This is a genomic window from Streptomyces sp. NPDC047974 (assembly GCF_040653375.1).
GTDB lineage: Bacteria > Actinomycetota > Actinomycetes > Streptomycetales > Streptomycetaceae > Streptomyces.
Map to the genome: position 1 here is coordinate 1 of NZ_JBEZNU010000005.1, position 57671 is coordinate 57671.

41 protein-coding genes and 5 pseudogenes (1 of these 46 running past the window's edge) are annotated in these 57671 nt (G+C 72.0%); 19 read left to right on the plus strand and 27 right to left on the minus strand.

Annotated features, from left to right (window positions below; genetic code table 11):
* Nucleotides 1-132 precede the first annotated feature (132 nt).
* Nucleotides 133-513, plus strand: coding sequence for a Tn3 family transposase (locus AB0E19_RS09415; protein WP_362175787.1), 381 nt, complete (start codon nucleotides 133-135; stop codon nucleotides 511-513).
* 96 nt (nucleotides 514-609) lie between these two features.
* On the opposite strand, the gene AB0E19_RS09420 is transcribed toward AB0E19_RS09415, so the two are convergent.
* Nucleotides 610-1434: an NAD(P)H-binding protein gene (locus AB0E19_RS09420; protein WP_362175790.1), complete on the minus strand. Its 825-nt coding sequence runs from the start codon at nucleotides 1432-1434 to the stop codon at nucleotides 610-612.
* Nucleotides 1435-1683: 249 nt separating this feature from the next.
* On the opposite strand from AB0E19_RS09420, the gene AB0E19_RS09425 reads away from it, so the two are divergent.
* A complete protein-coding gene (locus AB0E19_RS09425; protein WP_362176569.1) occupies nucleotides 1684-2598 on the plus strand; it encodes a transposase family protein in 915 nt (304 codons plus the stop codon).
* Between the two features lie 132 nt (nucleotides 2599-2730).
* Here the strand turns inward: AB0E19_RS09425 and AB0E19_RS09430 are convergent, their stop codons facing one another.
* Complete coding sequence (locus AB0E19_RS09430) at nucleotides 2731-3228, minus strand: DinB family protein (protein WP_362175793.1); 498 nt, start codon at nucleotides 3226-3228, stop codon at nucleotides 2731-2733.
* A gap of 47 nt (nucleotides 3229-3275) precedes the next feature.
* Nucleotides 3276-3652: pseudogene (locus AB0E19_RS09435) on the minus strand (transposase); the annotation flags it as partial.
* 108 nt (nucleotides 3653-3760) lie between these two features.
* Here AB0E19_RS09435 and AB0E19_RS09440 point away from each other — a divergent pair.
* Nucleotides 3761-4114: a hypothetical protein gene (locus tag AB0E19_RS09440; protein WP_362175795.1), complete on the plus strand. Its 354-nt coding sequence runs from the start codon at nucleotides 3761-3763 to the stop codon at nucleotides 4112-4114.
* 941 nt (nucleotides 4115-5055) lie between these two features.
* On the opposite strand, the gene AB0E19_RS09445 is transcribed toward AB0E19_RS09440, so the two are convergent.
* From AB0E19_RS09445 to AB0E19_RS09465, 5 genes and pseudogenes are all read right to left on the minus strand, one after another.
* Nucleotides 5056-6528 (minus strand): aldehyde dehydrogenase family protein, encoded by a 1473-nt coding sequence (locus AB0E19_RS09445; RefSeq protein WP_362175798.1) that lies wholly within the window; start codon nucleotides 6526-6528, stop codon nucleotides 5056-5058.
* 107 nt (nucleotides 6529-6635) lie between these two features.
* Nucleotides 6636-7184 carry an EF-hand domain-containing protein gene (locus AB0E19_RS09450; RefSeq protein WP_362175801.1) on the minus strand — a complete coding sequence of 183 codons (549 nt, stop codon included), beginning with the start codon at nucleotides 7182-7184 and terminating at the stop codon, nucleotides 6636-6638.
* Between the two features lie 66 nt (nucleotides 7185-7250).
* The gene (locus tag AB0E19_RS09455) at nucleotides 7251-9047 is read right to left on the minus strand and encodes an acyl-CoA dehydrogenase family protein (protein WP_362175804.1); all 1797 of its coding nucleotides are present in this window, start codon (nucleotides 9045-9047) and stop codon (nucleotides 7251-7253) included.
* Nucleotides 9048-9364: 317 nt separating this feature from the next.
* A pseudogene (locus tag AB0E19_RS09460) lies at nucleotides 9365-9688 on the minus strand (transposase); the annotation flags it as partial.
* Nucleotides 9689-9853: 165 nt separating this feature from the next.
* On the minus strand, nucleotides 9854-10396 hold the full coding sequence (locus tag AB0E19_RS09465; protein ID WP_362175808.1) for a GNAT family protein: 543 nt from the start codon (nucleotides 10394-10396) through the stop codon (nucleotides 9854-9856).
* Nucleotides 10397-10676: 280 nt separating this feature from the next.
* Between AB0E19_RS09465 and AB0E19_RS09470 the strand changes: the two genes are divergently transcribed.
* Complete coding sequence (locus AB0E19_RS09470; protein ID WP_362175811.1) at nucleotides 10677-11129, plus strand: transposase; 453 nt, start codon at nucleotides 10677-10679, stop codon at nucleotides 11127-11129.
* Between the two features lie 53 nt (nucleotides 11130-11182).
* Here AB0E19_RS09470 and AB0E19_RS09475 read toward each other — a convergent pair whose 3' ends face one another.
* Nucleotides 11183-12067 carry a helix-turn-helix transcriptional regulator gene (locus tag AB0E19_RS09475; RefSeq protein ID WP_362175814.1) on the minus strand — a complete coding sequence of 295 codons (885 nt, stop codon included), beginning with the start codon at nucleotides 12065-12067 and terminating at the stop codon, nucleotides 11183-11185.
* A gap of 211 nt (nucleotides 12068-12278) precedes the next feature.
* Between AB0E19_RS09475 and AB0E19_RS09480 the strand changes: the two genes are divergently transcribed.
* The 6 genes and pseudogenes from AB0E19_RS09480 to AB0E19_RS09505 all read left to right on the plus strand — a co-directional run.
* Nucleotides 12279-13295 carry a zinc-dependent alcohol dehydrogenase family protein gene (locus AB0E19_RS09480; RefSeq protein ID WP_362175817.1) on the plus strand — a complete coding sequence of 339 codons (1017 nt, stop codon included), beginning with the start codon at nucleotides 12279-12281 and terminating at the stop codon, nucleotides 13293-13295.
* Between the two features lie 39 nt (nucleotides 13296-13334).
* A complete protein-coding gene (locus AB0E19_RS09485) occupies nucleotides 13335-13745 on the plus strand; it encodes a cupin domain-containing protein (protein WP_362175820.1) in 411 nt (136 codons plus the stop codon).
* 118 nt (nucleotides 13746-13863) lie between these two features.
* A pseudogene (locus AB0E19_RS09490) lies at nucleotides 13864-14347 on the plus strand (SDR family NAD(P)-dependent oxidoreductase).
* A 20-nt stretch (nucleotides 14348-14367) separates the two neighbouring features.
* Complete coding sequence (locus AB0E19_RS09495; RefSeq protein WP_362175823.1) at nucleotides 14368-14913, plus strand: cyclophilin-like fold protein; 546 nt, start codon at nucleotides 14368-14370, stop codon at nucleotides 14911-14913.
* Between the two features lie 45 nt (nucleotides 14914-14958).
* Complete coding sequence (locus tag AB0E19_RS09500; protein WP_362175826.1) at nucleotides 14959-16215, plus strand: MFS transporter; 1257 nt, start codon at nucleotides 14959-14961, stop codon at nucleotides 16213-16215.
* A 54-nt stretch (nucleotides 16216-16269) separates the two neighbouring features.
* Nucleotides 16270-16383: pseudogene (locus AB0E19_RS09505) on the plus strand (IS5/IS1182 family transposase); the annotation flags it as partial.
* An 83-nt stretch (nucleotides 16384-16466) separates the two neighbouring features.
* On the opposite strand, the gene AB0E19_RS09510 reads toward AB0E19_RS09505, so the two are convergent.
* The 4 genes from AB0E19_RS09510 to AB0E19_RS09525 all read right to left on the minus strand — a co-directional run bounded on the left by AB0E19_RS09510 (nucleotide 16467) and on the right by AB0E19_RS09525 (nucleotide 19700).
* Nucleotides 16467-16688 carry a hypothetical protein gene (locus AB0E19_RS09510; protein WP_362175829.1) on the minus strand — a complete coding sequence of 74 codons (222 nt, stop codon included), beginning with the start codon at nucleotides 16686-16688 and terminating at the stop codon, nucleotides 16467-16469.
* Between the two features lie 252 nt (nucleotides 16689-16940).
* Nucleotides 16941-17117 carry a hypothetical protein gene (locus tag AB0E19_RS09515; protein WP_362175832.1) on the minus strand — a complete coding sequence of 59 codons (177 nt, stop codon included), beginning with the start codon at nucleotides 17115-17117 and terminating at the stop codon, nucleotides 16941-16943.
* A gap of 378 nt (nucleotides 17118-17495) precedes the next feature.
* Nucleotides 17496-18215: a hypothetical protein gene (locus tag AB0E19_RS09520; protein WP_362175835.1), complete on the minus strand. Its 720-nt coding sequence runs from the start codon at nucleotides 18213-18215 to the stop codon at nucleotides 17496-17498.
* Nucleotides 18216-18500: 285 nt separating this feature from the next.
* A complete protein-coding gene (locus AB0E19_RS09525; protein WP_362175838.1) occupies nucleotides 18501-19700 on the minus strand; it encodes a transposase in 1200 nt (399 codons plus the stop codon).
* Nucleotides 19701-19751: 51 nt separating this feature from the next.
* Here AB0E19_RS09525 and tnpA point away from each other — a divergent pair.
* Both tnpA and AB0E19_RS09535 read left to right on the plus strand, forming a co-directional pair.
* A pseudogene (tnpA, locus tag AB0E19_RS09530) lies at nucleotides 19752-20203 on the plus strand (IS200/IS605 family transposase).
* A gap of 626 nt (nucleotides 20204-20829) precedes the next feature.
* Nucleotides 20830-21765: a hypothetical protein gene (locus AB0E19_RS09535; RefSeq protein ID WP_362175841.1), complete on the plus strand. Its 936-nt coding sequence runs from the start codon at nucleotides 20830-20832 to the stop codon at nucleotides 21763-21765.
* Nucleotides 21766-22464: 699 nt separating this feature from the next.
* Here the strand turns inward: AB0E19_RS09535 and AB0E19_RS09540 are convergent.
* The 8 genes from AB0E19_RS09540 to AB0E19_RS09575 all read right to left on the minus strand — a co-directional run bounded on the left by AB0E19_RS09540 (nucleotide 22465) and on the right by AB0E19_RS09575 (nucleotide 29814).
* Complete coding sequence (locus tag AB0E19_RS09540; RefSeq protein WP_362175844.1) at nucleotides 22465-23250, minus strand: polyprenol monophosphomannose synthase; 786 nt, start codon at nucleotides 23248-23250, stop codon at nucleotides 22465-22467.
* Nucleotides 23251-23274: 24 nt separating this feature from the next.
* Nucleotides 23275-24141: an alpha/beta fold hydrolase gene (locus AB0E19_RS09545; RefSeq protein WP_362176572.1), complete on the minus strand. Its 867-nt coding sequence runs from the start codon at nucleotides 24139-24141 to the stop codon at nucleotides 23275-23277.
* Nucleotides 24142-24155: 14 nt separating this feature from the next.
* Nucleotides 24156-24368 (minus strand): MbtH family protein, encoded by a 213-nt coding sequence (locus AB0E19_RS09550; protein ID WP_362175847.1) that lies wholly within the window; start codon nucleotides 24366-24368, stop codon nucleotides 24156-24158.
* 61 nt (nucleotides 24369-24429) lie between these two features.
* Complete coding sequence (gene mppR / locus AB0E19_RS09555; protein WP_362175850.1) at nucleotides 24430-25227, minus strand: enduracididine biosynthesis enzyme MppR; 798 nt, start codon at nucleotides 25225-25227, stop codon at nucleotides 24430-24432.
* The gene (locus AB0E19_RS09560; protein WP_362175853.1) at nucleotides 25224-26402 is read right to left on the minus strand and encodes an aminotransferase class I/II-fold pyridoxal phosphate-dependent enzyme; all 1179 of its coding nucleotides are present in this window, start codon (nucleotides 26400-26402) and stop codon (nucleotides 25224-25226) included. The genes mppR and AB0E19_RS09560 overlap by 4 nt, the downstream gene beginning before the upstream one ends.
* Nucleotides 26402-27535, minus strand: a complete 1134-nt coding sequence (gene mppP, locus AB0E19_RS09565; protein ID WP_362175856.1) for an enduracididine biosynthesis enzyme MppP — start codon at nucleotides 27533-27535, stop codon at nucleotides 26402-26404. Before mppP ends, AB0E19_RS09560 begins: the two co-directional genes overlap by 1 nt.
* 123 nt (nucleotides 27536-27658) lie before the next feature.
* Nucleotides 27659-28834 carry a tryptophan 2,3-dioxygenase family protein gene (locus tag AB0E19_RS09570; protein ID WP_362175859.1) on the minus strand — a complete coding sequence of 392 codons (1176 nt, stop codon included), beginning with the start codon at nucleotides 28832-28834 and terminating at the stop codon, nucleotides 27659-27661.
* Nucleotides 28831-29814: a methyltransferase gene (locus AB0E19_RS09575; protein ID WP_362175862.1), complete on the minus strand. Its 984-nt coding sequence runs from the start codon at nucleotides 29812-29814 to the stop codon at nucleotides 28831-28833. The genes AB0E19_RS09570 and AB0E19_RS09575 overlap by 4 nt, the downstream gene beginning before the upstream one ends.
* 594 nt (nucleotides 29815-30408) lie before the next feature.
* On the opposite strand from AB0E19_RS09575, the gene AB0E19_RS09580 reads away from it, so the two are divergent.
* From AB0E19_RS09580 to AB0E19_RS09600, 5 genes are all read left to right on the plus strand, one after another.
* Nucleotides 30409-31110 (plus strand): ABC transporter ATP-binding protein, encoded by a 702-nt coding sequence (locus AB0E19_RS09580; protein ID WP_362175865.1) that lies wholly within the window; start codon nucleotides 30409-30411, stop codon nucleotides 31108-31110.
* 89 nt (nucleotides 31111-31199) lie between these two features.
* On the plus strand, nucleotides 31200-33731 hold the full coding sequence (locus AB0E19_RS09585; protein WP_362175868.1) for an ABC transporter permease: 2532 nt from the start codon (nucleotides 31200-31202) through the stop codon (nucleotides 33729-33731).
* Between the two features lie 235 nt (nucleotides 33732-33966).
* A complete protein-coding gene (locus AB0E19_RS09590) occupies nucleotides 33967-38880 on the plus strand; it encodes an amino acid adenylation domain-containing protein (protein ID WP_362175871.1) in 4914 nt (1637 codons plus the stop codon).
* 17 nt (nucleotides 38881-38897) lie between these two features.
* Nucleotides 38898-48026 (plus strand): amino acid adenylation domain-containing protein, encoded by a 9129-nt coding sequence (locus AB0E19_RS09595; RefSeq protein ID WP_362175874.1) that lies wholly within the window; start codon nucleotides 38898-38900, stop codon nucleotides 48024-48026.
* A 5-nt stretch (nucleotides 48027-48031) separates the two neighbouring features.
* Nucleotides 48032-49285, plus strand: coding sequence for a serine hydrolase domain-containing protein (locus AB0E19_RS09600; RefSeq protein ID WP_362176575.1), 1254 nt, complete (start codon nucleotides 48032-48034; stop codon nucleotides 49283-49285).
* Between the two features lie 69 nt (nucleotides 49286-49354).
* Here the strand turns inward: AB0E19_RS09600 and AB0E19_RS09605 are convergent, their stop codons facing one another.
* Together AB0E19_RS09605 and AB0E19_RS09610 are read right to left on the minus strand one after the other, a co-directional pair.
* Nucleotides 49355-49996, minus strand: a complete 642-nt coding sequence (locus AB0E19_RS09605; protein WP_362175877.1) for a response regulator transcription factor — start codon at nucleotides 49994-49996, stop codon at nucleotides 49355-49357.
* Nucleotides 49987-51117, minus strand: coding sequence for a histidine kinase (locus tag AB0E19_RS09610; protein WP_362175880.1), 1131 nt, complete (start codon nucleotides 51115-51117; stop codon nucleotides 49987-49989). Before AB0E19_RS09610 ends, AB0E19_RS09605 begins: the two co-directional genes overlap by 10 nt.
* A gap of 215 nt (nucleotides 51118-51332) precedes the next feature.
* Here AB0E19_RS09610 and AB0E19_RS09615 point away from each other — a divergent pair, with 215 nt between their 5' ends.
* Nucleotides 51333-51974 (plus strand): ATP-binding cassette domain-containing protein, encoded by a 642-nt coding sequence (locus AB0E19_RS09615; RefSeq protein ID WP_362175883.1) that lies wholly within the window; start codon nucleotides 51333-51335, stop codon nucleotides 51972-51974.
* On the opposite strand, the gene AB0E19_RS09620 is transcribed toward AB0E19_RS09615, so the two are convergent.
* From AB0E19_RS09620 to AB0E19_RS09630, 3 genes are all read right to left on the minus strand, one after another.
* The gene (locus AB0E19_RS09620; protein WP_362175886.1) at nucleotides 51971-52966 is read right to left on the minus strand and encodes a winged helix-turn-helix domain-containing protein; all 996 of its coding nucleotides are present in this window, start codon (nucleotides 52964-52966) and stop codon (nucleotides 51971-51973) included. The genes AB0E19_RS09615 and AB0E19_RS09620 overlap by 4 nt on opposite strands.
* 277 nt (nucleotides 52967-53243) lie before the next feature.
* The gene (gene gntD, locus AB0E19_RS09625) at nucleotides 53244-54272 is read right to left on the minus strand and encodes a guanitoxin biosynthesis L-enduracididine beta-hydroxylase GntD (protein WP_362175889.1); all 1029 of its coding nucleotides are present in this window, start codon (nucleotides 54270-54272) and stop codon (nucleotides 53244-53246) included.
* A 22-nt stretch (nucleotides 54273-54294) separates the two neighbouring features.
* On the minus strand, nucleotides 54295-55563 hold the full coding sequence (locus AB0E19_RS09630) for an MFS transporter (RefSeq protein WP_362175892.1): 1269 nt from the start codon (nucleotides 55561-55563) through the stop codon (nucleotides 54295-54297).
* Between the two features lie 251 nt (nucleotides 55564-55814).
* On the opposite strand from AB0E19_RS09630, the gene AB0E19_RS09635 reads away from it, so the two are divergent.
* Nucleotides 55815-57395 carry a glycosyltransferase family 39 protein gene (locus AB0E19_RS09635; protein ID WP_362175895.1) on the plus strand — a complete coding sequence of 527 codons (1581 nt, stop codon included), beginning with the start codon at nucleotides 55815-55817 and terminating at the stop codon, nucleotides 57393-57395.
* 7 nt (nucleotides 57396-57402) lie between these two features.
* Here AB0E19_RS09635 and AB0E19_RS09640 read toward each other — a convergent pair whose 3' ends face one another.
* A protein-coding gene (locus AB0E19_RS09640; protein WP_362175898.1) for an FHA domain-containing protein crosses the window boundary here: on the minus strand, nucleotides 57403-57671 show its 3' end. It continues 418 nt past the right edge of the window; only the last 269 of its 687 coding nucleotides appear in the window; the start codon falls outside the window, past its right edge; its stop codon occupies nucleotides 57403-57405.

Below are 57671 nucleotides of genomic sequence, written 5' to 3' on the forward strand. Positions count from 1 at the left end.
GGACAACAGACAAGCCCCAGGTCGCCGACCTGGGGCTTTGCTATGGAGCGGATGACGGGAATCGAACCCGCGCCATAGGCTTGGGAAGCACCCGGCACTTGGGCGTGCGTATACCCTCTGACCTGCCGGGATGTGCGCCAGCTTCCCTGTCTGGGCTGCGTCCGGGAAACCCGTGTTGACCGCTCTTCACCGCCCCTACTGGCGCGTTGTGGCACGGAGCGGGCGCCGCTGGCGGCGTTTCTCCCTGCCGTAGCCCTACGCGCCGCCGACCGCAGAGGGGGCGATGGAGTCGACGTCCTCCAACGGCGCGAACTCCGTGATCGCCTATCGCCTATCGCCTATGGCAAGGGCGGGGAGACCGCCTCGAACCGGCGCGACGAGCAGGAGATGTTCGTGCTGTATCTGCGGATTCTGCAATCGGCCCTGGTCTACGTGAACACCCTGATGCTCCAGGACATCCTCGGCGAACCGAGTGGGCCAACCTCCTCACGCCCGCTGACCGGCGCGGCCTGACCCCGCTGTTCTGGTCCCACGTCCGCCCGTACGGCGAGGTGAACCTCGACATGGGCGCCCGCCTCAACCTCGCCCTGGCCTCCGTCCCGATCCCTGTCAGGGGCGGAAGGCGTCCGCGTGCGCGTCGGCCCACTGGGCGAAGGTCCGCGGCGGACGGCCGACAACTTCCTCGACCGCTGAAGTCACCCTTGCCACCGTCTCGGGCACTGTCGCCCACATGTGCAGCATGAAATCGATGCCCTCCTCGGGCCAGCCCTCAAGCCGCCATTGCCGACGTGCCTGATCATCGGTCAGCTCGGTGAAACGGATCTCACGGCCGGTCGCCGCCGCGATGGCGGACACCTTGTCGGCCGGCGTGAGCGCTTCGGGCCCCGACACGATGAGGCTCCTTCCCGCGTGGCCGCCCCTGGCAAGCACAGTAGCGACAACGTCGGCGACATCCGTCTCGTCGGCCGAAGCGGTCCTGCGATTCGCGTACGGCTCGCGGACCTCCGCCGTATGGCGGATGACTTCAGCCCATCCCAACGCATTGGACATGAGGTCGATCGGCCAGACAAACGTCCACTCCAGGCCGCTGTCACGCACGGCTTGTTCCAGCTCTCCTCCTTCACCGACCGACAAGACCGTCAGCCGCCGTACACCCGCCTCGGCGGCCATCGCCGTGATCTGCAGCCCTGTCTGCAACGGGGCGTGGTCGTGCCCGGTGGCTCCGAGCAGGTGCACGGCGGAGACTCCATCGAGAGCCGCCGCCAACGTTTGCGGCTTCGTGAGGTCGCCGCCCACTACTTCGACGTCGTCGGGCAGACCGGTTGCCTCAGCCGGGGTGCGCGTGAGCGCGCGAACCGTCTGTCCGGCTTGCCGAAGTCGCTTGACCACATGGCGCCCCAGAGTTCCCGTCGCACCAGTAACCAGAATTGTCACGTCGCTCCTTGCCTGCTGTCTGCTGTCTGCTGTCTGCTGTCTGCTGTCTGCTGAGGCGAGCACCGCACTGAGCGGCGGGAACCTTCGCGTTGCCTGGCCGCAAACGACAGTAGGCGGCATCTAGGTCAGATTTCGTCCGCAATCCATCGCTACTCTTGCCCTTGCCTGTCCCGTCGCAGTAACGAGCTGGTGCGTGATAGCGGCTGATACGTCGTTGCTGGTGGCTGGCCTGATCCAGGTGTGACGATCATGGTCGACCGGACGGTTCTCGCGCATCAGTTGTTCACGGGGATCTCTCGGCATCATCTCGCCTGCCTGGCTCAGGAGTTGGCTGGGCCGTGGCAGGCAGGTGTCGAGGGGCGCCGTCATGAAGCACGCGGCGGGGCCAGAAGACGGGCTGCGGGGGCCGGAGCCCGGCATCGACTGGTCTTCGTGGACCGCCTGGTCGCCACGCTGATTCATCTGCGGCACGATCTGCCGCACTCTGTTCTCGCCCTGCTGTTCGGTGTCGACCGCTCCACCGTCACCCGGGCCGTCGGGGAAATGCGCGGGCTTCTGGCCGAGAGGGGATGCGCGGTCCCCGACCGCCCTGGTATGCGGCTGCGGACCCTGGCCGAGGTGTTCGCCTATGCCCAGGCCGAGGGCATCGAGCTGCGTCTGGACGCCACCGAGATCCAGGTCCGCAGGCCCGTGGCAGGCCGCGGCGGACGACGCGCGTTCGTCTCGGGCAAGAAGAAGCAGAACACGATGAAGGCCACCGTCGTCGCCGACTCTCAGGGCCGCACGCTCTGGACCGATGCCCTGCGACCTGGCCGGATGCACGATGCGACCGCCGCACGCAATGAGGGCATCGGCGTCTGCTTCCAGCACTTCCCTGACGTGGAGGTTCTCCTGGACGACGGATACCTCGGCCTCCGCCGCGACCACCCCGCTCAGGCGATCACACCACCCAGGAAGCCGAACAAGATCGCCCTTCCGCAGGTGCACGCAGCCAGAGAGGAAGCCCGGCACCGACACTCATCGAAGCGCATCACCGTCGAGCACGCGCTTGCCGACCACAAACGCTGGAAGCAGCTGACCCGCTGGGCCCACCGCCGCGAAGCTCTGCCCGCCACCTACCGGGCCATCGCCGGCCTCGTCTCCGACCGCACCGCCAACGCCTGACCACGACCCCGATCAGGCAAACACGACTCCATCGCTATCGCGCACCAGCTCGTTACTGATCGTTTCAGAATGAGTTGAGCTTCGGACTTTGCGCTCGACGATCCTGGTCGACAGAGCGGAGCGGCTCTCCTGTCAGGTGACAACCAGCCGCTGCCTGCCGTCGATGAGTTCGCGCACGGCGTCCAGGTGGCCGGCGTGGGTGGCGGTCTCGGTGATCACGTGCAGGATGACCTCGCGGAGGTTGTCGTACCGCCAGCTGCCGAAGAAGTCCGGCCACCAGCCCGGGGCCGCGTCCAGGTCGGCGCCGGCCAGGAAGGCGTCCGCGAGCTCGCCTTCCTGGCGGTAGAGGGCGAAGACCTCCTCGGCTGTCATCTCCAGGGTGGACTGCCACGCGTTCTCCCCGGATCCGAGGATCTCCTCGATCGCTGCTCGTTCTCCCGCCGCAACCGCGCGGAACCAGAACTTCTCGTCGTCCAGGGCGAGGTGGTGCACCAGCCCCAGGCACGTCCAGCCGGACGGTAGCACCGGGCGCCGCAGCGCTTCCTCGTCCAGGCCCTCCAAAATGTCCAGGACGTGCTTGCGCTTGCTGTTCAGGACGCCGAGCAACGTGGTCAGTTCACTGTCAGTCATGGGCCGGACCGTATCGGGCCCCACTGACACCCGACTCGCTGGTCGTTTCAGGATGGCGTTCTGAGTCGCCGCGGGCAGATGATGACGCAGGCCAGTTCGAGGAGGCCCTGGTGGAGGTCGGCGCGCCGTTCGCAGCAGGTGCGGAGCCGCTTGAACTGGTGCAGCCAGGCGAAGGCCCGCTCTACCACCCCGCGCACCCTGCCTAGCCCGGAGCCGTGCGCGACGCCGCGTCGGGCGATCATCGGCTTGATGCCGCGCTTCCACAGCAGGCGGCGGTACGTGTCGAAGTCGTAGCCCGGTCGGCGTACAGACGTCGAGGCCTGCGGCGGGGCCGTCCGCGCAGGCCCCGGATCGGCGTGACTGCGTCCAGCAGCGGCAGAAGCTGGGTGACGTCATGTCGGTTCCCGCCGGTGAGCGTCACGGCGAACAGAGTCCCGTGGCGATCAACGATCAGACACCTCACGTTGCTATGCCGTCAAGTTGCTGGGGTCGGGGCCTCGAACAACGGCAACCTCGCGGACAGCCTTGCCGCATGACCGAACCGGCCTCTGCCCAGCGTTCTTTGCCGACGTGGGACCAGGTGGTCGCGCTGCGGGACTTCATCCACGGACGGACGTATGCGGCCGCAGTTCCGACCATCCGCCTGAACGGAGAGCCGCCTCACGCCCCGGGTTCCGCGCTGGCGCGCGTGGCGGAGGTCAACGGCGCCCTCTACGACGTCACGTCCCATCTGTGCAGTCGGCTATATGACGAGCTTGAGAAGGGTCGCCCTGGCCCCGTTGCCGATGCATCGTGGGATGCCCTTCTCACGATCACTGCGACCTGGCGCGATGACCCCGAGCTGCCAGCGTGGGTGAACGAGCTGCAGCCAGTTAAGCGGCGCTGACTGCGAGCTCAGGCGGTCCGGGGAACGCGGATTGCTCGTCGAAGAGCTCGCGCTTCTGGAGGCAGTGGTAGAGCTGTCCGATCATGCGGTTGAAGCAATGCCACGAAGTTAGCGCCGCGGCCGCCCTGTCAAGGGCGGTTCCGGAGAACCTCCTTCCCCTCGGGTATCGCGTGGGGAATCACGCCTCATGCGGCTAACGGATCAAGTTGACCTTGCCCAGCGTGGGGTCAGCCAGCCGAGAATGCGGCCAGCAGAGTGTCCGTCCGGACCTCCAGTTCCGGCGTCAGAGCCCCCTTGCTCAGGAGGACAGCCTGTCATGAGCCGAAGCCTCAGTGATCAGTCAGCCGTGACTTGAGGAAGAAACGCGATGGGCGCGTCGAAAGTCACCCGGTTCCGGAGGCAGCGGTGGAGCTGGCCGATCAGGCGATTGAACCAATGCCACGAAGTTGGCGCCGCGGCCGCCGATTCAAGGGTGGTGTCTGTCCGTCGTGGAAGGCTGAGGGTGCAGGCAATCCCGGGCGATCTTGTAGGTCGCGTTCGAGACCTTTTCGAGGAGACCTTCTCTTGTTCAGCGGCTCAGCTGGACGCAGAAGCTGTCGTAGTGGGTGAAGTCGAGGGCTGTGGCCAGCTCGCGCGCATGCCAAGACCGGTGGGGCGAGGTTCGCATGTGCTGGAGAACCTGATTGCGTTGACCGCTGCGGCCGGGTGCTGCGGATGACGGGGGCTGGGTGTGGATCTCAACGGCGAGGATGGTGAAGTCAGGCGGCGAAGGCGGCCAGGGCCGCCGGGTAGTACTCGCGCAGCAGGGAACGGAGCTGGTTGACGAGCTGCTGCCGGTTCCGGCGGACGCCGTCGCCGCCACGGACAGCCGCGGCATGAACGGCGGCAAGCTGATCAACGGCCGCAAGCGGCACGTCGTGGCCCCGGTGGCCGCTGTGGTGTCACAGGGCGCGGTCTTGTGCTGTGGCGTGGGTGGCGTCGCAGACGGCTTGGAGTCTGCTGGTGCGCTGGAGCGGGAGCGCGGCGCCGCCGAAGGGGCCGCCTGAGTGGCCGGTTCCGCCGTGGGTGGGCAGGACGGGGATGTTGCCGCTGTGCGTGTCGTTGATCTTCAGGATGCCGCCGTTGCGCAGTTCGTTGGAGAACCGTGCGATGACATCGGCGTCGGCCGCCCACAGGGAGTTGCGCAGGCCATAGGGGTTCGCGTCGAGGAACGCCAGGGCCCCGCCCAGCAGTTCGGTGTCGGGGGCCGGGTCGGGCACGACGAGTTTCAGGAGCGGGAAGAACGTCTCCTCGTAGACGCTGGGGATCGCCGACGCTGTCTGGAGGCCGTCGATCCGGATCACGGTGGGCTGGATGAACATGCCGTCGGTGGCCGGCCGGCCGGTGTGGTCCCACTGGGCGCCGCCGGTCACGACCCGGGCGCCGACCGCCGTCGCCTCGCGCAGTGCCTGCCGGAACTTGGGCGCCTTGAACACGGGTGAGAGCAGCACCTGCGGATCCTCGGGGAGCCCGGGGCGTAGTGCTTCGGCCTGTTCGACCACTGCGGCGATGACCCGGTCGGCGATGTCCGGGTGCACGATCGCGTAGCGGGGAACCATGCAGATCTGCCCGGAGGCGTGGAAGCATTCGGCCAGCGCGCGGGCCGCCTGGGCGGGATCCGCGTCGCGCCAGATCAGCGCGCCGTCGTTGCCGGACAGTTCGAGAACCGGTTTCTTGCCTCGTGCCAGGCACTCGGCCGCGAGTGCCTGGCCTCGCCGGGAGGAGCCGAAGTAGAAGACGGTATCGACGTCGGGGCTGTCGAGCCAGGAGCGCAGCGTCTCCTTCGTATCACCGCACAGCACGGACAAGACGCCCGGCGGCGCGCCGGCCTCGGCCAGGGCCGGGGAGACGATCTCGTGATAGAGGAAGGCCAGCGCCAGCGGGCTGCTGCGCGGCGCCCCGACCACCAGGGCGTTGCCGCCGGCCAGCGCCCACACGCCGAGCGCGCCGGCGCTGGCCGGGGCGTTCTGCGGGGGGCTGAGGGCGACCACGCCGTCGGGCTGGTATTGCAGGCGCACGGTGCGGGGTCCGACCCGCGCCTCGTGCTCGGCGGTGCGGCGGGCGAAGGCGATCGAGTCCTGATGTGAGCCTTCGAGCATTCCGGACAGCTCCCACCGGGCAACCGGCAGCGGGTGGCCCTCGGCGACGCAGAGGTCGACGAACTCCTCGCCGCGGCGGGCCAGGCGCTGATGGAATGCGGAGAGCAGCGAGAGGCGCTGGTCGAGCGGGACGCGGGCCCAGGCGGGCTGGGCGGTGCGCGCGGCACGCAGCGCGCGGGCGAGCTGGTCCGGGCGGGCCAGTGCGACCCGCCCGGCCAGCCGGGGGTCCTCGCTGTCCTCGCCGTCGGCCTGGCCGCGCTCGCGCTGCAACACCATGCGGCCGACGGTGAGTGGATCTCGAATCAGGGCGCTCGCGCGGGCGGTGTACACCCAGTGGTCGGCTGTCTCGGGTGCGCCGGCGACCAGAGGCGGATAGGAGCGGATCACGACGCGCCGAACAGCAGGTCACCGGCGGCCTCCTGGCCCTCGCCGGTGTAGAACTGCCGGGCTGCCGCGTCGATCTGATCGATGCTGAGCACGCCGCGGCCGTCGGCGTCCAGACGTCGGAACGCGGCGTCCACCTCGTCGTCCGGGGTGCCCAGGGCCGCCTGCAGCGCACGGAACTCCTGTGGAGTGATCGTCCCGTCGCCGTCGGCGTCGGCCAGTTCGAGCACGGCGCGCACCGCGGGGTGGAACGTGCGGTCGTAGCCGCCGCCCTCGCGCACGAAGGCGCCCGTCATGCCGCGGTGGTACTCCTGCGGGCTGATACGCCCGTCGCCGTCGATGTCGCACTGCGCTCGCAACGCCTCCCAGACATCGAGCACGGCGCCCACGAGCGCCTTGCCCTTGGCGGAGGTCGGGCTGCTCTCGCAGGCGGAGAGCACGCGCACGCCGAATGCCACGAAGTCCGTGCGCTCGATGTAGCCGTTGCCGTCCAGGTCGAGCTGCTGCTCGAACGCGCGCTGGTGCTTGGATTCCAGGTGTGCACTCATGATCGCGTACTGCCTTCCTCTCGGGATGATGTGACGGCGTGCTGCCCCGCGGGCGCACGGTGATACTCAGATGCCGATCCCGTCCTGCATGGGGGCACCGAGGAACTCAGGGGCGTATCCGAAGGCGTCGACCAGCTCCTGCGCGATCTCGGCCAGCTCACGATGCCCGTGTTCGAGGCGTTCGCGCGCCGCGTTCCAGGACTGCAGGTCCAGGAGCCCGTGCGCCAGGTACCAGTCGGCGTGCCTCAGCACCGCGCCCAGGCCGTAGTGCTCCAGGACGCACCGCGTCGCGTCGGCGCCGCCGGCCGGGATCCGTTCGCCGAGGCTGCGAAACGCCTCGGCATCCGCGTACGCCAACGCGGCGTCGCGCAACGCCTCCGCGGCCGTCTCGCGTCCCGGCGCCCGGCCGCCGGCCCGGTGGATCCGGTCGGCTTCGCCGAGCAGGCCGCGGACACGGGCCTGCAGCAGGGACCGCAGCCGCACGGCGTCGAAGGCCCCTCCAGACGGTGCGGGGTCGTGCGCGTCGAGCCGGCCGAGGTGGGCTGGAGGCCGGGCGGCCAGCAGGCGGCCGAGCGCGAGGGCGATCACCTGGTTGTCGCCCTCGGCCGTCACCGCGCCGTGCGCGATGCCCAGGTACTCGGCGATACGGTTGCCCAGCAGCATCCCGCGCGCCCCGGCCCGCTCCCGGCATTCGTCGATCACCGACAGGGCCGTGTAGGAGGCGTGGACCTTCACGCTGTTGACCATCAGGGTGCGTTCGGGCTCCGCGACACCCGCGGCCCAGCGGTCCTTGGCGTCGTTGACGAGGGCGGTGGCCGCGTACACCCGGCTCAGGCAGGTCATCAGGGCCGCGCGGTGGTTGCGCTGGGACAGGGCGGGCACCGCCGCCCAGGCCGCGCCCCGCGTCATCCGGCGCAGGGAGTAGCGCACGGTGATGGCCAGTGACGCGCGGGCGGTGGCCAGCGCCATGCTCGGCAGCAGAATCCGCCCGAGCTTCAGGCAGTCCAGGGTGAGCCAGAACCGGCCGAGGGAACCGGGATCGGGCCTGCGCGGATCGGCGTCGGCACCGTACGGACGCGGCCCGGCCAGCCAGTGCGTCCGCGGCACCGCCACCCCGTGGAACCCGGTGCGCGCGTAGTCCATGCCCCCGGCCAGGCCCCGCGACAGCGGGGTGACGGAAACCCCCGGGACCGGCCCGTCCTGCGTGGCGATACGCACCAGGAAGGCGTGCAGCGGACCCCGGTCCCGCCCACCCGCCCCGGCCGGCGGGTCCAGCCGGGCGAGCACCACCGCGATCTTCGCCACCCCCGGATACGCCGACGTCGACATGACCTTGTACGCCGCCGCGTCCGGGCTCGTCAGGACGAACGAGTCCGTCGCCTCGTCGTACCGCGCCCGGGTCCTGATCGAGGTCAGATCGTTTCCGGTGGTGCCCTCCGTCGCCATGAGCAACCCCACCGAGCGCATGCCGTCGAGCTCCGCGAGCAGGTCCCGGGTGTACTCGGGCCGCTGGGACAGCCCCACGATCGAGGCGACGCACAGGTTGTAGTGGACGCTCATCAAGGCCCCGGCCGTCGGCTCGGCGACCGCCGCCCAATCGTGCACGGCGCACAGCCGGTGCACATCGTGGACGAGCACGGACGGCGGGTCCGTCGCGGCGCACAGCGCGCGCATTACCGCGTAGGAGCGGGCCGTCGCCGCCTCCGGAGCCAGCCCCGTCCGGGAGCCACCGGCGATGCGCGAAAGCAGATCGGGAAGCTCACCATCGAGGTCGGCGCTCTCACCCGATAAGACGATTCCCCGCATGGCGTCGGTCAGCGTGCCCCCGCACCGTGAGGACGCGGGTTCCACCGAGATCGACATTCACCCCAGCCCTCCCCCGGAGATGGTCCACTCCCTTCAGCATGGAGAGGAGCACCCTGGCGTATCAACGGCGCCAAAGTACCCGAATCCGCAGCGGCCTTGAGCGCACAGGAGCGTCGATCAATTACGTTCACCCCGCCGTGTGACTTTCTCGCGCACCGGTTCGGGAACGCCGCGGACAACGGGACGCGTGAATGGCGTTACCCGACGGATATGGCGGACGCGCAGTGGGCCGTGGTCCGACCTCTGCTGCCGGCGCCGGGCTGGCTGGAGGGACGCGGCGGGGCAGCCCGAGGCTCAGGTTCTGTCGTCGAATGTCACGCCCACATCAGGAGTGAGGCGAGCGTGACGGCTGCTTCATAGGACTCGGCGGTCTTGTCGTACCGGGTGGCGATCCCGCGCCACTGCTTCAGGCGGTTGCAGCACCGTTCCACGACGTTGCGGTGCTTGTGGATCTCGCGGTCGAAGGCCGGCGGGCGGCCTCTGCGGCTGCCTCGTCGGGCCCGGTTGCGGACCCGGTCGGCCCGCTCGGGAATCGTGTGGGCGATGCCCTTGCGACGGAGCCAGGTGCGAATCGCCTTCGAGCTGTAGTCCTTGTCACCCAGGACGTGATCGGGCCGGACCCGGGGTCGTCCCCAACCTTCACCGAAACAGGCAAAAAACACCCATCGGGGCCTGGAGAACCTCCATGGTGAGCTGAACCGTTCCGGGTTCGGTGGAGATCTCAGGCATTGGGTGTGACCTGAAATCGCGATCGAACCCAGAACGGTTCACCCGGGCTGGAAGACTCGCCGAGATCTTGCGCTTCAGCCCTGCGAGGTCGGCTTCCAGTCCTGGACGAGGAGCCCGAGGAGTACCTCGTCCAGGAACTCGCCCAGCACCCATGCCGAGGAGCGCAGTACGCCCTCGCGGATGAAGCCGTTGCGTTCGGCGGAGCGCAGCATGGCGTGGTTGTCCGCCAGCGTCTCGATCTGCAGCCGCTGAAGGCCGCGGACTACGAAACCGTAGTAGCAGAGCGCCGCGACCACGTCCGTGCCGTAGCCCTTGCCGCGCGCCACGGGCAGGAGCCCGAGACCGATGTGAGCGGATCGGTGGTGGTCGTCGATACCCCACAGCGTCGCGGTGCCGACCAGGGCACCTCCTTCCAGCTCCACCACGGAGAACTGAACGCTGCCTTGCGCCGTGTCGTCCACCACGAGCCGCGGGTCCTTCGAATCGGGCGAGATCGGCCGCCACGGCCCGGCCTCGGCCCGTGCGGAGTTGACCACGTCGTCGTAGAGCTCGGTCCGCAGAATGGGGATGTCGTCCTCGTGTCGGGCTCTCAGCCCGATCTTGCTGCCCTTTAGCATCTAGGATTCCTATCCGACTTGGCTCGACTCGACAAACGAATACTCGGACAGCCCGAGCTGATGAGAGCCACTGCTTCGGTGTGAACGGGAGCCGGGTGCAGGCCGTTCGTGGCGGTGGTGTACTCGCCCGGGGCAGAAGTTCTTCGGTATGTTCGGGAGCCACTTCGACGGGATGGGGAGTCACTGATCGGGTGACCGGGCGGGGCGAGCTGAGCCCCGGCGAGGGGACCTCCCTGAGGCAGTCGCGCGACACACGCTCCGTCTCCTGGCCGGGCGCATCGTGCACCTCCCCGAGGAACTCAGCGACCTCACCGAGCGTGTCACGGCGGCCATCGGGGACTGCGCGCCCACGCTCCTCGATGTCCACGGCGTCGGCCCCGACACTGCTGCCGCACTGCAGACAGCGGCCGGCGGCAACCCGCAGCGGATGGGCAGCGAGGCCTCTTTCGCCGATCTCTGTGGGGCGAGCCCCGTCGAAGCCTCCTCCGGCAAGACGCGGCGTCGCAGACTCAACCACGGCGGTGGCCGCCAGGCCGATTCGGCCCTCTGCACGATCGTCCCGGCCCGGATGCGCCGGGACCCTGGCACCCGCGCCTACGTCGAACGCCGAGTCTGCGAAGGCAAGACACGCCGCGAAGCCGTTCGCTGCCTCAACCGCTACGTCGCCCGCGAGACCTACCAGACGATCGTCACGCTCCGACCGCGTAGGGACGGGCCAAGATCAGCTGGTTGACATCCACAGGGGCATCTGTGGTGATGAATCCGGCTGCCTTCGGCCGGGGGTTTTCAGTCACTGGCGTGCGGTTCGGGTGTGGGGGTCTGGGGTGTGGCGGCCCAGGAGGCGAGCAGGCGCAGCCCCTCTTCGGACGGCGAGGCGGGTTCGGCGGTGTAGATGGTGAGGGTGAGGCCGGGTTCGGCGGCCATCTCCAGCCCTTGATAGGCGAGGGTGAGTTCGCCTACGTCTGTGTGGTGGTAGCGCTTGAAGCCGGTGCCGTGGTGGCGGACGTCATGGGCGCCCCAGCGGGTGCGGAAGGCGTCGCTGCGGGTGGAGAGCTCGCCGACGAGGTCGTGGAGGTCCTTGTCGTGGGGGTTCCGGCCGGCTTCGGTGCGCAGGATGGCGACAGTGATGTCGGCGGCCTGGTCCCAGTCGGGGTAGAAGCGGCGGGCGTCGGGGCTGAGGAAGGCGAAGCGGGCGAGGTTCTGCTGGTTGTGGGGATCGGCGTACACGTCGGCGTAGAAGGCGCGGGCGAGCCGGTTGACGGCCAGGAGGTCCATGCGGCCGTTGCGGACGAACGCCGGGCCCTCGGTGACCGCGTCCAGGGTCCACTGCAGGCTCGGGTGGGGCTTCCACTGTCTGGTGGTGGCGCGGGGGCGGGCGAGGGCGTCCGAGCCGTCGGCTGCCTGGGCAAGGCGGAGCAGGTGGGCGCGTTCGGCGTCGTCGAGCCGCAGGGCGCGGGCGACGGCCTCCAGGACGGCCGGTGAGACGCCGGCGAGGTTGCCGCGTTCCAGTTTGGCGTAGTACTCGACGCTCATGTCGGCCAGGGCCGCGACCTCGCTGCGGCGCAGGCCGGGGACCCGGCGCCGCGGGCCTGCGGGGAGCCCGGCCCGTTCGGGGGTGATCTTCGCTCGCCGCGAGGTCAGGAACTCGCGGACCTCTTCACGGTTGTCCACGCCTTCGACGGTACGTCCCGCACACGGCCGGAGGGATGTACTGGCAGTACACCCTTCGCTGGTGCCTCGCTACGGGCGCCGGGAGCGGGTTACCTGGATGACGTGGTGCTTGCCGCCCGTCGTCACGGCGGGCGCGTACCCGGCCCCGTACTCGGCGGTGGCCCCGGATCTCCGGTGGCTGTTCGCCTCGGCACGTAAAGGAACCCCTCTCATGCGCGGAGCAGTGATCCACGCCCCCGGCGACGTCCGCTTCGAGACCCTGGACGACCCGAAGATCCTCACGCCCACCGACGCGGTCATCCGGACGGCCGTCACCTGTGTGTGCGGCTCCGACCTGTGGCCCTACCGGGGCGCGGAGCCGATCGGCGACCCGCACCCGATGGGCCACGAGTACGTCGGGTTCGTGGAGGAGGTCGGCAGCGAGGTCACGTCGGTCCGGCCGGGCCAGTTCGTCGTCGGCTCGTTCGCGACCTCGGACAACACCTGCGCGAACTGCGTCAACGGCTTCCCGTCGAACTGCCTGCACCGCGAGTTCATGTCGACCTGCCAGGCCGAGTACGTCCGCATCCCCCATGCCGGCGGCACCCTGGTCGCCCTCGACGAAACCCCGGACGAGTCGCTGTGGCCGAGCCTGCTGGCACTCTCGGATGTCATGGGCACCGGCTGGTGGGCGGCGGAGGCCGCCGAGGTCAGCCCCGGCTCGACCGCCGTGGTCGTCGGCGACGGCGCGGTCGGCCTGTCCGGTGTGATCGCGGCGAAGGAGATGGGCGCGGAGCGGATCATCGCCATGTCGCGGCATGAGTCCCGCCAGAAGCTCGCCCTCGCCTTCGGCGCTACGGACGTCGTCACCGAGCGAGGCGAGGAGGGAGTGGCGAGGATCAAGGAAATGACCGGCGGCATCGGCGCCGACTCGGTGCTGGAGTGCGTCGGCACCGCCCAGGCCATGAGGCAGGCCCTGCGCTCCGCCCGCCCCGGCGGCAGCGTCGGCTTCGTCGGCGTCCCCCACGACGTCGCCGTCGACGGGCAGGAACTGTTCTTCTCCCACGTCGGCCTGCGCGGCGGCCCCGCCCCCGTGCGCCGTTACCTCCCCGACCTGATCGACCGCGTCCTTTCGGGCCGGATCGACCCGGGCAAGGTCTTCGACCTCACCCTGCCCCTGGAGCAGGTCGCCGAAGGCTACGAGGCCATGGACGAGCGCCGTGCGATCAAGGCCCTCCTCACCCCCTGAACCCCCTCCCCTCTCCGCCATCTGCCCAAAGGAGCGATCATGCAGATCACCCGCAGCTCGGTTGACACCGTCAAGGGCCCGGCCGACTGGTTCACCGGCGACGTCTACATCGACGCCGTCGCCGCTGCCCCGGCCCCGTCCCGGGTCACCGCGAACCTGGTGCACTTCATGCCCGGCGCCCGCACCCACTGGCACCGCCACCCGTTGGGCCAGACCGTCTTCGTCACCGAGGGCGTCGGCCTGTGCCAGCGCCGTGGCGGGCCGGTGGAGGTCATCCGGCCCGGCGACCGCGTGCTGTTCGAGGCCGGCGAGGAGCACTGGCACGGCGCCGCCCCGAACCGGCTGATGGTCCACGTGGCCATCAACGAGGGCGACACCGACCACGATGTCGTGCACTGGCTGGCCCCCGTCACCGACGACGAGTACGCCGCCACGCCGGCCGCCGACTGACCTCGGACGACGTCCTCGGCCTCGGCCTCGCCCGTTCCCCTTGCGTCACGCCGCCGTTTGCCTGGGGCGACCGGGAAAACGGCCCGACCTGCTCGCGTCGTCCTTGAGGAGCATCACCCTGACCACGTTCGCCCTCGTCGGAGCCGGGCCGGGCCTGGGCCTGGCGGCCGCCTGCCGCTTCGGTGCCGCCGGCCACCTGTCGCCCTCGTGCGGCGCAGCATCCAGCACCAGGACAACCTGGCGGCCGAACCGGCCGGGACAACGTCCACGCCCGCGGGTTCACCGCCGACGTCCTCGCCCCGGACTCCCTCACCTCAGTTCTGCGTGAAGCCGCCGAAACGCCGGAGCCCATCGAGATCCTCCCGTTCAGCCCGGTGCCCCGCGGCGCCTTCATGAAGCCGGTCCTCGACACACGCGCCGCCGACCCGGACGACCCGCTGGCCTTCTCTGCCAAGGGCCCAATGGCCTGCGTGAACGCCGTCCCCGGCACGATCCGCCCGGACGCCGCGCACTCCAGCCCCGACGCGCCGGCCGAGCGCCTCTACGCCATCCACAACGAGCACGGCACCTTCCGGCATGACGCCGAGCCCATGCCCGCATGACAATCCCGGTGACCCTTTCCATGAACTCCGCAGTCCACCGCGGCCTGCTGTACGCCACTGCGGCAGCCGTCCTGTCGCTGACTGTGACCGCCTGCTCCAGCGACGCGCAGGAAGCCACCCCCACCTCTCCCTCCTCCGCCTCCGCCTCCGCCTCCGCCTCCCCAAGGCAGCAGGACACGACGGACCCCACCCCGCCACCCCCCTCCGGGAGCACTGCCATGGACATCCTGGTCACCCTCGACGGCCGCCCCGTCCAGGCCGCCCTGAACGACAGCCCCGCCGCCCGCGACTTCGCCGCGCTGCTTCCGCTCATCTTGGACCTGGAGGACTTCCACGGCACGGAGCGAGTCGCCGACCTCCCGCGCAAGCTGAACACCTCCGGCGCCCCCGCGCCGGTCGCGGCCAGGGTCGGCGACATCGCCTACTACGCGCCCTGGGGCAACCTGGCCCTCTTCCACCAGGACGGGCCCGCCCCCTCCACCGACCTGCTCGTCCTCGGCCACCTCGACGTCAGCGCCGACCAGCTCGGCCGGGCGACACGCATCACCCTCGAAGCCGCCTCCTGACCCGAGCGGCTGCCTGACGTCCCCAGAGGAAGAGAAGCCCCCCGTATGCCATCCGCAGCCAGTACCCGTGCGGGCCGACTGCCCCTCGTCGTGTGGGTGCTCGCCGCCGGCACCTTCCTGATGGGCACCACCGAGTTCGCCATCGCAGGACTGCTCCCGCAGATCGCCGGTGACCTCGGCGTCGGCCTCTCCCATGCCGGTCTGCTGATCACCGCCTTCGCCATCGGCATGATCGTCGGCGGACCGGCCATGGCCCTGGCCACCTTGCGCATGCCCCGGCGCCTGACCCTGATCGCGGCCCTGGCGGTCTTCGCCCTCGGACACGCCGTCGGCGCGCTCGGCTCCTCCTTCCACGTGGTCCTGGCGGCCCGGGTGGCGACCGCGCTGGCCACCGGCGCGTTCTGGGCCGTCGGCTTCGTCATCGTCACCTCCGCCGCAGGCCCGGCACGGGCCGCCCGGTCCGTCGGCGTCATGATGGGCGGCCTGACCCTGGCCAACGTGATCGGTGTGCCGATCGGTTCCTTCGTCGGCCAGTACACCGGCTGGCGCGGCCCCTTCTGGGCCCTGGCCCTCCTCGCCGCTCTCGCGGCCGTGTTCGTCGGACGTTTCATCCCCCCGACGAAACAAGGGACCGGGATCTCGGTACGAGCCGAACTCCGCGCTCTGCGGCAGGGCCGGTTGTGGCTGGCCCTGGCCGCCGCCGCCCTGATCATGGGCGGCGTCCTGGCCACGTACACGTACCTCACCCCGCTCCTGACCGACCGCGCCGGCATACCGGCCGGAGCCGTCCCCCTGGTCCTGCTCGTCTTCGGGCTCGGCGCCCTGGGCGGCACCGCCATCGGCGGCCGGCTCGGCGACCGCCACCCCATGGCCACCACCCTCACCGCCGCCGCCGTCACCGCCCTGGCCCTGCTCGCGCTGATCCCACTGTCGACCGGGCCCGTCACCGCCGTCGCCCTGGTCTTCCTCATGGCCCTGGCCGGGTTCACCGTGAACCCCGTCGTCACCTCCCTCGCCGTCCGCTTCGCCGACGACGCCCCCACCCTGACCTCGGCCCTGACCACCTCCGCCTACAACACCGGCATCGCCGCCGGCTCCGCCCTCGCCGGGACAGCCATGAACACCTCCCTCGGCCTGACCGGACCGGCCCTGATCGGCACCGTCTCCGCCGCCCTCACCCTCCTGCCGCTCATCGCCCTCACCCTCACCGGCACCCCACGACAGACCCAGACCGTCGCCCAGCACGCCACCCCGGCCCCCGGACACGACGACACCACCGCACCGCTGCCCGCACGGAGCTGACCCACCGAAAGGGTGGCTCCTCTCGCGTGGTCGCTTTCCACCGTGGTCCCGGCCCTGGGACGGGGCGATTTGACGGATGCCGAGTGGGAACGGCTGCGACCGTTCCTGCCGGTCAGCAACAGGCGTCGCGGCAGGTGGCGGGATCACCGGCCGGTGATCGACGGGATTCCGCACCGGGTAAGGCCGCTACGCCTTCCTCGGGACCGCAACCGTCGCAGCCCTCACCGTTCGGCTCCGCTCGCGAAGCAGCATCAGTCTTCATCCTCAGGCAGGTGGAAGTAGACGGTTCCCGACCACCAGGGGCCGTGCTCGGTCGTCTCGAACGCGATCACCACGTCCTGGACCTCGACGGGCCCCAGCGCCTCGATGGAATCCGCCAGCCGCCGCAAGAGGGCGGGAGCGCTGTCGCAGCCGGGGCCGGAGGGGTTGGCCTGCGAGAAATGGCGCACGGTCCACTGCGTCGGGGTATCCATCACAAGCCGATCGTAAGACCTGCCATCGCCCGGACAAGTCCTACTGATCCGAGTCGGAGATTGGTCGGCAGTAGGCGGCGACTCTGTCGGAGATCTCGTCAGCGGTCTTCGTCCAGGCGAACAGTCTGGGGTCTTCCGTCCAGTCGGTGAGCCAGCCCGGATGTCGCGTTCGAGGGGCGAGACCGAGCGGTGGACGCCGCGCTTGAGGTTCTAGTGGAGCAGCTCGGCGAACCACCGCTCGACCAGGTCGAGTCAGGACGCGCTGGCCGGCGTGACGTGCAGGGGGAACCGCGGACAGCCCGGCAGCCACCTCTTGAGGTCGGGTGTCCTGCGGGTCGCGTAGTTGTCCAGGATCAGATGAACCTGCAGGACGGCCGGGACTTCCTTGTCGAGCTTGGTCAGGAACTTCTCGACCGATCCCGCGGACACTTGGCGAGCAGCCGGAGCAGCCTCCGACTGGATCAGCCGCGCGTTCCCCCAGCCAGCAGACGAAGCGGTGGACTGACGCTCAGCCGTCAGCTGCCGTCAGCTGCCGTCAGCTGCCGTCGGGGCCAAGCACTACCACCTGGCCTCGATGATCTCGGCTCGCGAGGCCATCTGGACCGGTCCCTCTGCGCGATCGACGGTTCGGAGATCCATCCGATCACCGAGCGCACTGGTCGGGCGACGGCTCATAGCAGGATGCTGGACACGGCAAAGGAGTTCGCGGTTTCCGGCGACCGTGTCTGCCATCTGCCGGCTGACTGAGCTGTCCGGTGCGTTCGGCCGACGACCGGAGGGGGCGTCGGCCGAACGGCGAACTTTCGATCAGGGTCGCTGGGCGTCTCGCAGCCGTTCGACCTGCCGGCTGATCAGCTCGGTGGGGAACGAGAGGCCCTTGCCCGTGGCGAGCTCGGTGAACGTGGCGATGGTGTTGCCCGTACGGACCACCACGAACTGCTCGTTGCGCTCTACCCTCTCCAGTTTCATGGGGATGATCTCGCGGAAGGCCACCGCTTCATCGCCGACCGGTGGTGCCGCCTCCGTCCTCACCGTCACCTCGAATCGACCGACATACCCCTCGCCTTCGTACGACCGGCAAGCGGTGAGGGCCTGCTTGAGCTCCGCGAAGCGCCGCGCGGCCTCATCCTCCTCGTAGGAGGCGAGTGTCGAGCTTCCACCCATGATGTTCTTCTTCCAGTTGAAGATCTGGAAGACGTGAGCGATCGATCCTTCGCCGTTACGGGCATCAAGCAGTGGCTGGCAGGCAGGTACGGATATGGGAGGGAAGGAGCGCCCGCTTCCTTTCGGTCTGGGTTCCTGTACCGCCATGGGCTCGTGCGCCTGCGGGACTTCTCCGTCCTTGAACGCGAGCCCCTTGAGCTGCGCCGTCGTCAGGGCCGCCACCGGGGCCGCGGCCGAAGGAGTCGTCGACGACGCTCCGGGTGCGCGTTCCGGCTCCGGTGCGGGGCTGCACCCCGAGGCGAGGATCAGTCCGATGGTCGATACTGCGGCTGTTGTTCCCAGCCGTGCCGTGCGCGGTTGCATGAGTCTCCTCGGACTGATGTGGATGAATGGCCAAAGCTATGAGCTGTCCGGCCGATCATGAACCCCTGGAAATCAAGTCCTGCGGTCTGGCTGCCAGCCGACAGGACATGTCGGTCCGGACAAGCGGGCATCGGCCCCGTATGGAGGGTGCGGAAAGCGTCTGGCGCCCCGGTCAGCGGTGACCGGGGCGCCGAAATCTCGAGGCGCTGTCGGCGGTGAGCGTCGCCGGCCGTAGGCGGTGCGGTGTACGTGACTCCTCCCCCACCTGAAGGTGGGGGCTTCTCGCTATGCCGGTGCGGCTTCGCGACGGACCAGCCCGGCCCGTAGAACATTGAGTGCCCCGACGACGTCGGCGTGCGCCTGGTGGCCGCAGCTAACGCAGTGGAACTTCTCCTGCGTGGGCCGGTTCTCCGCTGCGACGTACCCGCATTCGGGGCAGGTCCGGGAGGTGTTGCGGGGGGCCACGGCGATCACTTCCCGTCCGGCACTCTCAGCCTTGGCATTCAGGATCGCGAGGAACACCCCCCATCCGGCATCCGAGATCGAACGGTTGAGCCCGGCCTTCGCGGCGCCCCCGTTGGGCAGGAAGCCGCCCGGCGTCTCGGGGTCTGGCTTCGGGGCGGGGGCCTTGACCATGTTGCGGATCTTGAGGTCTTCGTGCGCTATCAGGTCGTGCTCGCGGACCAGGCCGAACGCGGTCTTGTGCGCGTGGTCGAGCCGCTGGCGGCGCACCTTGCGGTGCAGGGTGGAGACCTTGGCGACAGCCTTGCGGCGGCGCTTCGACCCGCGCTTGCACCGGCTGAGAGCCTGCTGTGCGGCTTCGAGTTTCGCGGCGGCCTTGCGGGCGTGACGAGGGTTAGCGACGTGCTCACCGTTGGACGTGGTGAGGAACGAGGCGATGCCCATGTCGATGCCGACCACGGACCCGGTCGGGGGAAGCGGCTCGGGCTGAACCTGCCCGGCGGTCAGCACGACGTACCAGCGCTCGCCCTCGCGCTTGACGGACACGGTCTTGACCTTGCCGACCACGGCCCGGTGCTGATTGGCCTTGACGTGCCCAACGCCCTGGAAGCGGACGCGGGTGACGGAGTCGTGCGGGGTGGAGTCCCAGCGGCAGCCGTCGCCGTCCTTGGGGAAGTCGACCGTGTCGAACCAGTCGACGCCCCGGAAACGCGGGTAACCGGGCGCCTCACCGGACTTGACGCGCCGGAAGAACGCGGCGAACGCCTTGTCGAGGCGGCGCAAGGTGGCCTGCTGGCTGGAGAACGACCAGCGCCCTTGGCGCTCCGGGTCGAAGGCCCGGATCTCCTTGAGCTGCGCGGACTGCTGCCCGTACGTGACGCTCGTCTTGGAGACGTGCCGGTAGGCGTCGCGGCGTTCCTGCAACGCCCCGTTGTAGAGCGAGCAGTGATCGCGCAGCATCTCGCCGAGCGCGATCGCCTGGCCCACGGTGGGCCGCATGAGGAACTTGTACGCACGAATCATCCGGCCCACCCCCTCCCTCGTCTGGTTCGAAGATCCTACTTCGCTTGGGGTATGCCACCACGCTGGGAGCCAAACCCCGATATCCGCACCGGACGACACGTCGCCTACACCCTTCACGCACACTTGGTGTTCGTCACCAAATACCGCAAGGGAGTGTTCGATGACGCGATGCTCAAGCGGTGCGAGGAGATCATGCGGGAGGTCTGCGGCAGCTTCGAGGCGGAGCTAAGAGAGTTCAACGGCGAGGCCGACCACGTGCACCTGCTGGTGCACTACCCGCCGAAGATCGCCCTCTCCAAGCTGATCAACAGCCTCAAGGGCGTCAGTTCCCGGTACCTGCGCGCCGAGTACACCGGCCGCATCAACCGCATCGGGCTCGCTCCGTCTTCAGGTCCAGCTCTTACTTCGCGGGCTCGTGCGGCGGCGCGCCGCTCACGGTGATCCGCCAGTACATCGAGCAACAGAAACGTCCGCTCCAAAGGTGCCGGTCAGAGCAGTCTTAGGATGCGCTTCCCTCCCCGACTGAAGCCGGGGATACCCACGCAAGATCTGGGATGGACACGATGTGGAAGGTGGCACGGCTACCTCCCCGTATCGATGAGATCCACGTATGAAAGCCCTCACGGGACCCACCTACGGCTAACCCAGCGGATGGAGAGTGGGAACGGCTGCGGCCGTTCCTGCCGGTCGGCAACGGGTATGGCGGGCCGCTGACGAGATCACACAAGTGATCGACGGAATCCCGCACAGAGTGGAGCCTCTGCTCCAGCAGCTTCAGGCCGCGGCCGACATCACGGGCGCGCCAGACCAAGCCGCCAGCCGTGGCCATCGCACGGCTGGACCGCGGTACGACAAAGGCCGGCTCCCTCGGAAAGGGATGACGCCCCAGTGATCGCACACATGTCCTGGAAGGGCTGTAGTTCGGCAGCTCAGCATGATGCCGGCATCAGGACAGAACGGGGCCATGGCATCATCCGTGTCGGCCCTCAACATGACTCATCCGTATGTGAGTTCGCCTATCGGGGCTCGACAGATCAGGGCCGGCCGGAAGGCCGGAAACGAGCGCGTCACGCCCCCTCCCCCTGGATAGATACGACGGGTCACCCACACCGAGTAACCAGGGAGCTACATGTGGTCGAAGAACGCCTTCAACAAGGTGGCCGAGGAGCTGCAGACGATACGCAAACAGCTCGACATTCTCACTGACCCTACGATCGGCCTGGCCGCCCTACACGGCACACACGGCCAGGGCCGCCTCAAGATTCAGGAGACTGTCCTCACCGGCGTCACCGGACTGCGCGAGGAGAACCGGGAGCTGCGCCGCCGTCAGGACAAGATGATCGGCGACCTCGGCGACACCCGCCGCGAACTGCGCGAACTCCTCGACCTCGCCGACACCCTGCGGGCCCGCCTCGCTTCCCCTCCCCCAGTCCGGGAACTGGATCCCGCGCTGGAAGAACCCCAGCCCGTCACCGACCCGCAGGAGCCGGCCGTCGAGGCCGCCGAGCCCAGCCCGTTCATCGCCACCGACTCTCAGGGAGAGCCCATGGAGCACACCGCGTCACAGCCCGAGACCCCCGGCGACGACCAGGCGCTCGCCCTCAAGCACGCGATCGAGGCCGCTTACCGCGGCACGCCGCTCCCCTCCCGGGCATCGGGGTCCGACGCCCCTCCCCTCCAGCCCTCGGCTGTCGAGAACCCTGAGGTCACGCACGGTGTTCTTCTCCTTCGGGCCGCCGGCGTCGCCTCGGTCGAGGTCGTCGCCCACCGCGACACGTGGGAGTGGCTCGCCGGCCTCGCCACCGACCACCCCCACTTCCACACTCCGCCCGCCGTGGAGGACGTCAAGGACGGCCGCGTCCAGACCGTCCTGTCCGGCCGTTCCCTCATCGCCTTGCTGATCGAACTGTGGAACACCCGCTCCGGGGCAGCTGCCCTCGGCGCCGAATGGGCCCTGGCCATGACCACCTACGACCGGATCGCACGCCAGCTTTCCGCTGTCACCGGTGACGGCGAGACGATCCGCATCGTCCTCGACGACGGCACCCGTCGCTCTGACGACTGACCAGCCTCCCTCTCGGCCCGGTCCGGCCGCCCCGCAGGACCCGCCCTGCGGGGCGGCCGGGCTGGCGGCTCACGACCCGGTCACGCGGTGGCCGTGATCAGGGCATGGGCGGGTGGAAGATCCAGCGGTTCTCGGCGGTGCGGGGCCTCGTGAGCCGGGAGGAGGCCGAGGTCGAGGTAGCCGCGGGCGAGTAGGGAGATCTGGCCGCCGAGGTGGGCGGTACGGGTGTCGGCCGGGTACCTGGTCCCGCATCTGCAGTGGGCCCGGGACCGTCCGGGCTGGTAGGCAGCCGGTGAGTAGGTTCGTGGGAGGTGGAGACGACGGTGGCGCGTTCGTGGCCACCGGTCCCGTACCTCTTACCGAGGGCCGGGCGCCCAGAGGCTGGGCGTGGACGGCGGGCACGGGGGCCTGGGCCGCTGTCCGTCCGACGCTCGCGGAGGCGGGAGACGGCAGCTGAGCGCTGCTCGGCAGCACGGGAAGGAGGCGCTCGCGAACCCTTATCCGACCGTCCGTCAAACCAGCACTGCTCCCTCAACAGTTACGCAGGGCAAGGGACTTGCTCGGACGAGATGCCGTGCCCCGCACACAGGGGAGTCACACGGCCCCACCGGATCTGAACGGGTCTTCGCCGGCGGCACGCGCACATCGCCCCTTAGGGGACCGGACACTTCGTCGCGGCCCCGCGGGGCGGGCTCGGCGTCAGTGGTGGAGGGAACGGCCGCCGGTTCCGCCTGCGCGGGCCGTTCGTCGGCCGGATTCGCGGTCGAAGCGCAGCTTCCATGGGGCGAGGGCGGATTCGAGCTGGATGGCCAGGGTCATCTTGGACGCGCCCTGGCCGCGTTCCTCGAAGCGGATCGGGATCTCCCTGAGGCTGAAGCCCCGGAGCGTGGCACGGTGGTTCATCTCGAACTGGAAGGCGTAGCCGTTGCTGCGCACCGAGTCCAGGTCGATCGCGCGGAGTGCCTCGGCGCGCCATGCCTTGAATCCCGCGGTGGCGTCCATGAGCCGCAGGCGCAGGATGGCGTTGACGTAGGCGTTGGCCCAGGCGGACAGGGCTCTGCGGGACCTGGGCCAGTCGGCGGCGGTGGTGCCGCCGGCCACGTAGCGCGAGCCGATGACGGCGCCGGCGTTCCCGGTCAGCAGGGTGTCGAGCATGACCGGGATCGCCGAGACCGGGTGGGACAGGTCCGCGTCCATCTGGACGACGACGTCCGCGCCCTCCTCCAGCGCGCGGGTCATTCCGGCGACGTAGGCCCGGCCGAGTCCGTCCTTGACCGCGCGGTGGAGCACCCCGACGGTCTCCGGCGAGTCCGCGGCGAGCTTGTCGGCGATCTCGCCGGTGCCGTCGGGCGAGCCGTCGTCGACGACGAGCAGCCGCAGGTCCGGCACCGGCAGCTCGGCCAGAAGGGCGGCCAGGACCGGCAGGTTGTCCCGCTCGTTGTAGGTCGGGACGACGACCACGGTCTTCGGTGGTGCGGCGGCCATCGGTGCTCCTCGGTCGGCGGCGGTTCAGGGCGTGGGAACGCGGTGTCCGGAGGGCAGCGCGTGGAGGGTGCGGTGCGGGGGACCGGCCGGTGCGGCCCGGAGGAAGGCGAGGATGTGCCGGTTCACCTCCTCCGGCCGCTCCAGGTATCCGTAGTGCCCCGCGTGTTCGACGAGCCGGTAGGTGGCGCCGGGGATGGCCCGGGCCACTTCGGCGACCAGGTGCGGGGGCGTCACCAGGTCGTCGGCGAAGGCGAGGACCAGGCACGGTGTGGTGATCGCCGCGTAGGCGGCGAGGCGCCCCGGGGCCGGCGTGATGGAGAGCTGGTGGCGCAGTCCGGGGCCGGTGGCCAGCGACTGCTCGAACACCGACAGCCAGTCGGACACCTCGACGTCGTCGTTGAGGGTGTGCGGGGACAGGTTCTGGATGGCCTGCTGGGCCGCCTGGTACCGGGGCGGCAGGGCGATGCCGGAGTCGAGGAGTTCGACCTCGGCCCGGACCGCCGCCGCCCTCAGGCGGTCGTCGCGGCCACGGGTGGCCATCAGCACGGCGGCCGTGGCCAGCTCCGGCCGGGTCAGCAACAGCTCCTCGACGACGTGGGCGCCGAGCGAGGTACCCACCAGGCGGCAGGGACCGGCGTCCAGGTGCTCGATGAGCGCGGCCAGGTCGGCCGCGAGGTCGCCGACGGTGAAGCCCGGCTCACCGGGGTCGCTGGGGGGCACGCCCCGGGAGTCGTAGGTGATGACCCGGTGACCGGCCTCGACGAGCGCGGGGAGCTGGTGCAGGTGCCAGGCCCGGCCTCGCCCGCCGGCGCCCATGACGAGGACGACCGGCTCGCCCGCGTCCGGGCCCTGGGGGGCGACGTCGTCGTAGTGCAACCGGGTCCCGCCCAGGGAGGCGACGCCCCTCACGGGGTGGCCATGCGGTCGGCCAGGCTCTTCGGGCGCATGTCGGTCCAGTGCTCCTCGACGTACGCGAGGCAGGCGGCGCGGCCCGTGTCGGCGAGGGCGACGAACCACCCCTCGGGAACGGCGGCGAAGGAGGGCCAGAGCGAGTGCTGGCCCTCGTCGTTGACGAGCACCTTGAACGTGGCGTCGGGGTCGTCGAACGGGTTGGTCATCTTCTTGCTCCTTCGTGGGTGTGCGGGAGGGCACGGAGGGCGGGGCGGGGCAGGCCGGTGGTCAGGCGAGTCTCCGGCCGGAGACGAGTGTCTCGGCGTATCCGAAGACGTGGCCGCGTCCGACGGAGACGGGTCGCAGCGAGGCGAAGTCCTCGTCGAGCACGTCGAAGAGGTCGAGCGTCGCGTCCCCCGACCACACCTCGGAGAACTCGACCCCCGTGACGGTCGAGGTCACCAGTTCGACGGGCGGACACTCCCCGGGGAGCCAGGCCGGCTGGACCCTGCTGTGCACCAGCGGCACGGTGTGCAGCGGCGGCGGTTCGGCCGCCCGGGTCGTCGCGTGCACCGAGGCGTGGGCGATCCGGCGGCCGCCCGTCGATGCGGTGCCGTGGTACGTGCCCGCGTGGGAGTCCAGGGGGCCCGCCCTGCCGACGCGCATCGGCCAGGTCTGGTGCACCTCGCCGAGCTGCTTGGGCATGCCCTGCACCCAGCCGCGGAGCAGGGGCACGGGCTGGTCGACCCAGGCGTACGGGCACCGGGCGAGGCGGCGGCCCCGGTACTCGCAGGCGAGCAGGATCAGGAACTCGTTGAACTGGCTCGCGCCCGGATCGACCAGCTCGGTGCCCGGCTCCGAGCACCACTGCCAGCGGGCGAAGACCGCGGCGGCCTGCCCCGGGTCGGCGCCCAGGGCGAGTTCGGGCGGCAGGAACCGTGCCGCCGCCACCGGGTCCACCCGGTAGTCGACCATGACGACCTCACCGGCGAAGTGCCACGGCGGAGGGGTCAGCGTGGCCGAGGTGCCGGTCGGGGAGAGCGGCAGGCTGTACCCGAGCGGGCCGCTGACGACGGAACCGGTCATCGGAGGGGGTCCTCGTTTCTCCAGGCGAGGGCGAGCCGTGCTGCCGCCTCCGCCAGACGGTCGGGCGGGTGGAAGCTGTACGCGAGCCGCACGTGGGTGCCGGTCGTGGTGCCGAAGCGGGAGCCCCGGGCCACCTCGACGCCCGCGCGTGCGGCCGCGGCGGCGATCGAGGCCTCGCCGAGCCGCGGGTGGAAGGCGAGCCAGAGGAAGAAGCCGCCGGCGGGGCGGGCGACGGCGACCTCGTCGCCCAGGCCGGCCCGCAGGGCGGCGACGAGCGCGTCGCGCCGCAGCCGGAGCTGCCCGCGCAGCCAGGACAGCCGCTGGTCGTAACGGCCGTCCCGCATCAGCATGGTGACGGCCAGCGAGGTCAGATGGTTGAGCCCGCCGCCACTGACCAGTTGTCCGCGGTGCGCCAGTGTGCTCACGAGGTCCGGTTCGGCCTGCAGCCAGCCCAGTCTCAGCCCCGGTCCGAGGGTCTTGGCGAACGACCCGAGCCGGATCACTCCGCGCCCTCCGGCCAGCGCGGCGAGCGAGGGCGGTGGGCCGGTGCCGTCCAGGTTCAGTTCCGCGTACGCGTCGTCCTCCACGATCGGCACGCCGTGCCGGGCGGCGACGGCGAGCAGCTCCCGGCGGCGCGGTGTGCCCGCGACGGTGCCGGTCGGGTTGTGGAAGGTCGGCGTCAGGTAGACGAACGCCGCGTCGGTGCTCCGGGAGAGCGCCTGGTCGAGGGCGTCGGGCCGGACGCCCTCGCCGTCGGCCGCCGCCTCGCGCACGCGCAGGCCGTGGTCGGTCATGATGCCGCGCGCGAGGTCGTAGCAGGTCCGCTCGACCACGACGGAGCGGCCCGGGCGGCCGAGGGCGGTGCACAACAGGGCCAGCGCCTGCGAGGTGCCGGCGGTGACCATGACCTCCTCGGCCGTGCAGCCGTGCCGGTCCGCGAGCAGGACGCGCAGCGGATCGGCGCCGGCGTTGGCACCGTATCCGAGGGCCGCAGGGCCGAACTCGGTGAGGGCCTCCGCGTAGAGGGGCAGCACCGTGTCGACCGGCAGCAGGCCCGGTTCCAGGTAGCCGGGTCCCAGGTCGATGACGCCGGGTGGGGAGACGGCCTGCACCACCCCGGCACGCCACCACCGGGCGGACGGGGCGGGTGCGGCCGCCGTGACGGGTCGAGCCATCAGCCCGGCTGCCGGGCGCTGTCCAGCAGGGCCGAGCGCAGCACCCGCGCGCCCGCGAGCAGGGTGGAGGGGTCGCGCGACAGGGCGAGGCGGAGCATCCGCTCGCCCTCGTGGGGCCTCGCCCAGTGGAACTTCTGGCAGGGCAGGACGAAGAGGCTCTGCGAGCTGACCGCCGACCAGACGTCCATGCCCGACCGCGATCCGAGGTGCAGGCGTTCCACGCTCACCCGTGCGTCCTCGTCGACGAAGCGGAGGTCGGGCACGCCTTCCAGGGTGGTGCGGACGAGGGCGCGGTTGTCGGCGATGGTGCGCTGCAGCTCGTCCAGGCCGCCGTCCGCCCCGTCCTCGGCGAACCGCTTCACCATGAGCATGATCAGCGGCGAGGTACCGAGGAGGATGTCCGAGTGGATCTTCTCGATCGGCAGGTTCACCTGGGCCGAACGGACCAGCCAGCCGATCTTGAGTTCGAGCGTGGGCCACAGCTTGCCGGTGTCCTCGATGACGACCCAGCGGCAGCCGCTCTCCTCAAGGAGGGCGTAGTGGTCGTACTGCGCGGCGGGGTCGAACCCGCGGAAGCACGTGTCCAGGGCCAGCACCACGTCGTGCTCGGCACACTGCTCGGCGAGCCTGCGCAGGCGCTCCTCGCTCATGACCCGGCCGGTGGGGTTGTTCGGCGTGGTGATGAAGACGCAGCCGACCTGTTCGAGCAGCTCCGCCGGCAGGTCGTCGTCGTGGGCCCGCTCCTCCTCGACGGGGACGAGCCGGAGCCCCACCCCGCGCAGGATGTCGGGGATGTTGTCGAAGGTGGGGTGGATCAGCGCCACCGCGTCGGAGGTGGTGACCAGCGAGCGGGCGAGGATCTCCATGGCGAGCGAGGACGAGTAGCAGCTCAGCGTGCGTCCGGCGGCGAAGGGGTGGCTGTGCTGGCCGAGCATGCCGAAGAACGCGTCGGCGGCCTCCTGCTCGATCTCGTCGACGGGGCGCGCCGCGGCCTCGGCCCAGAGGGTCGGCAGCTCGTTGACGATCTTGCCCTGCGCGGCGGTGAGCTGCTGGCGGGCGTGTCCGTCGGCGAGGTTCATCGGACTGGTCAGGGCGAGGGTCTCGAACTGGGTCAGGTTCTCTGCGGAGACCACGGGCGTCATTCTGTTCACAAGCACCTCTCATGGGCGTGGGCGAAGCGTGCTTGGAGCCCCGGCGGTCGCCGGGACTCACCGGCGTCGGTGCGCGCCGGGATAGGAATCGGGGGTGGATCTCCTTCAGCAGAAGGCGAACCGGGTGAGGAGCTGTTCGGCGTCGTCGACACGGTCGCCGGAGGCGAGTCCGGCCTTTCCGACGAAGCGTTTGAGGTATTCGGCTCCTTCCGTGCCGCCGGATCCGGTCATCTCCGGCAGGTAGCGCCGGCCGAATCCGTAGTGGCGGCCGCGCCAGACGTGCAGCGGTGCGCCGGCCGCGGCGATGGCCTCGTGGACCTCGGCGTCCTGGGCCGCGGCCGCCGCGTCCCGCAGGGACGTGAACCCGCGCAGCAGTGGGCCGTTGATCGGGGTCAGATGGGGAAAGCGGTCGTAGATCTCGGCCTTGCGGTCGTCGTAGCCGTACACCACCAGTTCCATCAGGTGGTAGTTGAGCGACTGCACCGCGCTGGCGCTTCCGGTCGCGTCCCGGAAGCCCATGAAGAGTTCCGGGGTGAGCGTCCGCAGCGCGTGGAAGACGACGTTCAGCAGCTCGGCCGCCGAGGCGAGTTGGCGCAGCCGCAGGACGGCCTCGTCGAGGTCGCGGCCGATGGCCTCGGTCGCGTGGCGCGCCGTCCAGCGGACGAGGAAGAAGGCGGCCTCACACGCCTGTACGGCGCGCATGAAGAAGTGTTCGTCGTGCTTGTCCGACCGGCGGAATCCCGAGCACCGGTCGACCACCAGCAGGTCGCGGACCAGTGCGTCGTCGTGGTCGGCGAGCCGGACCAGCTCGGCGCTCGCCATGGTGCGGTCCCGGCCGAGCGGGGAACGGGCCAGGTGGTCGAGGACCGCCCGCAGGCGGCGCACCCGCTCGGCGCCCTCCTCGACCGTGGTCTCGTGCAGTCCGGCCTCGCGCTCCTCCAGCGCGATGAGTTCGCCGACCAGCGAGTGCACGAGCAGCAGGCTCGCCTCGTACGGGTCCTCCCGCCGGGCGAGGTACCAGCCGGCCACGTGGAGTCCCGTGTAGCGGTAGTACTCGGGTATGTCGAGGCGTCGGCTGAACGGCCGCGTGATGAGCCGGAGGATCTCGTTCTCGTCGTTCTCCGGCCCGTCCCGGCTCACGTCGTGGAGTTCGGACAGGCGCAGGACCTCGTCCTCGGACAGCTCGGCGACGGGCGTCGCGTGCAAGCGCTCGGCCAGCTCGGCGCAGACCTCGGGCAGCTCCCGCGAGCGGAGCGGGGCCGCCGAACGCACGGCGCTCATCGTCCGGTCCCGCTCTCGGTTCTCCGGTGGCCGATGACCAGGTGCTTGTCCCCGGTGGAACGCCGGACCGCGCCGTCCGTGAATCCGGCCCCGCGCAGGAGCTCCAGGTACTCCCCCGCCGTCCGGTGCCTGCCCTCGGTCTCGACGTGCATCGAGAGGTTCATGACGGAGGTGGCGAGCGGGCCGCCGAGGTCGTCGTCGAACAGTCGCTCCATGATCAGGACGCGGCCTCCGGGGAGGCAGGCCTCGTGCGCCTTGCGCAGCAGCGCCGCGCAGGTCTCGTCGTCCCAGTCGGACAGGATGTAGCCGAAGGCCAGGCAGTCACCGGGCGGCAGCGGGTCGCGGAAGAAGTCGCCCGGCGTGAAGTCCAGCCGGTCGGCGAGGCCGTGGTCCGCTGCGCGGGCGGTCAGGTGCGGACCGACCTGGGGGAGGTCGAACACCGTCGACCGCAGCTCCGGGAAGGCCTTGAGGGCGGCCACGGAGAAGGGGCCGCTCGCCCCGCCGACGTCGACCAGCCGGCGGTGGCCGCCCAGATCGGCCAGAGCGGCGAGCTCGTGCGAGATGTGGTGGCTGAGGCCCCACATCGCGTCGAGGAAGCGGCCCACCGACTCGTCGTCACGGTAGAGGGACTCGAACGGGGCCGGTCCGCCCCGGTCGGTCTCGGCCTTGCCGACGCGCAGACAGCCGTCCAGTCGCGCGAACCGGCCCGTGGTGTCTCCGACCAGATGGTCGACGAAGCCCATCAGGAAGCGCGGGTCCTCACGGTCGACGTAGGGCCGCACACCCGCGGCCAGCGCGTAGCGCCCTCCCTCCGCGTCGAGGATGCCGAAGGCCGACAGCACCCGCAGGAGGCGCTCCAGGCTGTCCTCGTCGACGGCCAGGGCGGCCGCCAGCTTCTCGGCGGTGTCGCCGCTGTGCCGCGTCAGGTAGGCGAACACACCATGCCGGTCGGCGGCATTCAGAGCGTGTGTGGCGTACATTCCGTAGACGGCGCGTTCCAGATTCGCAGGAATCATTGTTTTCGCTGCCCATCGATGCAAGGGAATGGTGGAGCCCTGGCGGGCTCTCTCGGCTCGACGCATCGTCCGCGTGGCCGTCGGAATCTCCGGGCGTTATCACACCCATGGCCCGGGGGTGAGGAATTCCCTGGCCGGAACGAAGTATTTCGGTGGTGGGGACGGACGGGCCATCTTGTTGCCCGCAGAGTGAAATCCCCAGTTCGGGACGCCATCGGGTGCCGGAGCGTCGTCCCGGCGGTGGCCGCGGCCGGAAGCGGACCGGCGGGACGCCCTCGCAGAGGGGACCCCTCCGGCGGCCGTCCGTGAACAGGGGACGACCGGCCCGTGAACAGCTGCGCAAGGGGAATCGGAATCCGGTCGGACAGCCGGGTGCACCGGTGCGCGAGGAGGGGAGGATCGCAGGTCGAAGACGGTGCACGCGCAGCCTGGCGGTGCGGGGTGAATACCCACGGCAAGGGTTCCCGGTTGATCGACGGGGGCACCGACCGGTACCGTCCCGGCACAAACGAAAAGGGGTGTGCGGTGACTGGCGGGCATGCGCTCTTATTGGAATCCGTGACAAAGATCTACGGCTCCGGCAAAAATGCGGTCACAGCTCTGGACGGCGTCAGCCTGGCGGTGCGGCGGGGAACCTTCCTCGCGATCATGGGCCCCTCCGGCTCGGGCAAGAGCACCTTCCTGCACTGCGCGGCCGGGCTCGACAGGCCCACGCGGGGCGAGGTGGTCCTCGGCGACATCAGGCTGGCCGGACTGGGCGAGGAGCTGCTCAGCGAGATCCGAAGGGATCGTGTCGGCTTCGTCTTCCAGTCGTACAACCTGCTCGACTCGCTCACCGTCGCCGACAACGTCGGCCTGCCGTTCCGGCTGGCCGGCACCCCGGTGCCGACCGACCGGGTGCGCGCCGAGCTGGCGGGCGTCGGGCTCGCCGACCTGGACGACCGCTACCCCGGTCAGCTCTCCGGCGGTCAGCGGCAGCGGGTGGCCATCGCCCGGGCCCTGGTCACGGCCCCCGACGTGATCTTCGCGGACGAACCGACGGGCGCGCTCGACACCAGGTCCGGCAAGCAGGTCCTGGAACTCCTGCGGGGGGTCGTCGACCGGACCGGCCAGACCGTGGTGATGGTGACGCACGACCCGGTCGCGGCCTCGCACGCGGACGCGGTGACCTTCCTGGCCGACGGCCGGCTCGCCGGTGAGCTCACCCGGCCGACGCCGGATCAGGTGGCCGACCGGATGACCCGGCTGGGTGACTGGTGAGCCGCGACCGTCGGTCCGTGCAGGCGGGCCTGACGACACGGCCGGCGCCGGAGGCCCCCGAGGGGGGCGGGAGCGCGAAGAAGGCGAAGGTGCGCACGCTCTCGCGCCGGAACCTCTCGCTGGCCTGGAGCACGATCCGCGGCCGCAAGGGCGGTTTCGCCGCGGTCCTCCTCGCCGTCGCGGTCGGTTCCGCCGTGATCAGCGCGTGCGGCGTTCTCCTGGAGACCGGGCTGAGCTCGGGCGTCCCGGCGGAGCGGCACCACCGGGCGGCGGTGGTCGTCGGCGGATACCAGGCCATGCCCGTCGACGGCGATACGGACCCGCGGCTCTCCGAACGGGTCAGGCTGCCCACCGCCACGGTGGCGAAGGTCGCCGCCGTCGCCGGGGTCGAGTCCGCGATCGGGGACGTCAGCGTCCGTACGAGCGTCCTCAGGGACGGCGCCGTCCTCGACGGCCCGCCGGTCTACGGGCACGGCTGGTCCGCCTCCGCGCTCGCGCCGTTCACGCTGCGCTCGGGCGCTCCCCCGCGCGCCGGTGGGGAGGTCGTGCTCGACGACGCGCTCGCCCGGCGGGCCGGGGTGGCTCCGGGAGACACGGTCACCCTCGTGACGGGGTCGGAGCCGGCCGCGTACCGGGTCAGCGGCGTCGCCGCGCCCGCGGTCCCGCTCCACCGGCAGTCCGCGGTCTTCTTCACCGAGGACCGGGCGGCGGCGCTCCACGGCACGCCCGGCACGGTGGACGCGATCGGCGTGGTGGCCGCGCCGGGGACCGACCCCGGTGAACTCGCCGACCGGATCGCCGGGGCCGTGCCCGGCGTGGCCACGTACACGGGCGACGACCGCAGCGATGTCGAGACCCTCGACGTCGGGCGGATGAGGTCCTTCGTCATCGAGGTGGCCAGCGCCTTCGGCGCCACCATGATCCTGCTCGTGGTCATCGTGGTCGCCGGCACGCTGGCTCTGTCGGTGCAGCAGCGGCGCCGTGAACTGGCCCTGCTCCGAGCCGTCGGCGCCACCCCCCGTCAGGTCCTCCGCATGATCGGCGGCGAGGCGGTGCTCGTCGGCGGGATCGGTGCCGTACTCGGCGCGGTTCCCGGCGTCCTGCTCGCGATGCTGCTGCACTCCGGGTTCACCGCCGCCGGCGCGCTGCCGCCCGGGTTCTCGCTGGTGGTCACGCCCCTGCCCGTGCTGTGCGCCCTGCTGGTCTGCGTCCTCGCGGCCCGGATCGGCGGCTGGCTGGCCGCCCGGCGCGCCGCGAAGGTCAGTCCCGTCGAGGCGCTCGGCGACGTGGACGTGGAGCCGAGGAAGCTCGGCTGGTTCCGGCTCTCGCTCGGGGTGCTGCTCGTACCCGCGGGTCTCGCGGTCGCGATCGTGCTGCCGATCGTCCTGCCAGGTGAAGCCGCCATCGAAGGGGCCGCCAGCTCCGCCCTCGTCCTGGTGATCGCCGTCGGTCTGCTCGGGCCCAGGCTGTTCGGCGGCATCGCGGCGCTGCTCGGCCGACGGCCGGGCGGGGTCACCCGTTTCCTCGCCATCGCCAACTCCCGGGCGCGGGCCCGCCGTCTCAGCTCCGCCACCACTCCGCTGATCATGGGGGTGACCATGGCGGCGGCGCAGCTGTTCGGCGCCACGACGCTGGCCGCCACCGCGCAGGACCAGGCCGCCGAAGGCGTGATCGCCGACCATGTGGTGACCTCCGTCGGCGCGGGCATCTCCCCCGGACTGGCCGAGGAGCTCCGGAACGTTCCGGGCGTCCGCACGGTCGGCCGGGTCGTCCGGACCTCCGCGATCCTCACCTGGCCCGACGGCGGGGGCGGCGTCCAGTACCGGATCTCCACCGCCCAGGGCGTCGACCCGGCCGCCGTCCCGGACACCATGGACCTGGGCGTCCTGCGCGGAGACCTGAACGGGCTCACCGGTTCCACGGCCGCCCTCAGCCGCCTCGTCGCCGGCACCGTCGGCGTCGACGTGGGCGGCACCGTCGACGTGCACCTCGGCGACGGCACCGTCGAGAAGGCCACGGTGGTCGCGGTCTACGAGAACGGGCTCGGCTTCGGCGACGTCACCCTCCCCCACGACGTGGTCGTCGGCCACACCACGGACCACCTCGACCAGTGGCTGATGGTGAACACCGACCAGGAGGCGCGACTGGTCGCGGCGCTCACGGCGTATCCCACCCTGCGGCTCCAGGACGCCCGGGCGCTGACCGCCGCGCCCACCGGTGACGCGGGCGGCGACGGCATCGGCCTCGTGCTCAACGCCGTACTGCTCGGCTACCTCGCCATCGGCGTCGTCAACACCCTGGTCATGGCGACGATCTCACGCCGCCGCGAGTTCGCCCTGCTGCGTCTGGTCGGCACGCGCGCCGACCAGGTCAGGTCGATGATGCGGCGGGAGGCGGGCATCATCGTCCTCTCCGCGGTCGCCGTCGGCACGCTCGCGGCGCTGCCGTCGCTGATCGGCATGAGCTATGCGATCCGCGAGTCCGTGTTCCCCTCCATCCCTCCCCTGATGTACCTCGGCATCGTGACCGCCGCCGCCGCGATCGCGTGGCCCGCCGTGATGCTGCCGGCCAGGCTGGCCCTGCGTCCCCCGGCCACCGAGGCCGTCGCCCGGCCCGAGTGACGGAGATCCATCGGCCCGAGTGAGGGAGATCCATCGGCGCAGGTGAGTCCTGGCCATCGGCACAGGTGAGGCGTGGCTTCGGCCACGCCTCACCTGTTCTCCCGCGTTCCCGGCCGCCCCGCGCCGGGTGGCAGTTTCCTCACCGCTCAAGAACGTGGAGCCGGCGCGGCCGCACGGGCGAAGCTCGACCGTCGACATATCCGAGCGCCACGCGTGTCTCTAGTGGAGGCCGAGCATGTCCCACGTTCCTGCCCACGCACCGGTCGGCCCGGAGAGCCTGACGGTGCACCACCTCGTCGCCGCGCACGCCCGGCGGGAACCCGGCGCGCCCGCGGTCGTCGATGCCGCCGCGACCCTCACCTACCGCGAACTGGACGAGCGCGCCAATCACCTGGCCCACGTCCTCGTCGCCGCCGGGGTGCGCGCCGAGGCACGGGTCGGTCTGATGACGGGCCGCTCGGGGCACACACCGGAGACGGTCGTCGCCATGCTGGCCGTCCTCAAGGCGGGTGGGGTCTACGTGCCGCTGCACGAGAGCTACCCCGCCGACCGGATCCGCTGGATCCTCGCCGAGACCGACGCGGTCGTCCTGCTCGCCGACCGGTCGACCGCGGACCGGGCGGCGACCGCGGGACCGCCCGTGGTCCTGGTGGACGGTGCGGACGCGGGCCGGCGCCCCGACGCCCCGCGCGTCACCGTCCACCGGGAGCAACTGGCGTACGTCATGCACACCTCGGGCTCGACCGGCCTGCCCAAGGGCGTGGCCATCACCCACCGCAACATCACTGCGCTGGCACAAGAGCCCCGGATGCGCGCCGCGTTCGGCCGCTGCGCGCTGTTCCACGCGCCGCTCGCCTTCGACGCGTCCACGTACGAGGTCTGGCTGCCGCTGCTCAACGGAGGCCGCGTGGTCATCGGCCCGCCGGATCCGACCGCCGAGGGGCTGGCGGCGCTCGTCGCCGAGCACCGTCCCGAGGCCGTCTTCCTCACCGCGGCGCTGTTCCGGCTCTTCGCGGAAGAGCGGCCCGACTGCTACGCGGGGCTGAGGGAGGTGTGGGCCGGCGGCGAAGTCCCGTCGGAGGCGGCCATGGCACAGGTGCGGCGCGCCTGCCCGGACACCACCGTCGTCAACGCGTACGGCCCGACCGAGTGCACCGTCTTCGCCACCGTGCACCGGACGGCGCCGGGCGACCCGCACGGCGGCGCGACCCTGATCGGCGCCGCCCTCGACGACACGGAGGCCTATGTGCTCGACGAGCGGCTCCGGGCCGTCGGCGCGGGCGCCGTCGGCGAGCTGTACCTGGCCGGTGAGGGCACGGGCCGGGGGTACTGGGGGCGGCCCGCGCTGACCGCCGAACGCTTCGTCGCCAACCCGTTCGTGCCCGGTGGCCGCCTCTACCGCACCGGCGACCGGGTACGGCTGACCGAGGACGGGCTCATCGAGTACCTCGGCCGGACCGACCACCAGGTCAAGATCCGCGGCTTCCGGATCGAGCTGGGCGAGATCGAGGCCGCCCTGCGCGACTGCCCCGGCGTCACGGACGCCGTCGTCGTGGTGCGGGAGAGCGGCCCGACGCGCGGCATCGTCGCGTACCCGACGGGTCCGCGCCCGCGCGCCGAGACCGAGCTGCTCGACCACCTGGCCACGCGCCTTCCGGGCTTCATGCTGCCGTCGCGCGTCGTGTGGACCGACCGGCTGCCGGTCAACGCCAACGGCAAGGTGGACCGTTCCGCGCTGCCCGAGCCCCCGGCCGACGGCGCCGAGGCGTACCGGGCGCCGGGCACCGCCACCGAGCGCGAGCTCGCCGAGGTCTGGGCCGAGACCCTCGGGTGGGACCGGGTCGGCACACGCGACGGCTTCTTCGCCCTGGGCGGCGACTCGGTGCTGGCCATGAAGCTGGTCGCGCGGGCGCGGGCCCGGGGGCTCGCCCTGCGCACGGCCGACGTCTTCGCCCACCCGACGGTCGAGGCGATGGCCGGTGTGGTGACGCGGCTCGACCCGGCGCCCACGGCCCCGGCGACCTCCGACAGCGGGCGGCGAACGGGCGGTTACCCCCTGACCCCGCTGCAGAGCGGCATGCTCTTCGACGCCCTCATGCTCGACGACCCCTCGCTGCACCTGATCCAGTTCGTCCTCCGGCTGGGGGACGTCACCGATCCCGGCCGGCTCGGCCGGGTCTGGCAGGAGGCCACCGACCGGCACGAGGTGCTCCGCAGCGACCTGCGCTGGGCGGACGTCGAGGAGCCCGTCCAGATCGTCAGGGACGGGGTGACGCTGCCGGTGACGCAGCTGGACTGGAGTGCCGTGCCGGAGGAGGAGCGTCCCTCACGGCTGCGGGAGCTGCTGGCCGCCGACCGCGCCGCGGGAATCGACCTCACCCGCGCGCCTCTCAGCCGGGTCACGATCGCACGGCTCGGCCCGGACTCCGTCCAGCTCGTCTGGACGATGCACCATGTCCTCACCGACGGCTGGAGCTCCGCGGAGCTGCTGCGGGACGTGCTCGACGCGTACCGGGGCGAACCGGTGCCGACGCGGCCGCCGTTCCAGGACTTCGTGCGCTGGTTCGCGGAGCAGGACCTGGACGCGGCCGACGCGTACTGGCGCGGCCGGCTGGCGGGCTTCACCAGCCCGGTGGCGGTGCCCGGGGACCGGCAGCCGCCGGAGGGCCACCGGCCCGCGACCCGGCACTCGGTACGCGTGACCGTCCCGGAGGAGACCGCCGCACGGGTGGCGGCGTACGCGCGGCGCACCGGTCTCACCGTGAACACCCTCGTCCAGGGCGCCTGGGCGATCCTCCTGGCGCGTCTGAGCGGCGAACGGGACGTCTGCTTCGCCACCACCACGGCGGTGCGGCCGGCGCAGCTGCCCGGGGTGGAGTCGATGGTCGGCATGATGATCAACACGCTGCCGGTCCGGGTCCTCGCGGACGACGACCGGCCCACCGCGGCCTGGCTGGAGGAGCTGCAGCGCGAGCTGGCCACGGCGCGCGAGTTCGGGTACGCGCCGCTCCACCGCGTGCAGTCCTTCGCCGACGTGGCGCCCGGGACGGCGCTCTTCCACTCGGCCGTCGTGTTCCAGAACTATCCCTTCGACCGGACCGCGATCGAGGCGTTCGACGTCGAGTTCGCCACCGACTACCCGCTCGCGCTCAGCGTGTTCCCCGACGCGTCGCTGGTCATGCGGCTGCTCTACGACGAGACGATCTACGACGCGGCCACCGTGGAGCGGGTCGCCGCCCGGCTGATCACCGTGCTGGACGGGCTGGCCGGCGGAGGGGCGCCGAGCGTCGGCGACGTGACCGCGCTGACCGGCGCCGAGCGGGAGCTGATCCTCGACGACTGGGGCACGGCCCCGCCGTCCCCGTACTCCATCGAGCGACGCCTGCACCGCGTCATCAGCGAGCGCGCCGCCCGGTGGCCCGACACCGTCGCCGTCGAACGCGGCGAGCACCGGCTGACCTACGCGGAGGTCGAGGAGCGGTCCAACCGGCTCGCCCACCACCTGACCGGTCTCGGGGTCGGCCCGGAGGTGGTCGTGGGGGTGTCCGTCGAACGCGGTCCCGATCTGGTCGTGGGTGTCCTCGGCACGCTCAAGGCCGGCGGAGCGTACGTACCGATCGACCCCGACTACCCCGCCGCGCGCGCCGCCGCGATCCTGGAGGAGGCGCGCCCGGCGGTGGTGCTCACCCACGCCGCCCACGCCGGGGTGTTCGCGGGGGCGACGACCCCGCTGGTCCTGCTGGACGAGGAGTGGCCCGTCATCGCCGGCCGGCCGGCGACGGCCCCGCCGGACCACGGCAGCCCGCGCGACCTCCTGTACATCGTGTACACCTCGGGCTCGACCGGGCGGCCCAAGGGCACCATGATCGAGCACCGGTCCATGGTCAACACGGTCGAGACGTTCATCCCGCTGCACGTGCGCCCGGGCAGCCGGACCTACCAGCTCACCCCCATGAGCTTCGACGCCGCGTCCCTCGTGCTGCTCGGCTCGCTCGCGGGCGGCGCCACCCTGGTCGCTCCCCTGACCACCGGGACGTACGGCGGCGCCGAGCTCGTCGAGCAGTTGCGCGAGGCCGACATCCACGCCGTCACCGGGCCGCCGACCGTGCTGCCGGTCCTCGACCCGGAGGCACTGCCGCGGCTGGAGTCCCTCACCACCGGCGGAGAGGTCCTGACTCCGGACGTCGCGGCCGCGTGGTCGCCGGGTCGCCGCCTGCTCAACGGATACGGTCCCAGCGAATGCTCGGTCGCCGCCACGCTGTTCCCCGTGGAACCCGGCGTCCGGTACGACAACGTCCCGATCGGCCGCCCGATCCCCAACACCAGCGCCTACGTCCTCGACGACCGGCTGCGTCCCGTGCCCCCGGGGGTGACGGGAGAGCTCTACTTGGGCGGCGAGGGCGTCGGCCGCGGCTACGTGGGGCGGCCGGAGCTGACGGCGGAGCGCTTCGTGGCCGACCCGTTCGGGCGGCCGGGTGCCCGGCTGTACCGCACCGGCGACCTGGTCCGCTGGAACCCGGACGGCACGCTGGCGTTCGCCGGCCGTGCGGACGACCAGGTCAAGATCCGGGGCTTCCGCGTGGAGCCGCGTGAGGTCGAGAACGTGCTGCTGCGGCACGAGGCGGTGGCCGAGGCCGCGGTCGTCGTGCGGTCCGACGACGCCGGCAAGCGGCTCGTCGCGTACGTGGTGCCGCGCGACGGTCTGCCGTCGGGGGACGAGCTCCGCGAGCACGTCGCCCGCCACGTCCCCGCCTACATGGTCCCGGCCGCCGTGGTGACGCTGCCCGTGCTGCCGGTCACCCGCAACGGCAAGCTCGACCGGGCGGCCCTGCCCGAGGTGAAGGCGCGTACGGACGAGGAGTCGTACGTGGCGCCGGCCAATCCCACCGAGGAGGCGCTCTGCCTGATCTGGGGCGAGGTGCTGGCCGTGCCCCGGGTCGGCGCGCACGACGGCTTCCTCGACCTCGGCGGCGACTCGGTCAACGCCCTCCGCCTCGCCGTCCGCATGCGCGCGGCGTTCGGCATAGCGATCTCCCCGAAGGACCTCTTCGAACAGCGTCATGTGCGCGACCTCGCCGGAATCGTCCAGGAGCGCGTCCTCGCCAGCCTGATCGCCGCCCCCGGTCCCGAAGCGTCCGGCCGGATCTGAACCAGAGAGGAACGCAGATGTCCCAGCCCGACGAGACGTTCTCGTCCGTACCGGCACACCTGCAGGCGGAGCTGCTGCGGCGCCTCGCCGGCGAGTCGGAACCCGAGGACCGGCCCATCCCGGCCGTCCGCCGCGACGGCGTGCTGCCGATGTCCTCCGCGCAGGAGCGGCTCTGGTTCCTTGCCGAACTGGAGCCCGACAGCGCCGAGTACAACACGCTGCGCGCGCTGCGGCTGAGCGGCGGCCTCGACGCCGCGGCACTCACCGCCGCGCTCGAACGGGTGGTGCGCCGGCACGAGATCCTCCGTACCACCTTCGACTCGGTCGACGGCCGTGGAGTCCAGGTCGTGCACGAGCACACCGAGCGGGCGCTGCCCCTCGTCGACGTGTCGGGGCCCGATGCCGGGGCCGCGGTCGAGCGGTTCCTCTCGGCGGAGATGAACAGGCCGTTCGACCTGCGCCGCGGACCGCTGCTGCGCGCCACCCTGCTGCGCGTGGACTCCCGGGAGCACGTGCTCGTGCTCGCCATGCACCACCTCGTGTGCGACGGCTGGTCGACCGGGCCGCTGCTCGCCGAACTGGCCACCGCCTACGAGGCCGTGGCCGTCGGCGCCGAGCCGGTACTGCCGCCCGTGCCCGTGCAGTACGCAGACTACGCCGTGTGGGAGCGCGAGCGGTCCGCCGCGGTGGACGGGCAGCTCGCCTACTGGCGTGAGCGGCTCGCCGGGATGCGCCCGGCCGATCTGCCCACCGACCGCCCCCGGCCCCCGGTCCGTACGCCGGCGGGCGCGACCCTTCCCGTGGAGATCCCGGCCGACGTGCTGGACGGCCTGCGGCGGCTGAGCCGCGGTCGGGACGCCACACTGTTCATGAGCCTGGTCACGGTGACGAAGGTGCTGCTGGCCCGGTACCGCGGGGATTCCGACGTGGCCGTCGGCACGGTGACCCTGGGTCGGCAGCGGCCCGAACTGGAGAGCCTGATCGGCTTCTTCATCAACACCGTCGTCCTCCGCTCGCAGGTGGACGAGTCGCTGACCTTCACGGAGCTGCTCGACCGGGTGCGCGGCGGGCTGCTCGACGCCTTCGCCCACGACGAGGTCCCCTTCCAGCGCCTCGTCGACACGCTGCGTCCCGAACGGGACGCGTCCCGGCCGCCACTGGTCCAGGTGATGGTCAACCTGCAGAACATGGCCGCGACCCTGCCGGACTTCCGGGGGCTGGAGGTCACCGAGATCCAGCCCCCGGTCGACGTCGCGAAGCTGGACCTCACGTTCGACTTCTACGAGGACGACTCCTCGCTGGTCTGCTACCTGGAGTACAGCACCGACCTCTTCGACCGGGCGACCGTCGAGCGGCTCGGCGGCCACCTCGTCACCCTGCTGCGCGCCGTGTCGCGGGAGCCCTCGGCCCCGCTGGCCGGTCTGTCCATGCTGCCGGCCGAGGAGCTGCGCGCCCTGACCGTCGACTGGCAGGGTCCCGAGCTCCCGGTTCCGGCCGCGCGGACCCTGCACCGGCTCTTCGACGAGCGGGCGGCCGCGACCCCGGACTCCGTGGCGGTGAGCGACGGGGTCCGGCGGCTCACCTTCGCCGAACTGGCCGCGCGGGCCAACCGGCTCGCCCACCACCTCGTCGCGGCCGGCGTGCGCCCGGGCACGCTGACCGGTGTCCGCCTCGGCCGCGGTGTGGACGCGATGGTCGCCCTGCTCGCCGTCCTCAAGGCCGGCGGCGCGTTCGTCCCGCTCGACCCGGAACACCCCGAGCAGCGGCTCACCATGATGCTGGAGGACGCCGCCGCGCCGGTCCTGATCACCGATTCGGCGGCGATCGGCGAGGGTCCCTGGACCACCGTACGGCTCGACGCCGACGCGGACGCCCTCGCCCGCCACCCCGCCACGGCCCCCGCCGCCACGGCCGGGCCGGACGACCTCGCGTACGTGGTCTACACCTCCGGCTCGACGGGCCGCCCCAAAGGCGTGATGGTCAGCCACCGCAACGCCCTCCACATGATGCGCGCCTGGGACGCCCGGTACGACCTCACGGGGCTGCGGGCCCGCAGTCTGTCGGTGTCCAGCCTCGCCGTCGACCTGTTCCTGGGCGACTTCCTGATGTCCGCGATGTACGGCGGCGAGATGGTGATCTGTCCGGCCGAGGTGATCACCGACCCGCCCGCGCTGGCCGCGCTGATCACCGAGGTCCGGCCGGACCTCCTCGTGACCACGCCGTCGCTGGCCAGGGCGGTCGCCCAGGAGCTGTCCTGGAGCGGCGGCCGGGCGGACTCGCTGCGCGTCCTCGCGGTCGGTTCGGAGGCCTGGCTGGCCGACGACGCGGCGGCGGTCCTGGACCTGCTCCCCGCCGACGCCGTGGTCACCAACAACTACGGCGCCACCGAGACCACCGTGGACTCCACGACGTACCGGCTGCTGCCCGGCGCCCCGGCCGCCTCGGCGGTCGTGCCCGTCGGCCGGCCCCTGGGCAACACCCGTGCGTACGTGCTCGACGCCCTGATGCGCCCCGTGCCCGTCGGCGTGCCCGGCGAGATCCACATCGGTGGCGACGGGGTGGCGCAGGGCTACTGGAACCGTCCCGAGCTCACCGCGCAGCGCTTCCTGGAGGACCCGTTCACCGGCGGGCCCCTCTACCGGACCGGCGACATCGGGCGCTGGCGGCCGGACGGGAACCTGGAGTACCTCGGGCGCGCGGACGACCAGGTCAAGATCCGCGGCTTCCGGGTGGAGCTCGGCGAGGTCGAGGCCGCCCTGCTGCGCCACCCGGGCGTCGCCGCCGCGGCCGCCGCCGTACGGACCGACCCGGCCGGCCGCGACCGGCTCGTCGGCTACCTGGTCGCCGACGGGGTCGCGCCGTCCCTCGGCGAGCTCCGCGCCTTCCTGGCGGAGACGGTCCCCGACCCGGCGATCCCGTCCGCGCTCACCGTGCTCGACGGGCTTCCGGCGACCCCGAGCGGCACCCTCGACCGCAAGGCGCTGCCCACCCCCGCGTTCACCGACCAGGCGGGCGGGGCCCACGTGCCGCCGCGCAACCCCGTCGAGGCCGCGCTCGCCGCGGTCTGGGCCGAGGTCCTGGGCCTGCCGCCCGGCACGGTCGGCGTCGGCGACAACTTCTTCGAGCTGGGCGGCGACTCGATCGTCGGTCTGCAGGTGGTGTCGAAGGCACGGCGGGCCGGCCTGCGCCTGACCGCCAAGCAGATCTTCCTCCACCAGAGCGTGGCCGATCTGGCGGCCGTCGTCCAGGCAGCGGACCGGCCGGCGACGCCGCGGGCGCCCGCCCCCGCGGTCGGGGACGTGCCGCTCACCCCGGTGCAGCGCTGGTACTTCGAGCAGTACCCGTCGGGCGCCACCCATTTCAACCAGTCGATGTTCGTCGAGCTCGCCCCCGGCACCGACCCGGCCGCCCTGCGCGCGGCCGTGGCGGCGCTGCTCGACCACCACGACGCGCTGCGGCTGCGCGCCTCCCCCACCGACGGCACCTGGCGTCAGCACTGCCCGCCCGCCGGGACGGGGCTGCCCTTCCGCGTGGTCGACCTGTCGGAGCTCGACGGCCCGGACCGCGAACGGGCCGTCCGGGAGGCGGTCACCGCGGCACAGACCGGCTTCCGGCTCGACACCGGGCCGCTGTGCGCCGCGGTGCTCTTCGCGGGTGCCCCCGAACCCGACCGGCTGTTCGTCACGGCGCACCACCTGGTCGTCGACGGGGTCACCTGGCGGGTGCTGCTCGCCGACCTCGAACTCGCCTACGAGCAGGCCGCGCGGGGCCTGCCGGTCGTCCTCCCGGAGAAGTCCACCGGTTTCCGCGAGTGGGCGACGCGGCTGACCGAGGCGGCCGCCGCCGGCCGCTTCGCCGACGAACGTCCGTACTGGCGGGCCGTGGAGGCCGCGTCCGCCGCCTGCCCGCCGCTGCCCCAGGACCGCGAGGGTCCGGACACCCTCGCCCACGCCCGTACGGTCGAGACCGTTCTCGACCCCGAGCTGACCAGGGCGCTGCTGCGGGACGTGCCCGCGGCGTACCGCACCCGGGTCAACGACGTCCTGCTGACCGCGCTCGCGGCGGTGCTCACCGGCTGGACCGGTGGCGAGGCCGTCGCCGTCGAGCTGGAGGGCCACGGCCGCGAGAGCCTCTTCGACGACGTCGACCTCTCCCGCACCGCCGGCTGGTTCACCACCCTCTTCCCCGTGGTGCTGCCCGTACCGGGCGAGGACTGGGGCACCCGCCTCAAGGCCGTCAAGGAGACCCTGCGCGGGGTGCCCGGGGCCGGCCTCGGGTACGGCGCCCTGCGCCACCTCACCGAGGACGCCGGCCTCGGCGCCGCCCGCGTCCAGGTCGGGTTCAACTACCACGGCCACTTCGACGTGGCCACGGGTGACGGCCTGCTGCGCGCCTGGCGTCCGAGCCCGGCGCCGGACCGGGGCCCCGACCTGACCCGCCCGAACCTCCTGGAGGTCACCGGCATGGTCCGCGGCGGCCGGCTGGAGTTCTCCTGGGAGTACTCCACCGCGCTCCACGACGAGGCCACCGTCGCCGGCCTCGCGGCACGGTTCACCGAGGCGCTCGCCGGGATCGCGGCGCACTGCGCCCGGTCCGGCGGATGCACCCCCTCGGACTTCCCGCTCGCCGGACTCGACCAGGCCGGCGTCGACCGGATCGCCGGGGACGGGCGCACGGTCGAGGACGTCTACCCGCTCACGCCGATGCAGAGCGGTCTGCTGTTCCACTCGCTCGACGCGCACGAGGAGGACATCTACCTCACCCACGTCTCGCTCGTCCTCGACGGCGTCGCCGACCCTGCGCTGCTGGCCGAGGCATGGCAGCGGGTCGTCGACCGGACGCCCGTGCTCCGCACCGCGATCGCCGACGCCGAGGGCGGACGCCCGCTGCAGGTGGTCCACCGGAACGTCCGCGTACCCGTCGTCGTCGAGGACTGGTCGGAGCTGACGGAGACCCAGCAGCTGGAGCGCGCCCGCCTCCTGGCCGAGACCCCCGCCGAACCGCTGGACCTGTCGCGGCCGCCGCTGCTGCGGCTGCACCTGGCCCGGCTCTCCCCTTCCCGGGTCCATGTGCGGTACTCCTCGCACCACCTGATCCTGGACGGCTGGAGCTTCGCCGACGTCCTCGGCGAGGTGTTCGCCGAACACGCCGCGCTGAGCGGACGCGAGACCGAACCGCCGCGGCCCCGACGCCCGTTCCGCGCGTACGTGCGCTGGCTGCAGGAGCAGGACACCGCCGCCGCCCAGGCGTACTGGACCGGGCTGCTCGCCGGCTTCTCCGCGCCCACCGCGCTGCCGTACGACCGGCCGCCGCTGCGCTCCCACCAGTCCCGCGACACCGGGCACGTCGACCTCGCGCTCACCGCGGAGGAGACCGCGCGCCTCGAACGCTTCGCGCGCGAGGCGCGGGTGACCGTCAACACGCTGCTCCAGGGCGCCTGGGCCCTGCTGCTGTCCCGGTACAGCGGGGACCGGCAGGTCTGTTTCGGCACCACCGTCGGGGGCCGACCGGCGGATCTGCCGGGCTCGGACGGCATGATCGGGCTGTTCATCAACACGCTGCCCGCCCGGCTGACCGTCTCGCCCGACAGCGAGCTGCGGTCCTGGCTGCGCGAGATCCAGGTCCAGCAGCTCGACGGCCGCCAGTACGAGTACGTCTCCCTCTCCGAGGTGCGGCGGTGGGCCGCGATCCCGGCGGGCACCGACCTCTTCGAGAGCTGCGTGGTCTTCGAGAACTTCCCCTACGACGAGCAGGCGGCCGGGCGGCACGGCCTCGACGTGCGGTCGCTGGCCGGCCTGGAGACGTCGAACTTCCCGCTGACGTGCGTGGCCCACCTGGTGGGCGGGCTGCATCTGCGGCTCGGTTACGACCCGCGCCTCTTCGACGACACCACGGCGCGCCGGTTCGCCGATCACCTGCTCGGCGTCCTCGACGCCATGGTCACGGCACCCGACGCCGTCCTGCGGGACCTGCCCATGGTCCGCGGTGCCGAACTCGACCTCCTGGTCGAGGAGTTCAACGGCACCCCATCCGGATACCCCGAGCGGTGCCTGCACGAACTCTTCGCGGAGGTCGCCCGCGAGCACCCCGACCGGCCCGCGGTCGTCGCCGGCGACACCCGGCTCACCTACGGCGAACTGGACGCCCTCTCCGACCGACTCGCCCACGAGTTCGCCGGACGGGGGGTCGGCCCGGAGGTGCCGGTGGGCATCTGCCTGCCCGGTGGCGCCGAGATGATCACGGCGATGCTCGCCGTCCTCAAGGCGGGCGGCGCGTACGTGCCGCTCGACCCCGGGTACCCGGCCGAGCGCCTGGCGCATCTCTTCCGCGACTCGGGTGTGCCGGTGCTGCTGACCAGCGCCGCGCTCGCCCCGGGCCTGCCGTCGACCCCGGCACAGGTCCTGCTGACCGACGAGCTGCGGCCGGGGGCCGTCGACGGGCCCCCGCCCTCGCGCACCGTGCCGGACAACCTCGCCGTGCTGGTGTACACCTCGGGCTCGACCGGCACCCCCAAGGCGAGCATGGTCACCCACCGCGGCCTCGTCCGCCTGGTACGGGCCGCGGGCGAGCACACCTTCGGCGACGCGGCGACGATCGCCCAGCACCACTCGATCTCCTTCGACGCCGCGCAGAACGAGCTGTGGCAGGCGCTGCTCGGCGGCGCGTGCCTGGCCGTGCGGCCCGGCGACTTCCGCTCGGTGGACGAGCTCGACACGTTCCTGTCCGACCACAAGGTGGAGGCCATGTCGTTCTCGGCGGGCTTCTTCCACGCCGTCGCCGACACCGACCCGGGCATCCTCGCGGGGCTGCGCAGGGTCGTGGTGGGCGGTGAGGCGCTGTCCGCGCCGCACTGCGCGCGGGTCCTGGACCGGCTGCCCGAGCTGCGGATCGTCAACGCGTACGGGCCCACCGAGTGCTCGGTGACCGCGACGTGCTTCCCTGTCGAGCACGGCGGTCCGCCCGGGCGTACCGTCCCGGTCGGCCGGCCGACCGCCGACGCCCGGGTCTACCTGCTCGACCGGGACCTCCGGGTGGTGCCGGTGGGGGTGACCGGGGAGGCGTACCTCGCCGGTGACGGCGTGTGCCGCGGCTACCGGGACCGGCCCGGGATGACCGCCGAGCGCTTCCTGCCGGACCCGTTCGGCGCCCCCGGCTCCCGCATGTACCGCTCCGGCGACCTCATGCGCCGGCGTCCCGACGGGACACTGGAGTTCGTCGGCCGTACCGACGACCAGGTGAAGCTGCGCGGTTACCGCATCGAACTCGGCGAGGTCGAGCGGGCCCTCACCGCGCACCCGGACGTGGCGGGGGCGGCGGTCGTCCTCCGTGAGGACCGGCCGGGCCAACGGCGGCTCGTCGGATACGTCGTCTCGGAGCAGGACCCGGCCGAACTGACCCGGTACCTCGCCTCGCGCCTGCCCTCGTACATGGTCCCGGCCGCGCTGGTGCCGATGGAGCGGATGCCGCTCACCCCGCACGGCAAGGTCGACCGCCGTGCCCTGCCGGAGCCCTCGGCCGCCGCGGACGGACACGGCCCGGTCGCGCCCCGCACGGCCGACGAGGGCACGATGGCCGCGATCTGGGCGGAGGTCCTCGGCGTGGAGTCGGTCGGCGTCACGGACGACTTCTTCGATCTCGGCGGCGATTCGATCCTCAGCATCCAGATCGTGTTCAGGAGCCGGCGGGCAGGGCTCCAGGTCTCGTCCAGCGACCTGTTCCGCCACCCGACGGTCGAGCAGCTCGTCGCCGCCGCCGGCCGGGACCGCAGGATCGCCGCCACCCAGGACGCCGAGACCGGTGAGGTGCCGCTCACCCCGATCCAGCACGCGTTCTTCGCCCGTCACGCGGTCGCGCCGCAGCACCTCGTCCAGTCGGTCCACGTCGAGCTCGCGGCAGGCACCGACGAAGCGGCCCTGCGGACCGCGCTCGCCGCGGTCGTCGCCCATCACGACGCCTTGCGGATGCGGTACACGCGCGACGGGCAGGGCCGCTGGTCCCAGTGGAACGCCCCCGCCGAGACCGGCGAACCGTTCGAGCGCCACGACCTGTCGGGACTGCCCGACGAGGAGCTGCCGCCGGCCATGGACCGGATCGCGGCGGCGGCCGACAGCGGCCTCGACCTGGCCACGGGTCCGCTCCTGCGGGCGGTCCTGTTCGACCTGGGCCCGGACCGGCGGGCCCACCTCCACCTCACCGTGCACCACCTCGTGATCGACGCGGTGTCCTGGCGGATCGTCAACCACGACCTGGACCTCGCGTACCGGCAGGCCGTCGGCGGCGAGGCGATCGACCTCGGCGCCAAGACCTCCTCGTTCCGGCAGTGGGCCACGCGGCTCGCGGCACACACGGCCGACGGCGGCTTCGCGGACCAGACGGAGCACTGGGACGCCGTGCCCGGGCCGACGCCGCTGCCGGCCGACGGGCCGGGACCGAACGTGGTGGCGTCGCGGCGCATCACGCCGGTGCGGCTCGGGCGGGAGGAGACCTCGGCCCTGCTGCACAAGGCACCGGGCAGGTTCCGGGCCCGGGTCAGCGACGTGCTGCTCGCCGCGCTGGCGTGGACGATGTGCCGCTGGTCCGGCGACGACCGGCTGGTGATCGAGATGGAGGGCCACGGCCGGGAGGAGATCTTCGACGACGTCGATCTGTCCCGCACCGTCGGCTGGTTCACCAGCTCGTACCCGGTGGCCCTGGAGGTGCCCGGCCGGACGGGCGGACGAGCCGACTGGCCCGCCGTCGTACGCTCGGTACGGCGCTGCCTGCGCGCCGTACCCGGCAACGGGCTCGGCCACGGAGCGCTGCGGCACCTCACCGGGACCGGCACCGCGGCGGCGGAGCACACTCCCCCGGCGGTGCTGTTCAACTACCACAGCCAGACCGGGGAGATCACGCAGACGGCCGACCGCTCCCTGTTCCACGCCTTCCACGAGGCGCTCGGCGAGGAGCAGGACGGCCGCGAGCGGGTCGTGCAGGCGCTGGAGGTGGTCGGCGCGGTCCACGACGGACGGCTCGGCTTCGACCTGTACTACTCGGTCAATCTCCACGACCCCGGCACCATCGACGGGGTGGGCGCCGAACTGGCAGCGGCGCTGCGGGAGATCGCCCGGCTGTGCGACCCCGCTCTCGGGACGGAGGAGCACCGGTGAAGGGCATGCTGACGGAGCTCGCGCTCCTGCACGGCGTCCCCGGCGCCCAGTTGGCCGTCTGGCGCGACGGCCTCCTCCTCACCGCGGAGACGGGTGAGGAGGAGGCCGGGTCGGGCCGGCCGGTGACGGCGGAGACGGCCTTCCCGCTCGGGTCGCTGACCAAGCCGTTCACCGCCACGCTCGCGGCCCTGCTGGTCTCCGACGGCGACGCGGACCTGGACGAGCCGCTCTCGGACCAGCTGGCGGAGCTGCGGGACGGCCCGGAGTTCACGCTGCGTCAGGTACTCGGTCACACGGCGGGGCTGGCGGCCAACACGACGGAGTCGCCGCCGGGGACCACCCGCGCCCGGTGGCTCGCCCGCTACGCGCCGGAACTGGCGGTGCACGAACCGGGCACGGTCTTCTCGTACTCCAACCCGGGCTACCTCATCGCCGGCCGGCTGGTCGAGGAGATCACGGGCCTCGACTGGGCCGAGGCGGTCGAGGCGATGCTGCTGCGCCCCCTGGGGCGGGAGAGTGCCGGACCGGTCGCCGCCGGCCATCTGGTGCGCCCGGACGGCCCGGCCCTGCCGGTCCGTGAACAGTCCGTGCCGCCGCTGGAGGACCCGGCGGCCGGCCTGTGCCTCTCCGCCCGCGACCTCGCGGCGTTCGGTGCCGCGCACCTGGGCCTCGGCCCCGGCGCGGGCCTGATCGACGCCGCGACGGCGGCGGCGATGAGGGAGGACGTCACGGAAGGACTCGACGTCGGCGCCTACGGGCTCGCGGACGGCTGGGGCGCCGGATGGTCACGGTACGGGACCTGGTTCGGCCATGACGGCACGGGGGACGGCGCGTGGAGCCATCTGCGCGTGCACCCGTCGACGGGGACGGTGGTGGCGCTGACCGCCGGCGGCAGCACCGGCGCGCGCCTGTGGGAGTCGCTGCTCGGGCGGCTGGCCGGGACGGGCCTGCGGGTCGGCGACCACCCGCGCGACGCGGGAGGGTCCGGTGCCGCGCCGGCGGCTCCCGGATGCGCGGGGCGGTACGTGAACGGCGGGTGGTCGTGCCGGGTGGACGCCGAGGGCGACGCGCTCCTGTTGTCGGTCGACGGAGCGGCGCCGGTCCGTCTCCTCGTCGGTGAGGACCTCGCCTTCCGCACGCCCTCCGGCGGCGGTCCGCGCGCGCCGATGCCGTACCTCGGGCGGTTCGTGCGCGACCCGGCGACCGGCGGGGTCGACCGGGTGCAGATCAGCGGAAGGCTCTCGGTCCGGCGGAAGTAGCGCCGGGGAAGCGGCGGGCGCCCGTGCCGTGGACGCGCCCGCCGCTTCGCCGCCGGGCGGTTCCTGCCGTCAGCGGGCCTCCAGATAGGTCAGCACGGCCAGGACCCGGCGATGTCCGGCGTCCGCCTCCGAGAGGTCGAACTTCGCGAAGATGCTGCCGATGTGCTTGTGCACGGCGCTGTCCGTGATGCTCAGTTTCCTGGCCAGCGTGGCGTTGTCGTGCCCCTCCGCCATGAGCCCCAGGACCTCCCGTTCCCGGCGGGTGAGCGCGGACAGCGGCCCCGTGCGCCCCGTCAGCAACTGGGCCACCACGTCGGGGTCGAGCGCGGTCCCACCGGAGGCCACCCGGTCGAGCGCCTCCAGGAACTCGTCCACCCGGCTGATGCGGTCCTTGAGCAGATAGCCCACCCCGCCCCCGCTGCCGGAGAGCAGTTCGGACGCGTAGGTGTGCTCGACGTACTGGGAGAGGACGAGGACGGGCAGGTCGGGGCGGAGCCGCCGGGCCTCGATCGCGGCCCTGATCCCCTCGTCCCGGAACGACGGCGGCAGCCGTACGTCGACGATCGTGGCGGATGGGCGGTGCCGCTCCACCGCGGCCAGGAACGCCCCGGCGTCGCCGGCGACCTCGGCCACCTCGTAGCCGGCGTGGGTCAGCAGCAGTTCGAGGCCGGAGGCGAGCAGGACGTTGTCCTCCGCGATGACTATCCGCACGGCAGCTCCACGGTGATCGTGGTGGGCCCGCCCGACGGGCTGACGACGTCGACGGTGCCGTCGAGCGCGTGCGCCCGGCCGCGGAGCCCTGCCAGCCCGCTGCCGCCGGTCTCGCGCGCGCCGCCCACGCCGTTGTCGGTGACGACGACCCTCAGCACGTCGTCGACGCGGGACACCCGCAGCGCGGCCTCCGTGGCCCGGCTGTGTTTGGCCACGTTCGTCAGCGCCTCGGTGACCACGAAGTAGGCGACCGCCTCGATGGCGGCCGGGATCCGGCGCAGGTCGCCGATGTCGATCGCGACCGGCACACCCCCGCGCGCGGCGACGGTGCGCAGGGCACCCGGCAGGCCCCGGTCGGCGAGGATGGGCGGGTAGATCCCGCGCAGGACCTCGCGGAGCTCGACCATCGCCTCCTCCGTGATCTCGGTCGCCTCGCGCAGCATCCGGACGAGGGTGGCCTGGTCGCCGTCCAGACACCGGCGGGCCATCGCCAGCCGCATGGCCACGGCCACCAGCCGGGCCTGGGTGCCGTCGTGGAGGTCGCGCTCGATCCGGCGCAGCTCCGCGGCGTGCGTCTCGAGCGCGTCGCTGCGGGTACGGGTGAGCGTCGCCACCCGGTCGGCCAGGGCCTGGGTACGGGACGTCGAGAGCGCGGCGAGCGTCAGCCGGGCGTACCCGGTGGCGAGCGTCGGCAGGGCCAGGCAGCCCAGGGCGAACAGGACGGACCCCACCGAGGGGCTGCCGACGGCCTCCGGCCAGCCGGCCATCGGGATGTCCAGCACCGTCTCCGGACGCTCGCGCGTCGGGAGCACCCAGGGCAGCAGGAGGCCCATGAGGAGCAGCAGCGCGTTGCCGACGCAGATCAGCGCGGCGAGCCCGCAGGCCACGCCGAAGGTGACGTGCAGGGCGAGCCAGCGCAGGAGGCGGGGCAGGTCGACGTCCCGGGAGGGGGTCTCGCGGCCGAGGAGGCGCGCGGCGCGCTGCCGGTGCCAGTCGGCCCACGACCGACGCATGCTCGGGTGGCAGAGGAGGAGGACCGACAGCAGGCTCGTGACGGCGGTGCCGAGTTCCCTGAGCAGGTAGACGGTGGCCCGCAGCCACGGCGCCAGGGCACGGAGCACCGGAACAGACCGGAACGCCACGCGCATTGCAGTGGGCTGTAGTTCTTTCCCTCGGGCTGACGGTATGGGCCCCGTGCCGACGGACGCCCTAGCATGCTGGTCAGGCCGAATGCCGGGATAGAGAGGCGGACGAGCGCGGCCCACCTCCGCCGGAGTGGAACGGGGACGGCGGACCGGTTGCACAACCAACCTCCCGAACGGGGAATGAGACCACCATGACTGAGCATCATCCGGCCCTGCGGCTCAGCCGCGCCGGCGCGATCCGAGCCGGGGGAACCGAGGCCGGATACGTGATCGAGAACGTGTCGTTCGCCTGCGAGCGTGGCACCTGGACGGCCTTGACCGGGCCGTCGGCCGCGGACAGGACGGGGGTCCTGCGGTGCGCCGCGGGTCTGGACCGGCCGACGGAGGGCGAGGTCCGTCTCGCCGAGGGCCTCCGGCTCGCGCATCTGGGGCTCCTGCCGGCGGCGGACCGGCCGGCCGGAGCGGGCACGCTCGCGGCGGCCCTCGGCCTGCTGCCGCCGGAAGGCGCCGCGGCGCTGGGGGACGCCATGCGGCGGCTGGACCTGTGGGAGGAACGCGACACCCCGGTGGACGACCTGACGGAGCGGGGGCGGCGCGCCGCCGCGGTCGCGCTCGCCGTGGCCGACTCCCCCGACGTGCTGATCGCCGACGGCCTCACGCGCGGCCTTCCCGCCGACTCCGCCGCGGCGGTCCTGGACGTGCTGCGCGACGCGGTGGACCGGCGGGGGCTGTGCGTCCTCGCCTCGGCCGAGGACCTGGCCTCGCTGGAACGGGCCGACGCGGTGGTGCTGCTCGCCGCGGGGCGCGTGGTCGAGACCCGGGTCATGCCCTAGGCCCTGTCCGCGGCCTCGCCCGGGCGCGTGCCCGGTCCCGCGACGCCGGGCACGCGCGCGGGTCTCCCTCTCCCCTCGGCCGGGTGACCGTTCCCGGCGGAGGGGAGCGGTCCGCCGCGCCGCGCGCCCGCCCGCGGGCCGTCCGCGTGCCCGGGAGCCTCGGTGGGCAGCTCCCGCTGCAGGAGCGCCAGACCGAGCGGTGTGAGGGTGTGCATGGCGGTCGTGCGGTTGCGCAGGGTCGTGATCAGCCCTGCCTCGCGCAGGACGGTGGCCTGTCTGCTGGCGCCGGACAGGGAGATGCCGAGCCGGTCGGACAGATCACCGGTGGTGCCGCTCTCGGACAGCGCGCGGAGTGCGGCCGCGCGGGTCGCTCCGACCAGGGCGGCGAGCGCCCGGTCGCCCGCGGTTCCCGGCTCGTCGGCGGGGGACTCCAGGAGGTGGAGGTCCAGGGGGACCGAGAAGACGAGCGCCGGCAGGCTGGTCTGGCGCTCGGAGCGGACGAACACGCACGTCTTGTCGGGGAGGAAGAGCGAGGGGCTCAGGATCAGGCCGCGCCCGTCGAGCTGGATCTCGCGGTCGACGTCGGAGGCGATGCGCAGCTCCGAGGACTCCCAGGTGACTTTGGGGTGCAGCCCCGCGAGCAGGATCTCGACGCCGTTGGTGATGGCGATCCGTCCGCGTACGTCGCGCTCGATCTCCAGCCGGGCTCTCAACTGCGACCAGTAGGGCAGGACTCCGACGTTGCAGAAGAGGAAGACGATCTGCGCGAGACTGCGGGCGCGGGCCCGTACGGCCGTCGGCACCGACTCCGCGTCGGTCCCGCCGTGCTCCAGCAGCCACAGGAGGTCCGGAATCACCTGGTACTGGGACACGACCTCGTTGACGGCGGGGAGATCGCCGCCGAGGCGCTCGCGGACGACCTTGTGCCAGCCGACGCCGCCGCGCGCCCGGTCTCGTCCGAAGTGGTGCAGAGCGAAGACCGCTTCGGACACGGGGCCTAAAGTATGTACCATCCTCAGCCGCTGTATGTCTTCGCTGGAGACCTTTATGCGCAACATTGGCTTCCCCCGATACACAATTGTGAAACGGAGCCTATGTGCGAGTCACCGGCGATGGCAAGAACGCCGATTCGATATCGGACCGTCGACGGACACCGTAAAACCTATATCGAGTACCGGTTCACGGAATCTTCATCCTGACGTCCGGAACACGTCACCACCGTCGCCTCCCGCAGGGGAGCAGTCCCCGCCCACGCCCGGCGAATCGGCATCAATAGATGACCCGCTCGCCTGCGGACAACCGCGCGTGCCGGGACTTGCGCAGGTCGCGCGTGACATTCAGGCGGCGGAGCCAGCGGTCGGTTCCGTCGAAACGGGCCCGGAAGGGCTTTCGTCCGTGCACCACGCGGTAGTTGTCGATGAATGCGATATCGCCGGGAGTCAGGGCGAATCCGCTCATCGCGCCGTCCAGGGACTTTCCAATCCTGTCCAGCGCCTGCTGCTCCAATTCTCCTTGAACTCCCTGCATGTAATAGGGGTCCAGTCGAAGGTACGGATCCTTCGGCGAGCCGAAGAGCACCGCGACCGGCTCGGGTGAGCGCAGGGCGCGCTCCACCCGCTCGGCGCTGCGCCTCGCCAGCTCGGCCGCGTCGGGGTCCTCCGCGCGGCCGGCGATCTGGTTCTCCGGCCGGTGCGAGTCGTCGGGAAGGATCCTGAAGCGCTCCTCCATGAGGACCGCGCGGGTCTCGTCGTCGAGCCGGACGTCGCCGATGTCGGCGAAGGTCGTCTCCACCCGGTCGGGGTTGCGCAGGCACATGAGCCCCAGGTAGTCCGTGCGCAGGGGGTGGAAGGCGTCCTCCGTGTGCCAGGCGAGCGTCTCCGCGCTCCCCCAGCCGATCTGGCCGTGCTCGTGGGCGCGGATCGGGAAGATGTCGTGCATGACACGCCCGTCCTGCTGGGTGGCCCAGGCGATGGGCTCGCCCAGCAGGAAGGCGATGAGCAGGAACGGGATGTCGAGCCGGAGCGTCGCGTCCGGCGTGGCCTTCTCCCGCCAGTCCGACGGCGTGGGCCCGAGGGCCGCGTCGTCGACCGGCAGCCCGGACACCACCAGCACGCCCGAGGGTTCGTTCAACCGGAAGTCCACGAGCGCCGAGCGCAGCTCCCGGGGCAGCTCGTGCGCGTAGACCTGCGCCGCCCGGAGCAGGGCGGGGTCCTCGATGGACGTGAAGCGCCCCGAGACCTCGGCGGTGACCTTCTCGATCGCGGCGAGATCCTCGTCGCGCAGCCGCAGCTTCAACATCGTCTTCCTCCGTTGTCGATCGTCAGGAGCGCGCGTCGGCCGGCTGTTGCCCGGCCGACGGCAGGGGCAGGGCGAGACGGCGCAGTGTCGGGCTCAGCGTGGCACCGACGGCGACGGCCACCAGGAGCGCGGTCGCGCCGAGCATGCTCACGGCGCCGTCCCCGGTGGCGGTGGACAGCACACCGGCGGCGACGGGTCCGGCCGTGGCGGCCAGTTCGGAGCCGAGGGCCGTGAGTCCGGACAGGCGCCCGCGCAGACCGTCGGGTACCGACGCCAGCTGACAGGTGATCACGGTCGTGTTCGCCACCGGCATGGCCATCGCGGCCAGGCCGAGCAGGATCCCGAGCGGCACGCCCCGCGGCGCGTACGCCATGGCTCCGGCGACCGCGGCGAAGGCCCAGGTCGAGGAGAGGACCAGCACCGCCGGTGACCGCGCCGCGGCGTGCAGCCGGTCGGCGATCAGGGCGCCGATCAGACCGCCGGCGCCGAAGCAGGTCATCATCAGGCCCATCTGCCCCGGGGCGACGTCGTGTTCGCCCGAGACGATGAGGACGAGCACGACCAGGGTGTGGAAGGCGAGGTTCACGCCGATGATCCAGACCGTCGTCGCCCGGATCATCCGCATGCGCAGCAGCGGCGCGAAGCCGCCGGCCGGTGGCTCCGCGACCGCCTGCGTCTCCTTGTCCCCGCTCGCCTCGGCCGTCGGCGGGACGGCACGGCGCGGCAGGTGCAGTACGGCGAGCACCGTGAACGACACCGCGAGCACCGTGGTGTTCAGGGTGAACGGCAGCGCCTCGTGCAGGCCGAAGGCGAAGCCGGCCAGGGCCGGACCGACCAGCAGCGCGGCGAAGGGGCGCGCCGCGTTGCGCGCCAGCGCCTGCGGCAGCAGGTTCGCCGGCACGACCTGGGGCAGCGCCGCGTGCTCGGCCGGTACGAAGATGCCGGCGGCCGCTCCCTCGACCACGGCCACGAGCACGATCTGCCACAGCGGGCAGTCGCCGAGCAGGACGGTGACGGCGACGCTGAGCATCGCGACCGTACGCACGGACTGGGTGGCCAGCATCACCCGCTTGCGGTCCGCACGGTCGGCCAGCGCCCCCGCGGGCAGGCTGACCAGCGCCCGGGCGCCGGCGAGTGCCGCGGCGACCCCGGCGACCGCGGCCGCCGAGCCTCCGTGGGCGAGCACGAGCAGCGGAAACGCGATGTACGCGACCTCTCCCGCCAGCTCGGAGAGGAGCATGCCGGACCAGAGGACGCGGTAGTCGCGGTTGCTCGCCAGAGGCGTCGTCATGCCGTGCCTTCCCTGTGCCGGCGGCCGATGGCCCGAGTCTTCCGGCGGCCGGTCGGGCCCCGCCATGAAGTTGCCCCGTGGACGAAACTCCGAGGCCAGCCCCCTCCCGTCCGCGGGGTGCGGCCCGCGGCCTGCGTACTGTCGGCAGGACTCAAGTTCGTTGAGGGCGGGATGCTCGCGACCCGATAGTGGTCCGCCGAGTCGTGCCCGGCATCCGGCACGGCAGGGAGCCATGACGGAACGGAGTCCCCATGACTGTCGTGCGAGAGACCGCTTCCCCCGGGGAAGCGGCGTCCACGCCCCCCACGAGACCGGCGCCGGTGCCGTGGCGGCCGGTGTCGCTGATCGCGCTCACGATGACGGTGGGCCTGCTGGCGCTGGCCACCCGGCACGGCTACCACGTGGACGAGCTCTACACCCGGGCGGCGAGCCGACATCTCGCCTGGGGCTACGTCGACCAGCCGCCGCTCGTGGCCGTGGTCGCCAGGATCGAGACGGCGGTGTTCGGGGACACCCTCTTCGGCTTCCGGGTGGTGCCGGCCCTGCTGGCCTCCCTGGCCGTGCTGCTCGCCCCCCTGATCGCCCGTGAGCTGGGCGGCGGTTCCCGGGCGCAGATCCTCGCCGCCCTCATGGCGTTCGCCTCCGGCCTCGTCATGTACACCGGGCACATCATGGGCACGAACAACTGGGACGAGCTGTCCTGGATCACGGTGTCCTGGCTGCTGATCCGGATGGTGCGCACCGGCGACACCCGGCTGTGGTGGGCGATCGGGGTCGTGGTCGGGGTCGGCCTGACCGCGAAGTACCTGCTGGTCCTTCTGCTGCTCTGCCTCGGTGCCGGCCTGCTGGCGTCCGGACCGCGCGGGGTCTTCCGCACCTGGCGCTTCCCGGCAGCGGTGGGCACCGCCGTGGTCATCTCCTCCCCGGTGCTGATCTGGCAGATCAGCCACGGCCTGCCGCAGCTGGAGATGAGCGCCGCGCTGTCCAAGGCCCTGGAGGGTCTGGCCCGCAGCACCTTCCTCCCCATGCAGCTCCTCCTCATCGGCCTCTTCCTGAGCCCGGTGTGGGTCGCCGGTCTCGTCGCGCTCCTGCGGCGTCCCGAATGGCGCCCGTACCGGTTCGTCGGGTGGGCGTACCTGCTGATGGTGGTCGTGCTGCTGGCCGTCGGCGGGCAGGGGGCCTACACGACCTCGCTCCAGTACGTGCTGCTCGCCGCCGGGGCGGTGGTCGTCGACCGGTGGGCCCGCGGCGCGGCCCGTCTCGTCGTGATCGGGGGCCTGACCGGGTTGAACGCGCTGAGCTGCGCGGTCCTGCTGCTGCCGACCCTCCCGGTCTCCGTGTACGCCGGCAACCCGGTCCTCAGCCAGATGGCCATCGTCCAGTTCGACCAGGTCGGCTGGCCCGAGCTGACGCGGCAGGTGAGCGGCATCCACCGCTCGCTGTCGCCGGAGGAGCAGGCGCGTACCGTCGTCTACGGCAACCACTACGGGCAGGCCGGCGCGATCGACAGGTGGGGGCCGGAGTACGGGCTTCCGAAGGCGTACAGCGGCCACAACTCGTATGCCGACTTCGGTGTGCCCGGAGAGGACAAGACCACCGTCATCACCATCGGCGCCGACCCCGGGCTCTTCGGGAGGCTCTTCGCGTCGTGCGAGCGGCGCGGCGCGTACGAGAGCGAGCTGCCCGTGTCCGACGACGGCCAGGGGTTCATGGTGTGCCGCGGACCGCTGGAGCCCTGGCCGGTCCTGTGGGAGCGGCTGCGCTGGGTCGGCTTCCAGTGCCCGTACACGGCCGAGGCGATCACGGCGAACAGCGCCAGGGGCTGCGAGTGAGGCGGTCTCAGGGATACGGGTCCGCTCCCGGCGGCTGATCGACGGCGACGACGAGCGTGCAGTCCGCGGCGAGCCGCAGCACGTCGCCGTCCTGGAGGGGCGTCCGCGCACCGGGACCGACCGGGCTGCCGTTCAGAAAGGTCCCGTTGGTGGAGTGCTCGTCCCGTACCCATGCGGAGCCGTCCGGCTCCAGACCGACGGTCGCGTGCCGGCGGGAGACGTTGTCGTACCGTGCCAGCAGCTCGTGTGCCGCCCGCGCGGCCGGGGCCCGGCCGA

Coding starts and splice junctions, on each gene's coding strand:
- mppR (WP_362175850.1), bottom strand. CDS start 25,227: ATGACCGGTTCCGTCGTCAGCGGCCCGCTCGGGTACAGCCTGCCGCTC.
- AB0E19_RS09600 (WP_362176575.1), top strand. CDS start 48,032: ATGCTGACGGAGCTCGCGCTCCTGCACGGCGTCCCCGGCGCCCAGTTG.
- AB0E19_RS09430 (WP_362175793.1), bottom strand. CDS start 3,228: ATGACTGACAGTGAACTGACCACGTTGCTCGGCGTCCTGAACAGCAAG.
- AB0E19_RS09480 (WP_362175817.1), top strand. CDS start 12,279: ATGCGCGGAGCAGTGATCCACGCCCCCGGCGACGTCCGCTTCGAGACC.
- AB0E19_RS09500 (WP_362175826.1), top strand. CDS start 14,959: ATGCCATCCGCAGCCAGTACCCGTGCGGGCCGACTGCCCCTCGTCGTG.
- AB0E19_RS09510 (WP_362175829.1), bottom strand. CDS start 16,688: ATGGATACCCCGACGCAGTGGACCGTGCGCCATTTCTCGCAGGCCAAC.
- AB0E19_RS09630 (WP_362175892.1), bottom strand. CDS start 55,563: ATGACGACGCCTCTGGCGAGCAACCGCGACTACCGCGTCCTCTGGTCC.
- AB0E19_RS09590 (WP_362175871.1), top strand. CDS start 33,967: ATGTCCCACGTTCCTGCCCACGCACCGGTCGGCCCGGAGAGCCTGACG.
- AB0E19_RS09495 (WP_362175823.1), top strand. CDS start 14,368: ATGAACTCCGCAGTCCACCGCGGCCTGCTGTACGCCACTGCGGCAGCC.
- AB0E19_RS09570 (WP_362175859.1), bottom strand. CDS start 28,834: ATGAGCGCCGTGCGTTCGGCGGCCCCGCTCCGCTCGCGGGAGCTGCCC.
- AB0E19_RS09450 (WP_362175801.1), bottom strand. CDS start 7,184: ATGAGTGCACACCTGGAATCCAAGCACCAGCGCGCGTTCGAGCAGCAG.
- AB0E19_RS09445 (WP_362175798.1), bottom strand. CDS start 6,528: ATGGTGTTGCAGCGCGAGCGCGGCCAGGCCGACGGCGAGGACAGCGAG.
- AB0E19_RS09440 (WP_362175795.1), top strand. CDS start 3,761: ATGACCGAACCGGCCTCTGCCCAGCGTTCTTTGCCGACGTGGGACCAG.
- AB0E19_RS09540 (WP_362175844.1), bottom strand. CDS start 23,250: ATGGCCGCCGCACCACCGAAGACCGTGGTCGTCGTCCCGACCTACAAC.
- AB0E19_RS09455 (WP_362175804.1), bottom strand. CDS start 9,047: ATGTCGATCTCGGTGGAACCCGCGTCCTCACGGTGCGGGGGCACGCTG.
- AB0E19_RS09575 (WP_362175862.1), bottom strand. CDS start 29,814: ATGTACGCCACACACGCTCTGAATGCCGCCGACCGGCATGGTGTGTTC.
- AB0E19_RS09615 (WP_362175883.1), top strand. CDS start 51,333: ATGACTGAGCATCATCCGGCCCTGCGGCTCAGCCGCGCCGGCGCGATC.
- AB0E19_RS09525 (WP_362175838.1), bottom strand. CDS start 19,700: ATGATTCGTGCGTACAAGTTCCTCATGCGGCCCACCGTGGGCCAGGCG.
- AB0E19_RS09465 (WP_362175808.1), bottom strand. CDS start 10,396: ATGCTAAAGGGCAGCAAGATCGGGCTGAGAGCCCGACACGAGGACGAC.
- AB0E19_RS09535 (WP_362175841.1), top strand. CDS start 20,830: ATGTGGTCGAAGAACGCCTTCAACAAGGTGGCCGAGGAGCTGCAGACG.
- AB0E19_RS09520 (WP_362175835.1), bottom strand. CDS start 18,215: ATGCAACCGCGCACGGCACGGCTGGGAACAACAGCCGCAGTATCGACC.
- AB0E19_RS09550 (WP_362175847.1), bottom strand. CDS start 24,368: ATGACCAACCCGTTCGACGACCCCGACGCCACGTTCAAGGTGCTCGTC.
- AB0E19_RS09595 (WP_362175874.1), top strand. CDS start 38,898: ATGTCCCAGCCCGACGAGACGTTCTCGTCCGTACCGGCACACCTGCAG.
- AB0E19_RS09560 (WP_362175853.1), bottom strand. CDS start 26,402: ATGGCTCGACCCGTCACGGCGGCCGCACCCGCCCCGTCCGCCCGGTGG.
- AB0E19_RS09425 (WP_362176569.1), top strand. CDS start 1,684: ATGGTCGACCGGACGGTTCTCGCGCATCAGTTGTTCACGGGGATCTCT.
- gntD (WP_362175889.1), bottom strand. CDS start 54,272: ATGTTGAAGCTGCGGCTGCGCGACGAGGATCTCGCCGCGATCGAGAAG.
- AB0E19_RS09485 (WP_362175820.1), top strand. CDS start 13,335: ATGCAGATCACCCGCAGCTCGGTTGACACCGTCAAGGGCCCGGCCGAC.
- AB0E19_RS09635 (WP_362175895.1), top strand. CDS start 55,815: ATGACTGTCGTGCGAGAGACCGCTTCCCCCGGGGAAGCGGCGTCCACG.